Origin of the sequence: Dyadobacter bucti, assembly GCF_005869225.1 — a bacterium.
Taxonomy (GTDB): domain Bacteria; phylum Bacteroidota; class Bacteroidia; order Cytophagales; family Spirosomataceae; genus Dyadobacter; species Dyadobacter bucti.
Window position 1 is genome coordinate 287,973 of sequence record NZ_SWFP01000003.1, and the last position, 57,671, is coordinate 345,643.

The window sequence follows — 57,671 nt, forward strand, 5'->3', positions numbered from 1 at the left end:
GCCAGCCGGCATGAATGGCTGCAATAGCTTTTAGTACCGGGTCATAGATCAGGATAGGCGTGCAGTCGGCAATAGTCACAGCAAGTTGCACATTGGGTTTATCCGTTATTAATGCATCGTACATTTCAAATCTTCCCGGATGCTCAACATTCATAATGGCTGTTCCGTGAACCTGATGTGACTTAGCCACACGGTCCAGGGATACGTTTAATGCCGCAAAAAAGCGCCGGTTGTTTTCGGCAATATTTTCAGGATCGTCGGGAGATGAGCCGCCCAGGTTCAGTGAGTTGTAAGGTTCTTTGCTCACTCCCCCGTGCCTGGTGCTCTCGGCTGCTATCAACTCGGGAAATTGACTGAAAATGCGTGGTACGCGAAAAAGTGGCTTTTGTGTTGATATACTTTGCTCCTTCATGGATCTGGCTTACTTGTGCTATGGTTCTTCAAATGTATAGCTTGCCTTTAAATTAACAACAAAAAGAGGGTGCCCGTTGAGCACCCCCCTTTTCATTCCGACTCTATTATTCCGCCTTTTACGTGAAATATCGATTTATCCTTCCAGTCAGCAACACGACAATAGTCCATCGCAGCTACTTTACTCCTCACGCCGTTGGTACAGATCACAATTATTTTTTGATACTGTACGAGTATGCTTCTCTTTTCTCTTATTTCGGCCAGTGGAATATTGACCCCTCCTTCATTGAATTCTTCGAACTCCCAGGCCTCGCGAACGTCAACCAGCACAGAACCGGGATCGTCACGAATAATTTTTCTGGCTTCCGGCAGATCAATATCGGTGTAAGTATTCCTTGTCACGACTTCCGGAGTTTACCTGGCGTTTGCGAACGGATGGTCCTGAACGACTGGTATATTTTTGGAGATCAGCTTATGAATATCCCTTAGAAATGCTTTTTCTTCCAGGTCGCAGAAAGAGAGTGCAGTTCCCTTGGCTCCGGCGCGGCCGGTCCTGCCGATCCTGTGCACATAGGTTTCGGGAATATTAGGTATCTCATAGTTGATCACATGCGTCAGATCGTCGACATCAATTCCCCTCGCAGCGATATCTGTAGCCACCAAAACCCTGGTAGTCTGTGTTTTGAAATTCTTTAATGCAGTTTGCCTCGCATTCTGAGATTTATTTCCGTGAATAGCTTCTGAAGTCACGCCGGCTTTTCTTAAAACTTTCACAACCTTATCTGCACCATGCTTAGTCCTCGTAAAAACCAGAGCAGTTGCGATGGATGTATCTTTTAATATATGCAGGAGCAGCGAGTTCTTATCCGATTTATCAACAAAAAACACAGATTGCCGGATTGTGTCAGCCGTGGAAGATACTGGCGTAACCTCTACTTTCGCGGGGTTGGTAAGAATCGTATTGGCCAGTGTCACAATCGCAGGCGGCATTGTTGCCGAGAAGAAAAGCGACTGGCGTTTTGCGGGCAGCAATTTGATGATCTTCTTTACATCATGGACAAAACCCATATCCAGCATACGGTCCGCTTCATCCAGGATGAAAAATTCAAGCTGGTTTAATTTTATAAAACCTTGGTTAATAAGATCTATCAACCGTCCCGGTGTGGCGATCAGTACATCTACACCTCTCTGGATTGCGTCAGTCTGCGGTTTTTGGCCTACGCCACCAAATATTACCGTGCTCTTTACAGAAGTGTGCCTTCCGTATGCGGTAAAACTCTCACCGATCTGAATGGCCAGCTCGCGGGTAGGAGTTAAAATCAGTGCCCGGATTCTGCTTCTTTCGGATCTGTTTACAGGATTTGAATGCAGTAGCTGCAGCATGGGGATGGCGAAAGCGGCGGTTTTCCCTGTTCCGGTTTGCGCGCAGCCTAACAAATCTCTGCGTTCTAGTATAATGGGAATGGCGTTTGCCTGGATCGGGGTAGGAGTGGTGTAACCTTCTTCTTGGAGCGCCTTTGCAATGGGCTCAATGAGTTTTAAATCTTGAAATGTCATTTGGTTTTTTTAAAGGCCACTCATATTTTGATAAATAAAACGGCCGGATATATGAATGGCCTAATGCAGGCCGATGGTATAACAGCGCTGAAATTTTAAACGTTCAGTCCGTATGCTTCCGCAAAGGTACCCATGTTTATTTACAATTGCATGAAGGATGCCGATACGGGCCAATTTTTCAGACAAATCTGTCATTTAGGGCTGCTATTGTTCGAGTGAATTTTAAATTAGAATACCATTAGAGTTGCTCCGTACGGCCTTTCTGGCCAAGGTTTATAGCCCGGATTTTACTATTTTGGGCTAATTTAAAATTGTTATCCATGGAGTTATACTATTCTTTTTCTGCTTTAATTGTCCTTTCAGCCATTTTTTCATACGTCAATGCCAGATTTCTGAAACTTCCCGCGTCCATCGGAATTATGGTCATAGCCCTGATCGTTTCGCTGGGTTTAATTGCAACTGACAGTATCTTTCCAAAGACTTTCGTCCGGATCACAAACCTGATCGCGAGTGTGGATCTGACCGAAATTCTGATGGGCGCCATGCTTAATTTCCTGTTGTTTGCAGGAGCAATCCATTTGCATCTGGAAGACCTGAAGGAACAGCGAATGCCTGTTATTATTTTCTCAACAGTGAGTGTGGTGATCTCGACTTTTGTGATCGGTTTTTTGATGTTCAATATCCTTCCGCTTCTGGGGATGCATATTCCGCTGATCCAGTGCCTCGTTTTCGGAGCATTAATTTCTCCCACCGACCCGATTGCCGTTTTAGGAATTCTGAAACAAGCGGGTGTGCCCAAATCCCTCGAGACTAAAATTGCTGGGGAATCCCTTTTTAATGATGGTATGGCGGTAGTGGTATTTATCCTGATGCTGGCACTGGCGCGTGGGGAAGAAGTAAATACTTCATTCAGCGGTATTTCTATGCTGCTGGCGAAAGAGGCGCTCGGCGGGATTGCATTGGGCCTTGTGCTGGGCTTTGTAGGATCCCAGATGATCTACCGAGTCGACGGCTATAATGTGCATGTTTTAATCACACTCGCCATTGTAATGGGTGGGCATCTGGCGGCTCAGGCAATGCACATGTCAGGCCCGCTGGCGATGGTAGCGGCAGGGTTAGTAGTGGGAAATTATGGAAAAAATCTGGGCGGAGTTTCGGAAACCGAGCGGGATTATATCGACAAGTTTTGGGAGCTCGTGGATGAAATCCTGAATGCCATACTATTTCTGATCATAGGTTTTGAGCTGCTTCTGATACCGGACCTCAAACAGTACAGTTGGGCGGGACTTATTACCATTGCCGTAGTTCTTTTCGCGAGGTTCGTATCTATTTACATACCTGTCCGGTTGATTCCTTTTAAAACCAAGTTTGGTAAAAAATCCATTACGATCCTTATATGGGGAGGATTGCGGGGCGGGGTCTCCATAGCGCTCGCACTTTCGATAGACCAGGAATTAAATAAGGATCTGATCCTCGCAGTAACCTACTTCGTGGTGCTTTTCTCAATCATTGTACAGGGGCTTACAGTCGGGAAACTGACAGCCAAGATGACGGAAAACGAAGAAAATAATAAGTAGCACCTTACATTTCAGGGTTTTCGACCAGCTGATTGAGCAATGCATTGGTCTTGTTCAGCCAGAGAAACTGTGCCTCGCAAGTCCAGTGCGAATCGCCTTTTAGGTAGGAAGATGTGCCCATTTTCCGGTAGTCGGCAAGAACATCAATGTACGGGATTTGAAAATCGGGATGCTTGTATATCCTTTCAATCAGGTTGTTATACTCACCAAAATCGGGATTCAGGACAGACACCTTGTTGGGAATGATGGATAACATGACAGCATCAAAACCAAGAGAATCGGCTATTTCGCGGCTTCGGTTCAGATTCTGGACGATTGTGTCAACTTCTGAATTATCCAGTTCGGAGAACGATGAAGTAACGGTCGAAGTGTCCCGGTCTGTGTCCATATAATAGACCATATCCCTGTCATTATTCACAAGGGTAACGGTTTTGTTGACCCGATTAAAAACAAACTGGTTGAAATCGGCTTTCCATTCTTTTAATTTCAGAAAAAAGTCGTTTTGGAAGAGTAATGCGTCCAAGCGGTCTTCTGTGTGCGTGGACTTAAAAGCATCATCCAGGCGGTGCATGAATTTCTGTGGAACATATCTGGTAACAAAGGTGGCGGTATCAGGAATCAGGACGGAAATCGGGGCAACCATTTTTTGCCTGAAATGCCTTTCAATTGATTCGATTAAAAGTACATTGGTTTCCGAGGTATCGGTTTTGATATGCAGAAAATCACTCCAGTGAACGTAGGTGTAATTGTCCACCGGAAAATCCTTTTTTTCGACCCGTTGTTTTTCGGTAAAGCTATCGCCGATCACATACAAATGGACTTTTTTTGAAGTTGATTTGACGGGCGGCTTATATCCCGTACACTTTTTCCTGGGATCGCGAAAGTCGGACAGATTGGAAAGCCGGTAAAGGTCACCATAGTGATAACCATCCTGGATCAGGCCCAAACGCTGAAATTGTGAAAGCAAAGCCGGACTTAGGCCGATTACCCAAATCATACAACACAAAACGAGAATAGCGTACTTTAAGAATTTCATAATTGCTACCGCAACTTAACCGACCAAACTTGTATCTTTTTTTCCGACCTGCTGAATATCAATAGTTTGTAATACCCTGGCTGATAAGTGAGCTGCACAGGCATTTCTGAAGGAATTGCTTTGTCACCCAGTCGTTTACCTGTCATATCAAATACAGTGGTGTAATTTCCTGATTTGATCGAAATAAAACGATTGTCGACACCGAAAAAGTGATATTGAATAACCGAATTCGGCAGGATATCCTTGATCTCGAAAAGCTCTTTTCCCTCTTTGGTAATGATAGCAGTTTTGGAATTCAGCGACCGGATCAAAATCCAGTCCAGCGAATTCCGGTCGAAAACTGTTCTGAATTTTGAGCCTGGTTCGGGCCTGATAAGCTGTTTTCTGGAAGTAATCCTACCGTCGAGTCCGATTCTGATCACTTCGCCGGACACGCTCAAACCAACAAGCTCCGGTTGGCCCGATGCCAGGTTCTGTGTCCAGGTAAATGCGCTTTCCGTCCGCGTCAGAATATCAACGGGGAAACCCGGGCGTACCGTTCCGTTTTCTTTCAGCAGATATATCTTTCCATTTTTCTGCGTAACAATGAAACCCCGGTTTCCGATCTGGTTCAGCGCGACCACAGGACCCTGGATATTTTCAAAACGCGTCGAGTAATTCAGCTTTTTGACAGGCTTGGTAACACTTTCCCAAAGGAACAATTCTTCCGATTTATTCTTGATAATAAACCGGTTACTACCTTCATCACCGCCGTCGATGGCATACAAAGCACTAATGTCCTCGCCAGAAGGCAGACTACCTGTGAAAGTGGTTACCCTGGTGGAGTCGTCCTCGTCAAGGGCATACACCGTCCGGCTGGTGGCAAATATCCTTTGCTGCCTTCCGATATTGAGGAAATCCACTTTATAAGCGGCCGTGACGATCGGGCCGTTCAGCTTCGCAATGGTTTCAGTTTTACCTTCTCTCAAATTATTGGTTCTGAGTAGATTGTTGTTCTGATCCGTGAGCAGGATTTCCGAGCTGCCGTCGACCGGGTTCTGAAGTGCGGCAAGTTCAGTATCAAATATGACCGGCCATTCAATGTCAATATTCAAAAATGTGCGGTTCAGTACTTTGCTCGCGGTCTGCCTTTTCTTTGGAACCAACGTTATTTCAGGATAGGCATTATCGCTTTCCAAGTGACACTGAACAAGAACTGACTCAATTTTTGAGGTGAAATCCGGGTAGTTTTTAGTGCCCACATTGTCCGTTCTTGACTGGGCTTTGCGAAGGTTAACGATCAAAGAAAGCTGGGCTTCCGATTTAGCATTTGTCAGCACGCTGTCAAATTCGGGAGATTGCTTCCAGGTGATCTGGTTTTCATAGTCTACAATGTAATTCTGGAGTACCTGGGAATTGTTGCTGATCACGAGGTAAGGCGCTACGTATGTGATGTAGCTTCGTTTGAAACCGGAGAACATCGGTCCGTAAAGCCCGGATGGAAGTTCGGGAATGGGAATCGAATAAATATCGTAGCCCTGGTACTGGTCGGCTGAAACATTGGTTTCCTGCGTCGAAAGCTTCGCCAGCTTTTGTAAAACAGGTCTCAGCTTATCATAGTTTGAAAATTCAGCTAGTAGTATTTTTCCGTCGCTTATGCTGTTATTTTCCTCAAGTTGGCACAAAATCAATTCTGATCCGAGATTATCAATGAGAAGATTGCTCTCGTTTGAGATATGGTAATAGAGCTTGTCCCAGGCTTCGGATTTGTAGCCTTTATGCCATTTTAGAAATGCCTTTTTAAATGCCGCTTTATCCACTGCCGCCGACCTGTAAAAGAAAGAGGTTTGCTGAGAAATGTGTTTATGGCCTGCAAACGGAGCACCGGGGATATCTTTAAGGATTTTGGTAAGGTAATAATCAGGAGCATCGGCGCCGGCAGACTTTAAAGAGAGATTGCCTTGCTTAATCGTGTTCTCAATATGAAAATCCTGGAGGACCGGGAAACCCTTCGAAAACTCATTGAAAGTTCCGTTGCTCCCGCCCGTCGGAACCACAGATTTCCATGCTTCATTTCTGATATACAAGCTCGTCCCATATTGAGAATCGCTCATGGAAGCAAACTGCGATTTCAATTTGAAAGAGCTGATATTCAAGGAAGAAGCCCGGACGGCATCTTCGATCAGGTCGCCGTAATAACTGAGGATCAAGAAATTGTCTTTGATCAGATAGGAGAACAGCGGTCTTGAATTATTGTCGATAATGTCTGTGATCCGGTGATCCTGGAAGGTGTGATGCAAAGCTCGGATGCTGGCATGTTGGGGACTGCCCAGCCATTTTGACTCCTCATCACCGGAAATCGGAATATACATGATAACCCCCCATTCGGTACTGGTGCGGGGATGATATGAATAGGAGAGATCCTTGCCTTTGAGAAAATTGTAAAGCTTTTTTTTATCAGGAGTAAGCAGATTCAGCAGCGAAAGATTGTCACTTGCGATATCGAGTAGTGGCAACCTTTTGATGTCAAGATCAGCCTCCGTCGCGACATACAGCGAATCCTGCAAATGTTCACTTGTGATGACAACAATAGCATTGGACGGAATAAATTTCCAGGCGGCAGAAGAGCCTCGGGACCATTTAAAAAGGAAATATCCTGCTGACGCAACGGCAATAATCAGCAGGATTACAAAAATCTTTTTTTTCGACACAAGCCTGGTTTTTAAGCGCGGATCGCCCTTACTTTTTTATTCAGATCCAGACGGAACCGCAGCAGTTCTTTAAAGCTTCTTATACACACTTTCCACAAATTCCATTTGACGATGGAAACCGTTCCTGTTTCGCGGTCTTTATGCGTAATCGGAATATCAAAAAGCTGTTGTCCTGATTTTTTCGCCATTACCGACAAAAATATATTCGGCGCAAAAGGCTCTGGAACAGGCAGCTGGTCCATCAATTTTTTCAGGAAAGTACCTTTAATAAGACGGAACGGAATGTTGCTGTCCATAATAAAGGTTCCATAAACAGCTGAAATCGTACCGCGCAGGAATTTGGTGATGAACAAACGCACGCCGGCATCATGACGTATTTCCCGGTAGCCCAGAATAAACTGTGATTGTTCACGCTTAGCCCACAGTTTATCAAAATCGTCTGAAACAAACTGGTCGTCGCTATCCGTCTGAAAAACGTATTGTGAATCCAGTTCCAGTGCTTTGCGGTACCCGTTTACCACAGCATTGCCATGACCGCCGTTTTTCTGGTTGATCACCGTCAGGTTGGTAACCTTTTGTTCCAATTGATCCAGAAGAACCTTCGTATTATCCTTCGACCCATCATTGATGACGATGAGCGTTGTATTATCGTTTGGAAATTTATTTTTAAGGAAATCAGTCCAGTTGTAAACTACTTTTTCTATACAATCCTGTTCATTGTAAGCGGGCATTACTATACTGAGAAGGTACGACATGCAGAATCTTATTTGGTATGTTTGGGCGAAATTAATAAATAAAGCGTGTAACCAGGCTATGAAAAATGATAATTTAGTAAGCGAACCTATCCTTTAATGCGTTGATCGGCTTCTCGAAAAAGTGCCATGAAAGGGCGGCGATTATAATTGTAAGAGCCATGACTATCAATGCCTCAAAAGCGACATTGCCTCTCAGGTCAGGGATGTACTGGTAGATTTTGTTAAATAATCGTACCGTTGGGTGCATAGGCCCACTATGAAAATGATTATAAACAAAGTTGTGATACAAGTACAGGCCGTAACTGATCTTGCCAAGATAAATGCTCACTGGATTTTCAAGAAAAGCAGCTATCGGCCCGTTAAAACCGATCACAGCCCTGCCGATCAGGAAAAAACCAAAGATTGACGAAACCAGCCTGTCGAAGACGACGAACGAGATATTGAATCTTTGTTCAAAAGACCGGGACCAGTATTGCAGAATGATCCAGAGGATTAATCCGCCTAATACAGGCCAGGATTTGTCAAAAAGCTTACGGAATGTATCTCCTTTATAAAGCTGCAGCCATGCCATCAGGGCACCCAATGCAAATGAATCCAGGCAGGCAGGTGTGCTTACATAGGTGACGATCCAGTTATCGCTTGTAAAATCTTTTACCATGATAAAATAGAAAAAGCGAAACGCAAGGCCGAGTAGCCCCATCACACCCAATACCGGGATCAGTTTGTTTTTGGGTATAAAAAAGATCAGAAAAGGGAAAAACAAATAGACCTGCTCTTCGACGGCCAGCGACCACAAATGATCCATGGAGCCCATCCAGGTTTTGTACAGCGCCATATATATATTTGTCCCGTAAAGTGCCAGCCATGCCAGCTTTTCCCGGACGGGGGGTACATCAAATGCATACAGGAAAACAATGACGAGATAATATACCGGGAATATCCTGATTGTTCTCCGTATCAGAAACTTACGCAGATATTTCTTGAATCCGCCCGGCGTTCCGTAAGATTTTTCCTTGCTTTTTAAAAGTATCCTGGAAATCAGAAATCCGCTGAGCACGAAGAAAATGGTTACACCAAGGGCTCCGAAAGGGATGACGTTTACGGTTACAAAGAGGTGGTCGATGAGAACCAGCGCTATGGCAATGAAACGGATTCCGTCAAGTTGAATAATGTGTCCCTGCGATGTTGTATGCATGTTTACCAGTTTACCTTCGCTTTCTGTTTCTGTGTTTCTTTCACATTGATTTGTTTATCTCTGAAGAGAATTCCGGTCTGGTCACCCTGCTGTCTGATAAGCGCAACCCTGTATGTTCCTTTATTGAGTTCCGAATAGGGGATTTCGGCATGGAAGCCGGGGGCAAAATAGTATTGTTTCAAAAACAGTTCTTTGCGGCTTTTGTTTCTTGTCCTTTGAGCAGGGAAAATATAGAATCTGTCGTTGGAGCTCAGTAATATATACACGCCGCTGTCCTGAAGGCGCTGACTTGAAAAGTTGCTGTTTGTGACGGTGAAGAACTTTTCATCAGCTTTGAATGTGGTCTGGTCGTATAGATTGACCATCCCACGTGAGCTGCCGGAATAATTTTGCCTGTCTGCGATGGAAATCAGAGGCAGCAGTTTTTCGTAGAACACCGGCGTCCTGGCTACAATCCCGGCGGCAAAAGAAGTGTCGGTGGGATACTTTAACTCCTTGTCGGTATAAGTCCAGTTGAACTGATCTGTCGTCAGCATTTTCCGTAATTTATGTGCGTCCACCAGGTGATAATGGTAGCTGAACACATTGAATGTAATGGCAAGAAATACGATCGTTGTGATGTACGGGGACAAAAAACTGCCGCGGATCGGAATGACAACGTACAAATAGGCAACGATAAGGAGCAGTACCGAATAAATTTTGTATTTGCTATCGATAAGACCTTCCAGGCCAAAACCGGCCCTTCCGTACACAACAACCAATGCCGTACCAAGTATAAAAAGGATGGTACCAAGGCAGAAGAGGTCTGTATATCTCTCGAATTTGTTGCCATACTTGTTTCTGGAAATCTTGAAAAGTGTAGTGGAAATGATCGAAACCGCTACCAGAAATAGCACCACTCCTATAAACAGGCACGCTTTGAAATGGTCGAGCACCGGGATGGATTCGGCAAAAGATCCCAGAAATGCCATATATCCTTTCACAAGCTGGAAAATGGATGCATTGGATTCCGGATTGGATTCCGGCCTGCTGTATTTATAGAAATAGCCAAAAATGAATGCGCCGCTGACAATGATCCATAGCGCGAACCTTTTCCTGTTTTGGGTAAGAAAAAGCAGAAGTGCGCCGATTGGCAGAACAAACAAACCGTTTGGACTGGTCAGGACTGTGACTCCCGCCAGAAAAATGGAAAGTATAAAAGGTCCATTTTTTGGGTTAATACATAAATAAATCGTCCATAGCGAGAGTGTTACAACCCCGAAATTCTGGATAGAAGCCATTCCCCAATACATATTTTCCCAAAATGCCAGTGAAAGCCAGATAAATGGGATGGGGACAAGCGCGAAAAGCGGCTTCTTATTGTTTTTAAGAAGCTGGTGCCAGAGCGGAATAATTCCCAAAAGCAGCAGGTTCCCTGCCAGCATCAGGTGTTTAAAGTTTAATTTGCCAAAGATGGAGTAGTCGATCCATGCGACGAGGCGTGTCAGTACGATCCGGTGCTCATTATGCTGTCTGCAAAGTGCTGCGATTTTTGATTTCCAGTCTGTTGCGTGGGCATATTCCTGGATAAAAGCCTTCAAAGCATGATCATCCCACTTGGGTATATTGATAGCATAATAATTCCAGACCGTAAAGTAAATCAGGATCGGTAGCAACAGGATCAGGCTCAGGATTAAGGTTAAAGCCTTTTTTGTCATGCCGGAATCATTATTTGACCAATATGTGACAGGATGGAATCGGGATCAAGCCCCGATAGCTTTTGATGATAGGACTGACTTCCATACCTCCCGTTCGGATAACCTTCGGCTTTCAGACTTTTGAAACTTTTCGGAAAGATGCCTTTTTCAAGCAACTGCACTGAGAGTTGCTGCGCTAGTCCGCCGGTGCTGATGTGCTCTTCTGCCACCAGTATTGCAGGTGCGTTTTTCACCAGTGTCGCCAGATCGTCATTTATTTGTAACGGAAAATGAAGTGCCGATACTACGTTTACCTTGTCCGCCAGCTCGGGTGACAGGGCTAAGGCAGTCATCACATTGTTGGCAATAGGACCCAATGCAAAAATGGTCATTTCTGACGCACTGCCCTGGTGGATTATTTTAAAAGAACCTATCGCTATACTGTTTTCCGGTGTGGTTTTACCTGCTCCCAAACGAAGGTATGCCGGCCGGCCTTCGGCCGCAATCTGACGCACAACAGGTTCGACTTCATCAGCAAATGCAGGCACCCACACATTGGCATTCTGCATTCCGCTCAGGCAGGCCAGATCTTCCAGTGTGTGGTGGCTGCTGCCCATGATCCCGTAACCATATCCACCGCCATTTCCTACCAAAAAAACCGGCAGATTGTTGAAACAGACGTCGTTACGGAATTGTTCGAGGCAGCGGTAAACAATGAAAGGGGCAATGCTGTAACAGAAAACTTTATATCCTTTGTGGGCAAATCCGGCTGCAACGCCGATCATATTTTGCTCAGCTACACCGGCATTAATAAATCTTTTGCCCAATTTGGCCTGCAGATTTTCCAGTGCATTGTAACCCAGATCGCCGGTAATGAAAACAATGGAATCGTCTTCCATTGCCAGCTGCTCCATAGCGGTTGAAAATTCTTTTCTCATTTTATAAATTTGGCTATCCTTTTATTCATTGATTAGGATGAACCTTTAAGTGAACCGATTTTAATTTCGATAAGCCGGGAAGATGCTCAGGCTTGGAAACTGGATAATATTTTTTTTCTTAGTCTTGAATTGCTTTGGCCGCTTCCAGGAACTCTTTTTGTTTAGCTTCACTACCTTCAAAATCTTCTGCTATAAGGGCATCGATTTTCTTAAATGCCTCATTATATTCTTTTTCCGTTGAAATGTTCATAGCAAAATCATGGTGAACTATGAACGGGCCTGTAAGTGTGAAATTATCAAATTAACTTAAATTCAGGAAATTACACTTAATACACTTACTTCCTCAATTGCTTCACCAGCGTCCGGATCTCATCAGCGGTTTTATAGGATTTTGAGCCGCGGCGGATTCTGGTACGGATGTATTTCGGGCGTTTTTTAGTTTCTTCAAATATTTTGGTGATGTATTCTCCCAAAAAGGATATACCAAGGATCGTAAGTCCGCCGAAAAGCACGATCAAAACAATGACTGTACTGATTCCCTGGGGAGTTTCGGGGTAGAAGAATAACTTGGCGAGAATCTGCCAGATAATCCCGAGGATCGATAAACCCGTTAAACCAAAGCCGGCATAGCTCATCAATTCCAAAGGAGCAAAACTGAATGAGAAAATAGCTTTTTTTGCCCACCAGATATTTTTTGTCCAGTTGTTGGTTGAAACGCCGAACATACGTTCCGGCCGCACATAGGGAACGCCAGTTTGTTTGAACCCAACCCAGGCGCGCAGCCCACGCAGGAATTGCTCTGTTTCCGGGAGATCTACCAGCTCTTTCACCACTTTGCGGTCGATCATTGAAAAATCGCCGGCGTCGCGGGGAATCGGTATATAGCTCAGTCCCTGGAAAATTTTGTAAAAGGATTTATAGAAAAAATGAATATGCGGTTTCATCTCGCGCTGCACCCGCACACCGTACACGACATCGTTGCCGTCCATCCACTTTTCGTAAAATGCCGGGATGATTTCCGGCGGGTCCTGCAGGTCTCCGTCCATCAGGACCACACAATCGCCGGTAGCGATTTCCATCCCGCTCAGGAAAGCCGACTGCGAACCAAAATTCCGCGAATGGCTGATACCGACCACATTAGGATCTTTGTCACAGATTTTGTTAATGACTTCCTCCTGATTATCAGGTGAGTTGTCGTTAACAAAGATGATTTCATAACGTACTTTCAGCTCATTGAAAGTTTTCACAAGACGCTCGTACATGAAAGGGATCGCCTGGGCATCCTTATAACAAGCAATGATCGCTGTAATGACCGGGTTCAGTTTCGGATTTTCGAACGCGGGTATTACACTATCTTCGTACCGAATTTCCTGCTGCCAGTTACTCGTTTTTGCCAACCCTTCATTCAGTGAAGTACGGGCTTTCCAGCCAAAATCACGCTCGAAAGCCGACGGATCCCCATACCATTCAGCAAGGTCCCATTTCCTGTTGGTCATGCTTCCCCACTGCGGTTCCTGTTCGATAGCAAAGGTTTTCCGGGATATATCGACCAGGTCGCCCATGGTCGTTTTTTTACCTGTCGCGATGTTGTAGGATTTGCCGGAATTGCTGCTGTCAATTTTCAGCGCGGCGTCCAGAAATGCTTCCACACAATCTTCCACGAAAACAAAATCACGGCTGATATCCGGCGATACCAGCGAAGGAAGTTGTTTTTTTCTAGCGTTTTCGATCAGTTTCGGAATCAGCCGGTCGGGTTCTTCCCAGTAACCGTAGATCGAGTATAGCCTTAAATTGAGTGTTTTGAGATCAAAAAGCCGGGCGTAATATTCCAGCAAATAGGCAGCCGAAACTTTGGAAACAGCATAGTGGCTGTTCGGCTCAACGCGGTCGGTTTCTTTGGGGGAAGTACAATTAAAACCATACTCCGAGCTGCTGCCGGCATGTATGTAAACCATGTCTTTGGTACAGTTCTGAAGAAGGTTAACCGTGCCGATCACATTGGTCTCATAAGTCAGGTTAACATTGCTTTGCTTGCTGTAAGCTCCGTAAGCAGCGAGATTGAATATGGTTTGCGGCTTATACTTTTCAAAAACCTCCATGACGGAGTTATTGGACAGTATGTCGCAGTGGATTATATTTTCGAAAGGAACATTCAGGAGTTTCAGTCTCCATGCTTTGGTAGCATCGTGCGTGAGCGCAAAGCAGTCCTTTCTGATCTTAAAAATTTCATTGAAAAGATTGGCACCGATGAAGCCGCTGGCACCAAAAACAAAAACAGGGCCCTTTAATTTCTCTATTTTATCGTGATAAACCGGTAACTGATCAAGCATTCGTTAATTCATTAAAGTAGCGTTCTTTTACTTCCAGTGTGGCCTGTTCGTACTGGTCCTTATTCATGGGCAGGTAATGCCACTCCAGTTTATTTTCCATGTAGGATACCCCTTTCCCTTTCACGGTACTCGCTATGATAGCTTTGGGCAATCCGTTTTTGTGGCTCTTTAATTCCTTTATCGCCTGATCGATCGACAAGATATCGTGTCCGTTAAGCTCAATGGTTTCGAAACCGATCGCATTCCATTTTTCCACCGATGCAGTTTCACCCAATACTTTATCCGTAAAACCAAATCCCTGAAGACCGTTTTTGTCAATGATCATAATGAGATTATCCAATTGGTTCTGAATGGCGTAATGCGCTGCTTCCCAGGTTGTTCCCTCATTGGTTTCTCCATCGGAAAGAAGCACGTAGGAATAGCTTTCTTCATCTTTTACTTTGGCTGCATGGGCTATGCCGGTCGCGATGGGCAGTCCGTGGCCGAGTGAGCCAGTGGCAAAAGGGATGCCTTTGTATTGTCTGGGAGCAGGGTGGGCCGGAAGGGTGGTGCCGTCGAGATAAAATGTATCGAGTTCTTCGTCGGAAATTTCCCCGAGCGTATTCAATGACGCATACAGTGCCGCCGCCGCGTGGCCTTTGGATAATATGAATGTATCTTCCTGAGATTTATTGAGAAAAAGGACCGCGATCATCAGGTCAATACAACTGAGCGAGCAGCCGATATGTCCTGCATTTGCCTTGTGGTACAAGCTCAGAATTTTGAGACGGAGCTCACCACTTAACTGATTGGGGTCGTTCAATATTTCTTCTGCAGTCATGCGGGATGTGTATGTAGTTGTAAAAATAATTCGGACAAAATAACGGTCAAAACTCGATAATAAGGTATGCAATATACAAAATCTTATTTGACAGCTTTTCAAAACTGCCCAAGTCGACTATTGTGATCCGTAACGTAAACCTTTCAGTTTCATGATTTCAACCGGTGCTGTACCATTGCCTTTTTTGAGCAGAATCAGCTCAGTCTGAGTAGTATCCATCGCCTGTACGTATTGCGCATTTTTTGGAAAATACAAATTGGTCATTTGCGCATCCTGTACCGAGTAGGGCAGAAAAGTGCGGTCCATTTCGGATAGTATCTGAAAACGTGGCGCAGGGTAAAGTACGGTATCGCCTTCCTGGTACAACTCACTGATCTTTTGTGCTGCCTCATAGTAGGGATTAGGAACGCGCGGCGTAGCAAAATAGCCGTATTTCAAAGATTTGTCCTGATAAAATTCGTCCAGGCGCATACCTACAAAATAAAGCTGAGCGGCCAGGAATACATAAATAAGGATCCGGAATTCCACTTTCAGGGTCTTGTAATATTGTAAAAGCAGGCTTATCAAAATGATCACATACGGAAATGAAAATCCTGAGTAACGCTGGGTAAGTCCGTTGGTATGCCCGCCTTTGAACGACATCAGGATCAGGAATAACGTTGGAAATAAACCCATGATGTAGAGCATCCAAAGCCGTTTTTTTTGTACGGTAGTAGCCCGGCTGTGCAAATCGGGAATAAAAGAAAGCGCAAAAAGACTGACCGCCAGGATGCAGAACTGCAGTTTATGGTTGGTATAAAAAACGGAGCTGAGCAAGATCAGGGTATAAGGTACGCGGTGCGTCAGCCAGACAGGTGTTTTGATCCTGTCGCTGAAACGGTACCAAATGATGAGAACTAAGGCTGTTGCAATGGCTACCATCACATTTCTCCGGCCTGATAGTGCATCCGTCAGCCCGTTTGTAAATATCAGTAGGTCAGAAAAAATAGGCAGGGACTTGTTGAAAACATTGGCAAACGTAGCCGGAAGAATGATACCGAATGGGTTGTTGTAAGGCATAGTTTCCGCCATCCTTTTATACAGATCTGCCTGGTAATTGAGTGTGTAGAGCGTATACTGGCCGCCTCCGAAAATCAGCCACCAGGTAACACCGGATAACGCTAATACAGCCGAAACCGCCATTTTTATCCAGCCGTTCACGGTTCTCAGAAAGAAAAGCGCATACAAAGCATGGGCAATGAGCACCGAAATCGTGAGGAAGTGTGATAGCAAACTCAGACCTGCTGCAAGAATGTAGCCGATATAGACCAGCACCATATTTTTCTTGCCGTTTTCAATGATCTGCAGAAAGAAATAGGTAGCAAGCAGGGTCAGGAAAAAAGTAAGCGAATAATTCCTGGCCTGGTGACTGTAAGCAATGAAAAACGGTTCGATAGCAACAATGGCAGAGGCGATCAGGGCCGTGTTGATATTAAAAAACCGTCTGCCGAACAGGTAAGTGAGGCCGATGATCAGCGTACTGAAAATCACAGAAAGGAACCGCGCGGAAAAATCCGAAAGGCCGAAAACTTCCATCCACAAATGCAGCAGCAAGTAGTAGAAAGGGCTGTTACCAATGTCGCTGCGGGTCATCGCCTCGTAATAATCTGCGATGGATTTAGGGGCCCAGAACTCTGCCGGCGTGAATGCCCGGGGGCTGTATGTTTCGTTAAAAGTAAAAGACCTTAAAATGGTAGTCGGCCTGTAGTCGAGCACCGGCGCTTTCCAGAATTCCCGTACCGTTATTTTTCTGTTGGAAAAAACCTCCTTTTGATTGGCTCCCTCAAGAACAATCCCCTGGCTCACGACCATCGTGCTCTTTTCATCGAAAAAAATACTATAACTGTCGAGATGATAAATTCTCAGTGCAATTCCCGCAATCAAAATCGCAGAAAATATGAGCCAGGATTGAAGTGTTTCTTTCGGATAGTGTATAGACATTATAGCTATGACGTTCGCTGATGATCCCTGATTACGTTCGCAGGACTGCAATGCAGGCAAGCAGGGCTATTTTGGGCGAAATTAAGCAAATTTCACTTTGCAGGACATTTTTAGATTTTAAGAATCGTAAACTCCACCCTCCGGTTCTTCTGACGGGTTTGTTCCGTTAAATTGCTGGCGATAGGCTTCGCAGGTCCCCAGGCTTTGGTTTGTATTCTCCGCGATTCAATGCCTTTGGATAAAAGATATTTCTTGACCTGTTGCACCCGGTCTTCCGATAATTTTACATTTTTCTGCACTTCTCCCTGATTGTCAGTATGTCCTTCCAGCAAGATTTCCATAGCCGGATATGCATTCATAGCTGCCACAATCCTGTCCAGTTCTGAAAAGGAAGACGATATTACCTCCGCACTGCTTTGCGAGAACATCGTGTTCATCAGCCTGATTTGTTGCCCGGCTTTGATGGGCTGCATGTAGAGATTTTTACGGATCGTCCTGAAACCCGTTTCCGCCGACAGGTCTATTTCTTCGGTAACCGGGAAATAACCTGTTTCTGAAGCCGATATACGGTATATTTCTTTGAGGGGTAGTACCAGCCGGTATTCCCCGGTTTCAGGTTCAAAAGTCGCTTTTGTAAAAAGCTCATTTGTTTTTTTGATATCGGCTACAATTTCCGATCTCACAGGTTTGTTGGTTTCTGCTTCATAAATCGTACCTGTGACAACGGCTACCGGATCCGGTTTTATTTCGGGCGTCATCCTGATCCTGAAAATATCTTCCTGTCCCAGCGATTTGTCGCTGGCGCTGAAATAAGCATAGTCGCCTGTGGCCGGAATATTGATATATGCGTCCCACAATGGCGTATTGATCGCCGGGCCCAGGTTTTCCGGTTTGGACCAGTTGATCCAGGTATCGTCCAGCCGCCTGGTCAGAAAAAGGTCGCCTTCGCCGTAGCCGCTATGGCCTTGGGAAGAAAAATAGAGGGTTTTGTTGTCCAGCGCCAGAAAAGGTGTTCCTTCATAATCAGCGGTATTGATCACATTACCCAAATGCCTCGGTTCCGACCAGCTATCGTTCGCCTGAAGAAAAGAAACATAGAGATCCTTACCGCCCTCGGTATCACTGCGCTGAACAGAAATGATCATTACATTGCCAAACGGGGAAACGGTAAGCTCCATACTTCCCACATACCCTGAAAGGTTTGTGATCTTGTATTCTTTTGGAAAACTCCACCCGTTTTTGGTTTTAAAAGATCTTGACAAACCAAAATACATGCTTCCGTCAGGACGATAAACATTGATGACGTATATGGTTTTTCCGTCCGCGGCAATGCTGGTGATCGCATTGTCACCGGCATTGTTGATCGGCGAGCCGATATTTACAGCCTCGCTCCATTGGTTTTTATCGCTTAATGTCGAAAACCAAACATCCTGTTTCTGGGCAGAGCCGACGTTTCCCGCATAATTACTTCTGGTAAAATAAAGTGTTTTTCCATCCGGAGAAATAATGGGCGCTACTTCCTGGCCTTTGGTATTGATTTCCTTGCCTACATTCTCCCGTTGGGCCTTGATTTGTGAACTTGTTACATTGATAGCTGCTTCGACAGGAGCGGTACTTTCAGAAATGGCAATCGCGTCAATCTGGTTGAAACCGGACACTTTTGATGGCTGAAGTACAACTTTTATGGCATTTGCGACGATATTCTGTTGTTTTGGAAAAACCCGGAGCATCCTTCCTTTTGCAGGCTGCTGCAACGGAACCGCTTCCGAAATAAGAAACTCTTTACCCGCTTCGTCGTATGCATATACCCTTGAAATAGCCCCGGGATTGAAATTTTCGGCTATTGCGACCTGTTTCAGTGGGATGGATTTTTGAAAACCCACTTTGATCCACTCCTCGTTTCTGCCATCTGCATCTGCCGGGGACCATGCACATGGGCTGTTACCGAACTGGGGTAGTTTGTTGGGAATACCGAGGATTTGTTTGGCACGATAAGCATGTCCGTATTGGGCGGGCCTGTATTCAGAAGAGTAACCGAGAACTTTATCAGCCCACAAAATTTCCTGGCCGTAACTTTTGTAACACATGCCCGTTGCCAAGAGATAAAACAGTAAGCTTTTATTCAATATGTTCATGGGTTATTCAAATCAGGACGGAGTACGCAGCTTTTTAAGGATGATGGGTTAAAAATGCCCAAAACTTCATGAAATTCCATTATATAGTAATATTATCAAGAATATAACTGAATGTCAAACACGGACAAAGAGCCTGACCTCAGTTTTTTGTCCCGATGAGCAGAATCCAATCCCAGCCCGCCTGAGCGTCCGGCGGGCGAACTATCGCTTCATCTATTGCCTTAAATTCCTCGCCAATCCACCTTCTCCCGGTACGCGGACTATACCAGACTGTTCCGAAATGGGTCCCGTTCAGATAATTCAAATTCAGTTTGACAGGACGGGAAGATGGAAGGTACATCATACACATCCTTTTATTGGACATGGATACGACACCGATCTCATGCTTATCGAGGGAATCCGGAAGCAGTTCTTCCAGGGTATCGGGCTGCATGTATTCCCAGGGGATTCCCTTCATGATTTTTACAAAATTCTGAATATATTCCGCACCGTCCCGGGTAATGTTGACTTTCCAGGTATTATGGAAATTTTTGATCGTGCTCATATGGCAAAAGCCAGCTGCAGAGCTCATAATAGACTGATATGCCTGATTCCGGATCAATTCCGACTGGTCTGTAATCTCCTTGGGAAACTCTGAATTGGCGATCAGAAAAGGTTGGGAAAACGCTTCGGCAGAACTTTTCTGCCAGTTGGCCACGGCTGCATATTCCGATGAGGTAACCGTAGAATCAGGAATGATAAATCGCAGGTCGGACCGGTTTTTGGTACCTCCTTCCGTGCCGGTGGGTGAGCGGGTTGACAGCGTAGCGATGATCTGATTATCGGAATTCTGCCTGATCCCATCGGAAACTGCATTAAATTGGACGGTATTCTGATATTCTTCTTCGCTGACGATGTAAATGATGTTGGCGTACCGGGCGAAACGTTTTCCGACATAAGCGCCATACGTTTCCCAGGGATCTCCATTTTGGGAATCAAAAACGGGATTCCAGCTTTTTCTGGTCACTACAATCCCTACGACCAGCTTTCTTTCCCGGGCTGCGATGATGATTTTCTCGAGATAATCGAAATACAATGCATTGGGTTTGCTCAGGTCGTTGTTCTCCAGGAAAGGCAAGGCCTTATTGAAATTCCGCTGACCCGGCAAAGCGGGCAGCAACTGGACCAGAAACGTATTGAAGGACTGGGATTTACGTACATCCATATAATGCACAGCATCCGCGTAGCTGAGCCGCCGCAGCATTTGCCAGGCAACATCCGCAACCATCAGAAACGGAGCGCCTTGATTATCAGATATATGCCTCCCGTTGGGGCTGATTTTCAATGGAAATTTTTCATAAGAAGGCTCCGGTCCCCGATAAGCAAAGCCGCAGAGCAAAAGTCCGATCAAAAAGATCGCGCAGACAGGAAGATAGTGACGCAGTCTCATGACTATTTGTTTTTCAGCGCCGCAATGGTCTCGACAGGATTTTGAGAACCAAAAACGAAGCTGCCGGCTACCAGAATGTCGGTTCCTTCTGCAACCAGGGCTTCCGCATTGGCCAGGTTCACGCCTCCGTCTACTTCAATTTTGAATTGATAATTATACTCTTTTCTGATCCGGTTCAGGCGGGCAATTTTCCTGTATGTGTTTTCAATAAATTTTTGACCTCCAAAGCCGGGGTTCACTGACATGATCAGAACCAGGTCGACGTCGGAAAGGATTTCTGACAAAAGCTCGACCGGCGTGTGCGGGTTGAGCGCAACCCCGGCCAGCGCGCCGGTTTCTTTGATATGCTGAATAGTACGGTGCAAATGCGGACAGGCCTCGAAATGAACTGTGAGAATGGAGGCACCAGCCTTACGGAATGCTTCCAGGTAGCGGTCGGGCTGCTCGATCATCAGATGTACGTCCAGCGGTTTTTGGGCATGCTGATGGATGGCTTCACAAACCGGTATTCCGAAAGAGATATTGGGGACGAACATACCGTCCATAATGTCAACATGAATATAATCCGCTGAACTGTTATTCAGCATCTCTACGTCACGCTGCAAATTCGCGAAGTCGGCAGCCAATATGGAAGGGGCAATTTCAGCCATGAAAATCTATGTAATAATTGTAAAACCGGCCCGAAATTAACGAATTTATAGTTCATCAGTCCAACTAAACGCATCGTATACGGGTAAGTGCCGGTAGGATAGTCGTTTGATACGGCGTTTTAGTAATAAAAGCAAACAACCCCGAACAACAAAGGAATCTGACCGGGACTTGGGGGTATCAGCGCGGGGCAGTAATGTTGAGAGGCGCGGGCCTTAATTTTCCACTAACAATTGCTTACTTTGAAGCATTAAATTGTCAGAAGCGAATTTTTACAAAAGCCGCCGCCATCACTATGAATCCCGAACAGCGTATCCAGGAACTTACGGAAACCATCCAGCATTACAACTACCGCTATTATCAGGACAGCGTGTCAGAAATATCCGATTTTGACTTCGATCAGTTGCTCAAAGAATTGAAATCGCTCGAAGACCAGTATCCTGAATTCCGCCTCGAGGATTCGCCTACCCAGCGGGTTGGCGGTACGATTAACAAGACTTTCAATGCGGTTTATCACCGCTATCCGATGTTGTCACTGGACAACACCTATAATGAGCAAGAACTGCGGAATTTCGATGACCGGGTACGAAAGGGTCTGGACGGAGAGGCTTATGAATACATCTGTGAACTGAAATTTGACGGGATATCACTCAGTTTTACTTACGAAAATGGCGTGCTCGTAAGAGGCGTAACGCGGGGCGATGGAACCAGAGGTGACGAAATTACCCATAACGTGAAGACGATCAGGACCTTGCCGTTGCGGGTAAAAGCTGACAATCTGCCGCCGCTTTTCGAGATCCGCGGAGAGGGTTTTATGCCGATCAGCTCCTTCCAGAAATTGAATGAAGAAATGGAGACATTGGGGGATACCGTTTACGCCAATCCCAGAAATGCAGCGTCCGGCTCGTTTAAATTACAGGATTCGGCCGAAACTGCGCGGAGGGGTCTCGATTGTTACCTTTATTCCTTTTTGAGCGACAATGAATTTTTTAAAAGTCATGAAGAAAGCCTGGAAGCTCTGAAAGCATGGGGTTTCAATGTATCGCCGGGCTGGAAAAAGGTGCAGACGATTGACGAAGTGATTGAATACATTCATGAATGGGAAGAAAAAAGGACGACCCTGCCGCTGGCAACCGATGGGATTGTGATCAAAGTCAATTCATTTGAACAGCAGCGGGAACTTGGGTTTACTGCTAAAAGTCCGCGCTGGGCCATATCGTTTAAATACAAAGCCGAAAACAAACCCGCTATTCTTCGTGCTGTTACCTATCAGGTCGGCCGGACGGGTGCGGTTACGCCGGTTGCCAATCTTTGCGATCTGACCGAACGCGCGCTGCCCTATAATCAGGTGAAAGGCGTTCATCTGTCGGGTACGAGGGTGAAAAGAGCGACTTTGCACAATGCCAATGAGCTGGAAAGATTGGGTATCCAGCTTGGTGATACCGTTTTTGTGGAAAAGAGCGGTGAGATCATTCCCAAGATCACAGGTGTGGACGTTACCCAGCGCGAGCTCTTCCCGACCCAGCCCATTGTTTTCCCGACTACTTGCCCGGAATGTGGCTCTGCCTTGCAAAGAAATGAAGGTGAAGTGGCCTTTTTCTGTCCCAACGACAGCCACTGCCCACCCCAGCTCAAAGGCCGGATCGAGCATTTTATTCACAGAAAAGCAATGAATATTGAAAGCCTGGGCGAAGGTAAAATCGAGCTGCTTTTTGATACAAATCTGGTGCGCACGCCCGCAGATCTGTATGATCTTAATTATGATAAATTGCTGGGCCTCGAAAAGAACATTGTAAACGAAGAAACTGGTAAAGCCAAAAAGATCAGTTTTCGTGAAAAAACGGTTGAAAATATTCTGAAAGGCATTGATCTGTCCAAAACGGTTCCTTTTAAAAATGTACTGTTTGCCCTGGGGATCCGGTTTGTAGGAGCGACAGTGGCAGAAAAGCTGGCGGCCTATTTCAAATCGATCGATGCACTGCGTTCTGCAAGTTATGACCAGCTGATCGCTGTTCCTGAAATAGGCGGCAGGATTGCGTTGAGCATTGAATCCTATTTCAGCGTTCCCGAAAATCAGGATTTGGTGGAACGTCTGAAAAATGCCGGAATACAGATGGAAAGTGATGAAAAGCCCGTCGAGCTGGAAAGCAATATCCTGGAAGGTAAAACATTTGTGATCTCGGGTGTTTTCGAAAACTTCGACCGCGACGACCTGAAACTAAAAATAGAAGTCAACGGAGGAAGGATACTGAGCGGGGTTTCGGGTAAGCTGAACTATCTGCTGGCCGGGGCCAATATGGGTCCTTCCAAACTTGAAAAAGCTAGAAAATTGGGCGTAACGATTTTGAGCGAAGAAGAATTTTTGGCAATGATCGAGAAATAATGAAGAAAAATGGCTTAGAAAGCTAACTTTGTGTTTTTAAATTTCAACCATTATATAAGGAAATAATGCCATTGGACGAACGTTTCAAAGGGGTGGGAGCTGCGCTGATCACACCTTTTGATGAACAGAATGAAATTGATTACCCCGGATTAAAAAGATTGATTGATCTGGTAACGGAAGGAGGGACCGATTACCTTGTGGTACAGGGTACAACCGGCGAGTCGCCAACTGTTAATTCAAAGGAGAAACGTGAGATTCTGGCATTTACAATCAAGAACAATCCCAAATCGCTGCCCATTGTCTATGGAATCGGCGGAAACAATACAAAGTCGGTTATAGATACAATCAAGGAAACGGATTTTAATGGCGTTGATGCCATACTTTCTGTTTGTCCTTATTATAATAAACCTACTCAGGAAGGGATCATATCACATTTTACGGCTATTGCTGACGCTTCTCCTGTTCCGGTGCTTTTGTACAATGTGCCCGGTCGCACGGTTACGAACATGAAACCGGATACCATTGTGGCATTGGCCGCGCATCCAAATATCATCGGAATCAAAGATGCAGGCGGCAGTCTGGAACAAAGCATGGAACTGGCGGCACGTGTTCCCGATGATTTTTTACTGCTTTCCGGTGATGACAACCTTGTTACTACCATGGTCAGTGTAGGCTGGCACGGGGTAATTTCGGTGATTGCCAATGCTTTTCCGAAAGAATTCGGCGAATTGACCTGGCATGCACTGGAAGGAAGGTTTAAGGAAGCGGCCAGATTACAGCTCGCGTTTCTTGAATTTGATACTTTGCTTTACATTGAATCCAATCCGGTTGGCATTAAAAAATGCCTTGAAATTAAAGGGATTTGCAGCTCGGAAGTTCGTTTGCCACTCTTGAAAGCTTCGGCCGGACTGGGCGAAAAGCTTGAAAAAGCAATGGTCAGGGAAGGTTTTTTATAAATCAACTGATTTTAGCGGCATAAATTAAAGTTCAGACATCATAGGATTGGCATTTTTTCCAATACTATGGTGTTTTTTATTTGAATTAATACCAAAAACAATGATCACCTTTTACCCGGGCCCCTCCAAAGTATATCCGCAAGTTGAAGATTATTTGCATGAAGCATTTGAAAGCGGATTGATCAGCGAGAACCACCGGAGCGAACCTTTCATGCGTATGCTGGAAGAAACGATCCGGAATCTCAAATCGAAGCTAGCTGTTCCCGATGATTACGAGGTTTATTTTACGTCTTCGGCCACCGAATGCTGGGAAATCATTGCGCAATCAGTGATCAGAGATTCCAGCCTGCATATATTTAATGGCGCATTTGGTGAGAAATGGAAGGAGTACACCCACAATATCACCGGCAAAGCAATGAGCTATGCCTTTGATCCAGAGCAGCTTCCTGATTTTTCTGAAATAACAGTTTCGTCGCCTGATGAAGTTATATGCCTCACGCACAATGAAACTTCCAATGGTACTGCAATACCAGCGTCATTTTTAAACAAGCTGCGTTCGCAGGTTCAAAATGTCATTGCAATAGATGCTACTTCGTCCATGGCCGGGGTGGAAATGCCCTGGGAATCAGCGGATATCTGGTATGCTTCTGTGCAAAAGTGTTTTGGCCTTCCGGCGGGAATGGGCGTGATGATCGTTTCGCCCAGAGCAATTGCGCAGGCTGAGCGGGTCGGCGAACGGTCGCATTACAACAGCCTGCTCTTTATCCGGGATAATTTTCTTAAAAACCAGACGTCTTATACGCCGAATACGCTGGCGATCTACTTATTAGGCAAAGTAATGAAGCAAGTCGCGCCTATTAAAGAAGTAAGCAGCCACACAGGCCGGAGAGCAGCTGATTGGTACTCATTTTTGAAAGAAAACAATTACCAGCTTTTGATTGAAAATGAAGCTGTACGTTCCGAAACGGTAGTCGCTGTTTATGCGGAAAAAGATCGGGCATTGTATCTGAAAAAAGCCGCGAAACAGGCAGGCATCACCTTGGGAAACGGGTACGGAAAAGACAAAGAAAAAAGTTTCAGGATCGCCAATTTTCCTGCTATCGACGATAAAGAGATTTCTATTTTGAAGGATTTCCTGATCGGTGAGGCTTCAAAAACAGCGAATGAGTAGTAATAAGTGATATTTGTATTTATTAACTAAATATTAACTTACTCAGTCCCGAGGTTACACATTGTGCGTTTAGATATTTTACAACAATACCAGGCCCAGACGAAATGTCTGGTCGCACTGGACTCTATTATTTTTGGTTTTGACGGCGAAGAGTTAAAATTGTTACTGGTCAAAAGAGGTATTGAAGATGAACATCATACCTGGTCTTTGATGGGTGGCTGGGTGCAGCCCGACGAAAGCCTTGAAGGCGCATCGTCCCGCATTCTTTTTGAGCTCACCAGTCTGACGGATATTTACCTCGAACAATTGCATACATTCGGCAGCCCGCACCGCGACCCGGTGGAGCGAACGGTTTCCGTCGCCTATTTCGCGCTGATCAACGTAGAAGATTACGATCATAAGATTTCCAAGAATTTTGAGGCACAATGGTTTTCCATGCAGGAGCTGCCCAAGCTGCTTTTTGATCATGCTTCCATGGTCAATATGGCCATCGAACACCTTCGGTACAAAGCCTCCCAGCATCCGATCGGTTTTGAACTTTTGCCGGAAAAATTCACGATTCCGCAGTTGCAAAAATTGTATGAGGCGATTTTCGGGGCGGAGTTTGACAAAAGGAATTTCAGCAGGAAGCTGCTGTCGACGAACCTGCTGATCAAGCTTGATGAAAAGCAGAAAGGTTATTCAAAAAAGGGCGCTTTTTTCTACAAAATCGATGAGGAAAAATATAAAAAGCAGTTCAATACTTTCCTTAACTTCCTGCCGGGCAGCTCAGTTTAGCAGCCTGTTTTACAAAAGAAACTTTTAAATTGTGTAAGCAGACGGTTTTGAGCAACTTTGCGGAACAGATCACCGCAATTGCCATCCGATGTTTAATGTCAAGGAAATAATCTCCGTCACGCTGATTCTATTTTCGGTGATCGATGTATTGGGCTCTTTGCCGGTCATTGTTGATTTCCGCAGAAGGCTTGGTAAAATCGAGTCGGAGAAGGCGACGCTGGTGGCAGGTATCATCATGGTCGTTTTTCTGTTTCTGGGCGAACGGTTACTGAGCCTTTTCGGGGTTGACGTGGCTTCATTTGCCATTGCAGGCGCTATTATCCTTTTTCTCCTCGGTCTGGAAATGATTTTGGGGAGAAATATTTTCAAACATGATTCCGTGGATGTAGGCGTGGCATCGATCGTTCCTATTGCTTTTCCGATCATCGCAGGAGCGGCCACTATGACTACTTTGCTGGCTTTGCGTTCGGCTTATCAGATCCAGAATATATTGGTGGGTATCCTGCTGAACCTGTTTTTTGTTTATCTCGTCCTCAAATCTTCGGACTGGATCGAACAGAAGCTGGGGCAGGGCGGTACCGATGTTCTGCGGAAAGTGTTCGGGATCATTTTGCTGGCCATTGCCATTAAATTATTCAAGACAAACCTGGTCATGTAATCAGCCGGGCGACGGTCGCCGAGACGCCGGATCGCCGGTTTTTATCAAATCATTTTAATTAAAATTTCAAAGATGCAACAGTTGGACAGCCTTAATCAAGTCGCAGAATTTCACAAAACCTTTAAACACCCGATACTGGAAACGCCGACTATTCCTTCAGAAGAAAGAAGCCGGCTGCGTGTGGCTTTGCTGGCTGAAGAATTGAAGGAACTGGAAGTGGCGATACTGGAAAAGGATATTGTGGAAGTAGCCGACGCACTTTGTGACCTCCAATATGTATTGTCCGGGGCTGTGCTCGAATTTGGTCTGGGTGAAAAATTCCGCTCGCTGTTTGACGAGGTGCAGCGTTCCAATATGTCGAAGGCATGTCTGAATGTAGAGGAAGCAGAAGCTACCGTAGCGCATTATCTGACGAAAGGTACCGAATGTTATTACAAAGAAGATAACGGCAAATATCTGGTTTACAGGACTTCGGATGACAAGACGTTGAAAAATATCAATTATTCCCCGGCTGACCTTTCTTCAATACTGGGTTAACGAGGTTTTTTTGTTGATTATCAATATTTTATCACACTAAAAAATACTTTATGTCATCTGTTCTCGAACGCTTTCTGAGCTATGTAAAAGTGGATACACAATCCGATCCGAATTCGGAGACTTTCCCCAGCACAGCCAAGCAGCGCGACCTCAGTAACCAGCTCGTTATTGAATTGCATCAGCTCGGCATCGAAGATGCGCATCTCGACGAACATGGTTATGTATATGCAACCATTCCGTCCAATTCAGAAAAAACGGATATTCCAGTCATTTGTTTTTGCTCACACGTCGACACATCTCCCGATGTTTCAGGGGCGTTTGTGAAGCCGATCGTACATTACAATTGGGATGGTTCGGACATTGTTTTGCCCGACGATCCTACCCAGGTATTGCGGATCGGCGAGCTGCACGATCTGGATACGCAAATCGGGAATGACATTGTTACTGCCAGTGGTACAACTTTGCTGGGGGCCGATAACAAGGCCGGAGTCGCGGAAATTATGGCTGCCGCCGAGTATCTGCAGGCCCACCCGGAAATCAAGCACGGTACGATCAAGATACTTTTTACGCCGGACGAAGAAGTGGGGAGAGGAACAGAAAAAGTGGACCTGGTAAAGCTGGGAGCCGATTATGGTTATACAGTGGACGGGGAAGCAGTAGGTACTTTGGAAGATGAAACGTTCTCAGCCGACGGTGTAAGGATTACCATTCACGGCGTTAGTACACATCCCGGATATGCATTGGGGAAACTGGAAAACGCATTGAAAATAGCCGGGGAAATCCTGGCGAAATTGCCCAAGGATTCGCTTTCTCCGGAAACTACCGAGGATAAGCAAGGTTTCATCCACCCGGTTCAAATCGAAGGAATTCAGGAAAAGGCGATTTTGAGCTTTATCATCCGTGATTTTACAGAATCCGGCCTGCATGAAAAAGAGGCTTTGCTGAAAGAAATATTGAACGAAGTACTGAAATCCTACCCGAATTCTACCGCAGAATTCAAAGTAACGGAGCAATACCGGAACATGAAGGAAATCCTGGATCAGCATCCCAAAGTATTGGAAAATGCCCTCACAGCTATGAAAATGGCAGGACTATCGCCTATCCAACGCAGCATCCGTGGCGGAACGGATGGTTCGAGGCTATCATTCATGGGCTTACCCTGTCCCAATATTTTCGCCGGTGAGCACGCATTCCATTCAAGATTAGAGTGGGTTTCGGTGCAGGATATGGAGAAGGCAGTGGAGGTGATTGTGGACATTTGCCGGGTATGGGAAGGAGGGGGGATTTTGAATGATTGAATGATTGAATGACTGAATGAGTGAATGAGTGAATGAGTGAATGACTGAATGATTGAATGATTGAATGATTGAATTAATTATTTAATTAGGATTTTCTATCTCAAACCCTATTGCCGCTTATTTATTCAATTTTTTTCATTCACTCATCCGCATACTCACTCATTCAAAATTAATACTCATTCATTCGGTCATTCAATCATTCAAAATTAATATTCACACATTCACTCGATCACTCATTCAAAATTATATTCAATCATTCGGTCATTCAATCATTCAAAATTATATTCAATCATTCGGTCATTCAATCATTCAAAATTAATATTCACACATTCACTCAATCACTCATTCAAAATTAAAAATGTCCAAGAAGACCAAATTCTACGTCGTGTGGCAGGGTAGGAAAACCGGGGTTTTTACGGACTGGAAGGAATGTGAGGCCCAGATTAAAGGTTTTGAGGATGCTCGCTACAAGTCATTTGATTCTATTCAGGAAGCGGAGGCGGCTATACAGCGGAACTATTGGGAATTTATTGCAAAAAAGGATTCCAAGCCAGCCATAATAAAGGAAGTACCTGCCAATATTGGCAAACCATTGAAAAACAGTATTGCCGTAGATGCAGCCTGGAACACGGCGACCGGCGATATGGAATATCAGGGGGTATATTATGCAACCGGCGAACGGATTTTTTTGCAGGGGCCGTTCAAGGATGCTACCAATAATATCGGTGAATTTCTGGCGATTGTCCATGGTCTTGCCTATCTTCAGAAAAAGGAAAGTGACCTGCCGATTTACAGCGATTCCAGAACGGCGATCAGCTGGATTAAGAAGAAGCACGCAAATACCAAACTTGTATTGACGCCCCGTAACAAGCCTGTTTTTGAAATGTTGCAACGTGCTGAACGATGGCTTGCTACAAACTCTTTTCCCAATAAGATACTGAAATGGGAAACGGAATACTGGGGTGAAAATCCGGCTGATTTTGGCAGAAAATAGACAGATATGGCACGAAATTCTTCCTTTCGCTTTAAGCAGTTCACGATCCAGCAGGATCAGTGTGCGATGAAAGTTTGTACGGACGCCTGTGTGCTCGGCGCATGGGCGGATGTCACGGATGCTGACAGGATCCTGGATATCGGTGCCGGTACCGGGCTGCTTTCTTTGATGGTGGCGCAAAGGAATGTGTATGCCATGATCGATGCGGTTGAAATTGATGCGGAAGCATTTTTCCAGGCCGGTGAAAATGTCGAGAAAAGTCCATTTCATGACCGTATTAAACTGTTTCATTCCGCTGTTCAGGAGTTTACTTCAGAGCATCAATATGATGTGATCATCACGAATCCCCCATTTTTTCAGTCCGACCTGCTCTCGCCTCTGGATAAAAAAAATATAGCGCATCACGCCAAATCCCTGGATTTTTCCGAACTGCTTGAATCCATTGAAAGACTTCTTTCTCCTACCGGTAAGTTCAATATTCTTTTTCCCGTAGAGGAAGCGTTGCAATTTTGTACAAAAGCGGAAAGTACAGGCTGGTATTTGACCCATAAACTCACTTTGTTTCACCATTCCGGCAAAAAATCCTTTCGCCAGTTAATGACATTTCAAAAAACGGAACCTGTTCATAATGTGTCTGTTGACGAAGAATTATACATTTACGAAACAGACGGTACCGCCCATCACGAGGATTTTAAGAAATTATTGAAAGACTTTTATTTAATATTTTGATCAGGAAAAACACGAACTTTGCGCCATAATTCCGAGGCAGGTATTGCAATTGAACCTTATCCATGATTAACTCAGCTATTCAGATTTCCGTTGTAGTTCCGCTTTTTAATGAAGAAGAGTCATTGCCAGAGCTCAGCGAGTGGATTGCGCGGGTGATGGATGAAAACGGGTTCACTTATGAAGTCCTGTTTATCGACGATGGAAGTAAGGACCGGTCGTGGGACGTAATAACCGAATTGTCTCTGATCAATCCCAATATCCGGGGGCTGCGTTTTGTAAGGAATTATGGAAAAACAGCAGCTTTACAAACGGGTTTTCTGGCCGTAAAAGGCGATGTGGTCATTACGATGGATGCGGATTTGCAGGATAGCCCGGACGAGATACCGGAGCTGTACAAGATGATCGTAGAAGAAAAGTATGATCTGGTTTCGGGATGGAAAAAGAAAAGATATGACCCTGTTACGAAGACTGTTCCGACCAAGATCTTCAATGCGGCCACCAGGAGTATTTCCGGTGTGGCGCTCCACGATTTTAACTGCGGCCTGAAAGCGTACCGGAAGGATGTTGTCAAAAATATTACTATTTACGGGGAAATGCACCGCTACATTCCCGTAATCGCGAAATGGAACGGTTTCGGGAAGATCGGGGAGAAGGTGGTACAGCACCGGGCGCGCAAATATGGCTACACCAAATTCGGCCTGGAAAGGTTCATTTTTGGTTTTCTGGATTTGCTTTCGATTGCCTTTGTGAATAAGTTTGGGAGAAGGCCAATGCATTTATTCGGTAGTCTGGGAACCCTTATGTTTTTTCTCGGAAGCATTATAGCTTTCTGGCTTCTTGGTAAAAAGATCTATAATATTTATCATTTGTTGCCTTACAGGAACGTTACCGACAACCCGCTTTTCTTTCTTGCGCTCGTCGCGATTATGGTTGGGTCACAACTGTTTCTGGCGGGGTTTCTTGGGGAGCTGTTTGTGAAGCAATCCATTTCCAAAACCGGCGACTACAACGTTTCAGAAAAGACCGGAGCTTGAAAGATATCCGGCATACATAAAATTATTAACAAAAAGTTTATTACCTATTACACAAATAATGATCGCTAACGTACACAAAGCCCATCCCTGGCACGGTATTCCAATGGGAGAAAATGCACCTGAACTGGTCAATGCATTTATTGAAATTGTTCCGACAGACACAGTTAAATACGAAATAGACAAAGTGACGGGTTATCTCATGATCGACCGTCCTCAAAAATATTCGAACATCGTCCCTGCGCTCTACGGTTTCATCCCAAAAACCTATTGTGCGGAAAAAATCGCCTTGCTGGCCCGCGAACGCTCCGGAAGAGATGTTACAGAGGGGGATGGTGACCCGCTGGATATCCTGGTTTTGTGCGAAAAGATCATTTCCCACGGAGATATCCTTTGTACTGCCAAGCCAATCGGCGGGATTCGCCTGATCGATGGGGGAGAGGCAGATGATAAAATCATCGCTGTATTGAAAGGAGACGAGGTATATGGTGGTTTTTCTGATCTGAGCGAGCTGCCGGAGGGTATTGTTGAACGTCTGAAGCATTACTTCCTGACTTACAAAAACCTTCCTGGTGAAAAGGCGCATATTGAAATCACCAATGTGTACGGCAGGGAAGAGGCGCACGAAGTGATCATGACTTCCGTGGAAGATTACAAGCATTCATTTTACTGAGATTGAGTTTAAAAACAATATGTTGCTGATTCAGGGCAATTTAGAGCCGTCCCCTTTAAGGACGGCTTTGTTTATTTCTTATCTTTGTGCAAATTTTAAATAATAAATTGTTGTTCAACCGTACCGACAAGTTGCTGAGCAAAAAGTACTTGAAGTATCGCGGACTAAGATAACAGGAAGTGTTTACGAGCCTTATATGAGTAATATAGAAGAAATAAAGAAAAGAAGGACTTTCGCCATCATCAGTCACCCGGATGCCGGAAAAACGACGCTTACTGAAAAGCTGCTGCTTTTTGGAGGCGCGATCCAGACTGCCGGAGCGGTAAAATCCAATAAAATCAAAAAGACGGCCACCTCCGATTTTATGGAGATCGAAAAGCAGAGGGGTATCTCGGTGGCTACTTCGGTAATGACTTTTGAATACAGGGATTTGCTGATCAACATTCTGGATACGCCCGGTCACAAGGATTTTGCGGAAGATACCTATCGCACGTTAACCGCAGTGGATAGCGTAATCCTGGTTATTGACTGTGTAAAAGGTGTGGAAGAACAAACGGAAAGGCTGATGGAAGTTTGCCGGATGCGCAACACACCGGTGATCGTTTTTGTCAACAAGCTCGACCGTGAAGGTAGAAATCCGTTTGAGCTGCTGGACGAGCTGGAAACCAAACTCGGTATCAGAGTTCGTCCGCTGACCTGGCCTATCAATATGGGTAATGATTTTAAAGGGGTATACAGCTTGTACGAGCAGATGCTTTATTTCTTTAAGATCAATAAAACGAAAATTGAGAGAGACGTTGCGCAGATCGGTCTGGAAGATGAAAATCTCGCTGAGCTGGTTGGGGAGCGCGATGCTTTGCAGCTCATTGAGGATGTGGAACTGGTAGAAGGTGTTTATGATGCTTTTTCACAGGAAGCCTATCAGAAAGGCCAGCTCGCACCGGTATTTTTTGGAAGTGCGATCAACAACTTTGGTATCAAGGAATTACTGGATACTTTTTGTGAAATTTCCCCAATCCCTCAGCCACGCCCTACGGATGTGCGGGAAGTGGAACCGACGGAGCCGAAATTCACCGGATTTGTTTTTAAAATCCACGCCAACCTGGACCCGCGCCACCGCGACAGGATCGCATTTTTGCGGATTTGCTCTGGTAAGTTCGAGCGGGGCAAGTTTTACCGGCATGTCCGCTTAGGTAAAGATGTTAGGTTTTCGAGCCCGTTTACCTTTATGGCTTCTGACAAAAGTGTACTGGATGAAGGCTTTCCCGGAGATGTGGTGGGATTGTACGACACAGGAAGTTTCAAAATCGGAGATACGCTTACTGAAGGTGAGAATCTTCAGTTTTCAGGGATACCGAGTTTTTCGCCTGAGATCTTTAAGGAACTGATCAACATGGATCCTATGAAATCCAAACAGTTGGAAAAGGGAATTCAGCAGCTTACGGACGAAGGTGTAGCCCAGCTTTTTACGCTGGATCTTGGTAACCGTAAAATTGTGGGAACGGTCGGAGAACTTCAGTTTGATGTAATCCAGTATCGCCTGGAACATGAATATGGCGCCAAATGCCGCTGGGTGCCCATGAGCGTTTCCCGCGCTTGCTGGCTTACCGCCGATGAGAAACCTGCAATGGATCAGTTTATTCGTCTGAAAGGTAATCAGATTGCTTATGATAAGGACCGTAATCCTGTTTTTCTTGCGGAATCTGAATGGATGATCCGGATGAACCGTGAAAATAACCCGGCGATCCACTTCCATTTTACTTCCGAGTTTAAGACGGAAATGGCCGTCTAGAGTGGAAACCCGCATTATTAATGAATAGTGATGATGATAAAAGTGAGTGTGTGTGTGGTTACCTATAACCATGAGAAGTTTGTAGCCCAGACGCTGGATTCAATATTGATGCAGAAGACTACATTTCCTTTTGAAATTGTTGTAGGTGACGATTGCTCAAAAGACAATACTACTACGATTTTAAAAGAATATCAGCAACGTTACCCCGACAAGATCAGGCTGATCCTGCATTCAAAAAATCTGGGGTTAAACGGGAAGTATAATGCTTTATCAACATTTGCGGCGGCAAAGGGAGAATATATTGCACAGTTTGACGGTGATGACTATCTGACTTCGCCGGACAAGCTCCAAAAGCAGGTTGAAATGCTGGATGCACATCCCGAATATTCGGCCTGCTACCATAATGCAAGGGTTATTTACGATGACAATGCAGCGCCTCCGTATCTGGTGAATACGCTTGCCAAGCCTGCGGTCACAGTCGACGATCTGATCGGGGAGGATGAGCTGTGTTTTATTGCAACTTCGAGTCTGATGTTCCGCCGGGAGGACTTCGCCAGAAATCCGGATCCGGAATGGACGAATCTCTCAACCAGCGGCGATATTCCCAGAAATATCATGTTTGCTACACGCGGACCGATCGGGTACATTGATGAAGTGATGTCGGTTTACCGGAAAAACAGGGGAGGGGCTAGCTTTGTGGACAATCATCAGAGCGCGGATTTTCTGTTCAACCGCATACAGATGTATTCAAATATCAATAAAGAACTTGGTTATAAATATGACCAGACGTTGCGAAAAAACATTGCAACGTATTATTATAAGTTGCTGTTTTCCAGGGAATATGGGAGCAGTTACTGGCCGAGAGCAAAATATGCGATGAAATACATTTCGTTGGCACAACCCGGTCCCGAACAGAAAAGAGAAATTATCCGAGACTTCATAGTCCCGCCGGTTTTGATGAAAGTTTACAGTTTTTTCGCATTGGGCTGGTATAATTTCCGAACCAAGCAGTTGTGACAAAAGCCCAAAGTGCTGAAATTATTACAACAAAACTGGCAAGAGCCAATTTTCCATATATCGGCAGCCCCGCAGGGGCATTTGGTGCATGGTAAGGATATTTGTACAAGTAACAGATTGCCCCGATGAGGCAGAGCGTTGCTTTGAGTAGATGTAATTTATCTCAAAACAAACAAATAATGATCCATCGGCGCAATCTGTATCTTAATAATGCCCCTTCGGGGCAACCCCTAACTAACTTATGCCCGCTAGCTGCTTCCAGATGCCTCGTAGAGGCTACCCCATCACAGATAGTATAATGACATCCCTTCGGGATTATTATGCCCGCAAAGTCGGGGTAGACTTTCAGAATAACTTTTCCTTGGGAGGCGTCACACCTTTTAACCGGATATACACTGTCGCTTGTCCGCGGTGGTGAGTTTGGTGCTCAAATCCTTTTTCAAGGGCTACCCCTGATTTCATATCCATGCCGAATAATTTAATATCCTTGCCAAGATCAGCATCCGTCATTGATTTCAAAGAAGAAATAGCAAAATCGTAGCTGTCCATAACACCTTTGGTGATAGCTGCTTTCGACTGATCCGTCATTTTTTCAACAGAACCTTCCATAGGGCTTTTTTTGCCTGTGGCACCGGAGACAAAAGCGAAGTTGGCGTCTGCCAGGTGACCCATTTGCTGGGCAAAAGAACGGATTTCCGGAGTAGGTTTGAATGCATACCCGTCTTCCGGCATGGCATCAAGATATTCCTTGGTAAACACTTTGGCTCTCTCCCAGTCGGCAATTTGTTTCGACCGTGAAGTTTGTGCGAATGCAGTGCTGGCTGCAAAAATGAGCATGCAGGTAATGCTTAATAGTTTCATCCGATTTTTTGTTTTGGTGGTTGAGAATTTTATTCGAAAGGTAGTTCTAAGGAATGCTATTGTCAACTACCGGGAAGAACTATTTTGGCACCGGAATTGAACGGCTGGTTACATGCAGTCAAGAAAATTTTGTAATAGTGACAGGGGTTGTTTAGGTTGTGCTTTTATTTAATTCTGAACCATTTTTTATCAAAAAATATGTCTGAGCCGAAATCGTCGCAGGAGAGGGCAAAAAAGTACCTCGACCTGGGGCATAGCGAAGCGGAAAATCATGCAAAAACACAGCTGGAACTCTATGAGAAGCATGTGAAGGATACGTCGTCAGTCACCAATGCGATATCAGAATTTTTCAAGACAAATCTCTTCGGATTTGCGTGGCATTATCTGAGGAGCAGGTTTGGCCCGCGGCATCCATATCAGGCTTATCCAAGAAATGACGATTCCGGGGTTTATAACCTGCAGTCATCGATTGCATCAAGGGATGAGATTACCCTCGCTTTGCTTTCGGACTGGGCAAGTGATACTGAAGAGTCGGATAGGGTTGCACACCTGGTGGCAAAGCATATCCCTGACTATACCATTCACATGGGGGATATTTACTTTGTAGGTGCCCCAAAGGAGGTTGAGGAGAATTTTACGGCACCTTATGCGTCGTGGTATTATGGGGCCTCGGGGAGTCTGGCATTGTCGGGGAACCACGAAATGTATTCCAATGGAAATGCGTTTTTTCAGCATCTTTTGCCAGCAATGTATATCCAGCAGGGGGATGTCAGAAAAACCCAGCAGGCGGGTTTTTTCTGCCTTGAAAATGATTACTGGCGTATTATCGGCCTGGATACAGGTTATACCTCGGTCGGCAGGCCTTTTGTCGAGATTCTTTCTCCTCCCGACTGCCATTTGAAAAAGGAACAGATGGACTGGCTCCGCGACGTGGTCAATATTGGAAATCCTGACGATAAAAGGGGGTTGTTATTTTTGAGCCATCACCCCTACATATCTGCGTTTCGGGAGGATTATGCCAGGCCGGGAGAGCAAATCAGGGAATTGCTTGGAGCATCGGAACGCCCGGTAATTTGGCTCTGGGGGCACGACCACCGGCTTGTTGTTTACAATCAGGGCAGAAATGGGAAAGGGCCGCTTGCCTATGGTCGTTGCCTCGGTCATGGAGGGTTGCCGGTGGAAATACAAATGCCCGACCCGACGGATGCATCAAAAATAAGATACTATGACCGTCGCGTCAGGAAGGTTCTGAAGGGGCATGCTTTGGGATATAATGGTTTCGCGATGTTGAGTCTTAGCAATGAAAAGCTTACCATAGCGTACAGGGATCTTGAAGATACCTGCGTGTTGACAGAACAATGGAAGGTAGACATGCAAAACGGCCAACTCGGATGGGAAGTTATTCAGGTACTTCCGGAGTTAGCCGTTTAACAAATTTCTTGTAGGGAAACCCATTAAGTATCCCCAATGCAAGCAAGGTCAGTGGTGATCTGCGCCGTGGCCTTTGCTCTCTGTCAGTGCAGCAAATGTCACAACCAAGCCGATTGTACCCAAAATGAATATGAAAAGGTCTGCAAAAACGGCAAGGATAATGAACAGGATTATAAAAGCTGTAATATAAACGCCGCTGCCAAGCGCAGTAGATTCGGTTTGTGTTGTATCGGACATAATTTCAGACTGATTGATATCTTGATTGTTTTTTGCGAAAATAATAAATACGTCTCAGCTTTCAGTACCCTGCATCCCTTTTTTTCCCTTGCTACCTACCTCGTGGCGAAAGACTATGTTCAGTTTTTTGGCATTTCAACTAAAAACAAAAAAAACCGGGGCAGGAAATTTAGGGACCGGTAAATCCTGGTAATTAAAACATCATTTCTTGTGCTGAATTAATACATTTGTTTTAGTGATATTTCGCGGTGTGCAAGCCCCGTTAATACTAAAATGAATAGAAATGCCTTACATTATCGGATGTGATATTGGGACAACCAATGTTAAAACCACCGCTTTTGATGCCGCAACAGGTGCAATTCTGACTTCACACAGCGGCAGTTATGAAATGTACCATCCCAAACCCTCTTGGAGTGAGCAGGATCCCGACGAAATTTTCAAGGCCCTGTGTGAATCTGTCAGGGAAGTAAGCGCATCTTGCATCGCAAAAGGCGAACTTGCGGGGATCAGTTTTAGCTCTGCGATGCATGGTGTACTGGCGCTGGACGAAAACGGAAAGCATTTATCTAACCTGATTATTTGGGCCGATAACAGGAGCGCAGAAATCGCTGCAAGCCTGAAAGCCTCAGAGGAAGGTAAGAAAATGTATCTTAACAACGGCACCCCGATTCACGCCATGACGCCGGTAAGCAAGTTGCTTTGGCTCAAAGAAAATCAACCGGAGGTTTTTAGGAAAGCCGCGAAGTTCATCGGAATTAAGGAATATGTTATTTATAAGCTCACAGGTCAGTTTCTTGTCGATTACTCTATTGCTTCCGCTACGGGTTTATTCAATATAAGAGAGAAAAACTGGGATAAGTGGACGTTGAAACATATCGGTCTGGATGAGAAGTGCCTTTCCAAGGCAGTCTCGCCCTACCACATGGAAAAACTGTCTGCAGGAAATGATTTTAAGGTGCCCGAAGGAACGCCTCTGATCATGGGAGCCAGTGACGGCTGCCTTGCCAATTTGGGCAGTGGCGCGATTTCTCCTACTTCTCTTGCCATCACGATCGGAACCAGTGCTGCGATCCGGGTCTGCTCCGGGGAGCCGTTTCTGGATGACAAAATGCGTACTTTCTGCTATATCCTCGACGAAGACACTTATGTAGTAGGCGGCGCCTCCAACAATGGCGGGGTGATTTTTGAATGGTTAAAAAACACGTTTTTCCCGGATCTCAAATTTGAGGAGGTTTTCGCTGAGGCCGATACCATTGATGCTGCTTCCGACGGGCTTCTGTTTTTTCCGTATCTGCTGGGGGAGCGGGCACCGCTCTGGAGCTCAAAAGTGCGGGGAGGTTTTACAGGGCTCGACATCCAGCATACAAAAGCCCATTTTGTCAGGGCGGTGATGGAAGGTATCTTGTTGAACCTTTTGTCGGTAGGGCAGGTGCTTCTTGAAAAAAACAAAATCCTGACTATCTATGCAAACGGCGGTTTTGCAAATAGTTCTGTATGGGTGCAGATGTTGGCCGATGTTTTTGGTATCCGGGTATCCCTGAACGACACCGTGGATACAGGCACAGTCGGCGCAGTGATGATGGGGCTTAAAGCATTGGGGATTGCCAAAGATTTTTCGGAAATGACAGTGTTCACTCCGATAAGCGTGCTGTTCGAGCCGAATGCTGCGAAACATCAGGTTTATAAGACTGTTGCGGGGAAATTCAATGAACAAAACGTCGTTTTTCCGTCGTTTTCCTAAACAGAGCTTTCAGTCCTTTTTCTTTTTTTATATCAGTAAAAAGTCCTGAGCCGCAATGACGGTCAGGACTTTTTTATTCGTGAAATAACCTAGTTTAAAATTTGTAAGCCAGGCTAAGACGGTAATTTCTTGGGGCTTCTGCCTGCCAGTAGTAGGATGTGATCGGAGCTCCGCCGGTGGTAGTAAAATCGTACGTGCCACCGCTGTACAAATATTTGTCCAGGATGTTAAATACATTGAGTGTCAGGCGGATTTTGTCTTTTTCCCAGAATACACCACCATCCAGTTTGAAGTAATTTGGAAGGTTATAAGTGTCGTCTGTATCGCTCCATGTTGAGGTAGCGCGATCGCCGAGGTAGGTGAAGCCGCCAGAAATTCCCGTGCCTTTCAGCGCACCATGCTGGGCTTTGTAGCTCAGCCATCCGTTCGCAGTATGTTTCGCAAATCCGGGGATCGGGTCACCAACCTTCGCCACGGTAACGCCCTCGGTCACTTTGGTCACTTCGGATTTCGTATATGCATAGTTGGCGGTCAGGTTTAATCCCGGCAAAATAGAACCGCGTACATCGAATTCCACCCCTTGTGCTCTTTTTTGGCCCAATTCTACACTGAATCCGGAGTTTGGACGGCTCGGATCACCTGTAAGCTCGTTGTTTTTCAGGATGCGGTAAAATGAAAGGGTTGTGTTCCAGCGACCATCGTTCCAGTCTCTTTTAAATCCAAACTCAGTATTATTTCCTGTGACAGGCTGTACTTTTTTGCCACTGCTCAGGCGCCCCGATTGCGGCAGGAATGCCTGGTCATACAAGGCGTACACGGAGGTATTTTTATCAATAGACACGCTCAGTCCGAGACGAGGAGTGAAGTGGTCTGCTTTGTCGGGCGCCCCGCCCCATTGTGCCTGGCTTAAATGAGTATAACGTCCGGCGATCGTCAGCCTGATCTTGTTGTCTAAAAATCCAAGCTCGTCCTGCAGGTAAAGGCCTGTATATTTCTGGTCCATCAAACCGCCCGCACTGACGGCCCGCGCTTCCAGGTCCAGTGTGCGGTCAAAGGCGGGGTAGCCATTGGCAGGAATTCCGTAGACTGGGCTTTTCGGATTAAAAAGACCACCCAGTGTATCAAGTGCATGTGACTGTCCCCAGTCGGCAAAATATTCCTTTGTACCAACATCTATACCTCCCAGCAGGCGATGCACCACGCCTCCGGTAGTGACTTTACCGTTAACAAATACCTGGCCGAGCGTCATCTCACTCTTTGCGTCCCATAAGCCTACGCCGCGCAGCATGGTCCCGTCGGAATTGATCATCGCAGGCCACGCACTGCTTCCTGCCATATTGTAGTGCAGGTAGGCGACCTGCGCGGTCACTTTCCAGTCGTCATTGATCTGGTGCTGTAAATTAACAAAAAGACTGTTGTCCTTAATCTTTGTGGGAGCAAGGCCCGGAGCCATCAAGGTGAAATCCCTGGGCAAAGTCGCATACCCTTCGGGAGAGAAAACATAAAACGACCCTACATTCGACATCTTAGCATATTGCAGCGCGTATTCCGCGGTCAGTTTTGTTTTCTCATCAATCTGATAAGTGATGACAGGAGCTATGCTATACCGGTTGTTGTATTCAAAAGGGCGGAAAGATCCTTTGTTCTGGCCGGCAAGGTTCAGGCGATACAGGAACTTGCCATCTTTGGATAGTTTTCCATCAAGATCCAGGGTTGTGCGGTAAAAATCGAAGCTGCCCATCGTGAACGAAGCTTCACCCTTTGTTTCGCCGGTAGGCTTCTTGGTAACCACATTGTAAAGCCCGCTTGGGTCACCGTTTGCAAGCATAAAACCAGCCGGACCTTTAACGAACTCGATGTTTTCTACAAAGCTCATATCTTCGGTCAATGGTCCCCAGAAAGAGTTTACAACATTAAAACCATTTCTGAATGCCTGGATTTGCGAGCCGCGCATGCTGATGTTCGCATACATATCGCCCCAGTGTTCGAAACGGGTGGCGCCACTTACATTGCGTATCAAACCATCGCTCATACTGATGATTTGCTGATCGGACAATACTTTGGACGTTACCACCTGCACATTCTGAGGGGTTTCAAGAATGGGCGTCATCAATTTGAGGCTTGACGAAAGTTGTTCGTTGTTGTAAAGATTCCCGCCTTTCACAATTACCTCCTGTAACTGGTTAGCGCTTTCCAGAAGGGTAAAAGTTAGCTCAATAGTTTCTCCTGCAATAACTTCAACCTGTTTTTCCTGCGTTTCGGATCCTACAAAGCTCATCAGAACCAAATGGGGCCCGGCTTTCACTTTATCAATGTTGAATCTTCCTTTGGCATCTGAAATGGCACCTTTCGAACTTCCCTTAAGGCCAATAGTTACCTGCTCGGCTGGCTGGCCGTCTGAACTGAATACCTGACCGGTAATCTTGCCGGTTTGTGCAAATAAAGCTGCGCAGGACAAGGTCCATAGCGTTAGAGTATAAATTAATCTCATATTATTTAAACTTGGTCTAAATTGTAAAACAAATATTCACCTGTGAAATTTGTGATACAAGTTTTTATTTAGATTTATTTCAAATAATAAAGATCGGGGAGAGAGATTTTACGATAACGGCATCAATAAAAAACCAGGATTGCTGGCAGCGACCCTGGTTTTTTACCCTTCGGCAATACAGTTACTATTCTTCTTTTACTGCATCTACGACCTTTTCCGTAATGATTTTTTTATCGGACGAGTTGCCCCACGAATTCATGATATAGTTCATAACGTCTGCTATTTCATCATTACCTAAACCCGGGTTTGGCATCATGTTGTCATATTCAACGCCATTAACCTTGATTTTTCCCGCCAGGCCAAACTTGATGGCCTTGATGGCATTCTCGGGTGTCTGCATCAGATAATCCGATTTCGCCAGGGGAGGAAAAGTGGCGGTGACGCCTTCGCCGGTACCCATGTGGCAGGTGATACAGTTTTCGGAATAAACCATTTTTCCTCTTTCGATGCTCTTGGCCAGTTCATCATTCTGGCTCGGGAATATGGCACAACAGAATATAGCCAGAGAAGAAAATGTCAGAAGTAGTTTCATAGGTTGTTAATTGTGTTGGCGATAGCCTTACTTCGTTAGCGAAAATGGCGCTGCTTCCGGCTTGGTCCCCCAGGTTTTGGAAGGTTGTCCGCCAAGATTGAACTGAACTGTTCCGCCTTTCTGAATGTCAGCATGTTCAAGATAGGTATTGCCGTAGGGCTTACCGTTAAGCGTAGCACCCTGGATGTACATATTCGTATCGCTGGAAGCCGGTGCCTGAATTGTGAATTTCTTCCCATTTTCCATTGTAAGTGTTGCTTTTTTGAAAAGCGGCGATCCGATCACATATTGGGTTGTCCCGGGTGTTACGGGATAAAAACCGAGGGATGAGAATACATACCAGGCAGATGTCTGACCATTGTCTTCATCTCCGCAATACCCGTCGGGAGTAGGCTGATACAGTTTTTTCATCACCTCGCGCGACCAGTATTGTGCCTTGGAAGGCGCTCCTGCGTAATTATACAGGTAAATCATGTGCTGGATCGGCTGGTTTCCGTGCGCATAATTGCCCATGTTCATAATCTGCATCTCGCGGATTTCGTGGATGGGGAAACCATAGTAGCTGTCATCGAAAATTGGAGGAAGTGTAAATACGGTATCCAGCTTCTGAACAAAAGCCTCCCTTCCGCCTACCAGGCCGATCAAACCTTTTACATCCTGAAACACCGACCAGGTGTAGTGAATGCTGTTACCTTCGGTGAATGCGTCGCCCCATTTGAAAGGATTAAATGGTTTCTGAAACTGGCCGTCTTTGTTTTTTCCACGCATCCATTTGGTCTCCGGATCGAAGATATTCCTGTAATTCTGGCTTCTTTTCAGGTACAGATCAACTTCCGTCTGCGGCTTTTTCAGTTCTTTGGCCAATTGGGAAATACAAAAATCCGCATAGGCGTATTCCAGCGTACGGGCAGCATTTTCATTCACTTTCACATCGTAAGGAACATACCCTAGCTCATTGTAATATTCATGACCAAAACGGCCGACAGAACTTACAGGGCCCGCATTTTCTGTATTTTTGATGATAGCCTCATATAGCTTGTTGATATCATATCCTCTGATCCCTTTAACATAAGAGTCTGCAATGAGCGAAGCCGAGTTAGAACCTATCATACAGTCGCGGTGCCCGGGACTGGCCCATTCAGGCAAAAAACCGCTTTCGTCGTATGCGTTGGCAAGCCCCTCCATGATATGCGCATTCAGGGTAGGGTACATCAAAGTAAAGAATGGAAAAACCGCTCGGAATGTATCCCAGAAGCCGTTATCCGTGAACATATACCCTGGCCGCACTTCGCCATTGTAGGGACTGTAGTGGACGATTTTATTCGCTTTGTCAAACTCATAAAACTTTCTAGGAAACAAAAGAACACGGTAAAGGCAGGAGTAGAATGTACGGATCTGATCGATATTGTCCCCTTCAACCTGAATGCGTGATAATTCCTGGTTCCAGGCTGTTCTCCCTTTTTTCAGAGTTGTATCAAAATTATCATTGCCAACCTCACGTTGCAGATTCAGTTCTGCCTGTTCAGGGCTGATAAAAGATGATGCCACTTTCAGGCCAACTTGGTCGCCTCTTTTTGTTTTAAAACCGACTACTGCTCCTACGTGGTTTGCTTTGAGTTCCAGCGTATCTTTTGCGAGTTGCTTGCCGCGAAATGCAGATGAAAACGTGAATGCCTTATCAAATACCAGCACAAAATAGTTTTTGAAATTAGCCGGTACGCCGCCGCTGTTTTTGGTAGTGTAACCAATGATCTTGCGCTCGGAAGGAATGATCTTCACATAAGATCCTTTGTCAAAAGCATCCAGCAACACATACGCACTGTCGGCTTTCGGGAATGTAAAACGGAATTGTGCGGCCCGTTCGGTAGGGGCGATTTCGGTTGTCACATCATAATCTGCGAGGTACACTTTGTAATAATGTGGCTTTGCAACTTCGGCTTTGTGTGAAAACCAGCTTGCGCGGCTGTCTTCATCAATTTTCAGTTTTCCGGTGATCGGTAAAATCGAAAACTGGCCGTAATCATTGATCCACGGACTTGGCTGGTGGGTCTGCTTGAATCCCCTGATCTTTTCGGCATCGTACATATAGGCCCAGCCGTCGCCCATTTTGCCGGTTTGCGGCATCCAGAAATTCATTGCCCATGGCAGTGCAATGGCAGGATAAGTATTACCCGACGAAAGACTGAACTTTGATTGCGTACCCATAAGCGGATTGACCATATCCACCAGATTTTTTTGTGAGGGAGACTGGGCTAGCAGGGAAGTTCCTGCAAACAATATCAGGAGGGAATGGATAATTTTTTTCATACGGAAAATGATGTGGACAGCTTTAAAAGTGTGATGATAAAACAAAAGTAATGGAAGCCCGATTAACTAAAAGTAAACCGGCAAAAGTTTTGGCCGGAAGAACTGAACCTGACATTTTGTACGGGCATAGTTCTTTACACCGTTAAAATAATAAGGTTGAAAGCCCGTGTAAAATAATAATAAGTTACGAATTGATATAAATCACAATGACTGAACACTTGAACCGCCTAACCCCCCGTCAGATTGTTTTCGAACTTGATCAATACATCATCGGACAAAATGACGCGAAACGTAATGTTGCCATTGCTTTGAGAAACCGGTGGAGGCGTATGAATAGCCCTGAGGACATTCAGAGAGAGATTATCCCGAACAATATTCTGATGATCGGGGCAACTGGAGTAGGTAAAACCGAAATTGCCCGCCGCCTCGCAAAAATTGCCGACGCACCGTTCGTGAAAGTCGAAGCATCCAAATTTACAGAAGTCGGATATGTAGGGCGCGACGTGGAAAGTATGGTCCGCGACTTGGTGGAACAGGCCGTGGCGATGGTAAAAACGCAAAAAAAAGAAGAAGTAAAGATCAAGGCTGAGCAAGCCGTGGAAGATATAATCCTGGATGCACTGATTCCTCCCGTTCACGGTGCGCCTGTCCAAAAACAAAGGACAGACAATGGAACCGAAGATTCGGACGCCATTCCGGAAGATGATGGCGAGCTGAACCAGCGTACCCGTGAGCGTTTTCGTGAAAAAATAAGAAATGGAGAACTGGATTCCCGGAAGATCGAAATTGAAATCCAGCAGAACCAGATGCCTAATGTAGGGATGATAGGGGGCGCGATGGATGATGTTTCGATGATGAACATCCAGGAGATGATCGGGAATATGATGCCGAGGCGCGGTAAAAAACGCAAGGTGACAGTGGGTGAGGCAAAGAAGATCCTGCTGGACGAGGAGGCATCCAAGCTGATCGATATGGATGAGGTGAAAATGGAAGCGATCCAGAAAGCAGAAAACCTGGGGATCATTTTTATAGACGAAATTGATAAGGTTGCTTCCAGCAGATCGGGCGGCGGAGGCGGGCCGGACGTAAGCCGGGAAGGCGTGCAGCGTGACTTGCTGCCGATTGTAGAAGGCAGCGCGGTGAATACCAAACACGGGGTGATCCAGACGGACCATATACTTTTTGTAGCTGCCGGCGCTTTCCACGTTGCAAAGCCTTCTGATCTGATTCCCGAATTACAAGGACGTTTCCCGATTCGCGTTGAATTGAACAGTCTGACCGAATCGGACTTTTACCAAATCCTGAAAACACCAAAGAATGCGCTTACCAAGCAATACATTGCGATGATGGATTCGGAAGGAGTGGAGCTGGAATTTGAAGACGGCGCTCTTCAGGAAATTGCAAGAATTGCTTTTGAAGTTAACAGCGAAGTAGAAAACATTGGTGCGCGACGCCTGCAGACAGTCATGAGTTTGCTGCTCAATGATTTTATGTTTGATATCCCCGACATGATCGGCCCGGATTCACACATTGTAGTTACAGCCGATATGGTCAGCGAAAAACTGTCCGTATTGGTTAAAAACAGGGATTTGAGTCAGTATATTTTGTAGAGGGAGAAAGGAGGAGGGAGGAAAGGGATGAAGGGGGACAACTGCGGAATTCCTTTCTGCCCCTTTCCTCCCATTTCTCCATTCTCCCTTTTATTTTTCAAACTTTCGTCGCTGCCGGCGGGTAGTTATTTACAAAATCGGAAGGGGAAACTATCTGTATGGAACGAAACGGTTGAAGGACCAGAAGGTCGAAATCTCCGGAAATGATACAGGAGGCATTGTACGTTAAAGCCAATTCCAGGATCATATTGTCTTTTTGATCCCGGCAATCACTTACAGAAATTACTGGGTTAAAAGAACAGAATTGTTTTTTACTCGTTGTATTGCTTTTAATCTCTGGTTTGCCGTCAGATATTTATCAAGCTTTTTTCGATGAAGTACCTCTGTGTATTCATCCAGAATCTGTTCGCTAATGGCAATGATTCCCAATGCAATTGCCTTGTCAAAAGCTTGTGCACTAATCGAATTCTCAATGAGATTGGCACTAACAAATGTATTGGTGTCAATGACAAAGAACGGCTTACTTATCTTTTAAAATTTCGTCCAGCTCGTCTTGGGTAAGTCCTTTTTGGGCAACGTCATTTCTCAATGTCTTAAGGAAATCGAGATATTCGCCGGCCGGATCTTTTAAGAACTCCTGCGCCAGGGAAACATTTATTTTGTTTCCAATTTCCTTTCTTTTCTTTTCAGAAGCGATTCTCCATGCCTTTGCAAGGTTGTCATCCACTTCAATCACAATTCTATCCATGTTATAACTTGATAGGTTTGATCAAGTTAATAAAAAGGAGGGAGGGATGAAAAAGGAGGAGCCTTATTCAAAAAACAACCACTCCAAAGCCAGTGGGAATTCTCTGCTCCAGTATTTTTCACTGTGCTCGCCTTGGGGATCAATGGATGTGTTGATTTTGACGCGGCTGTAACCGAAGCCTTGATTTTTAAGTGTTTCCTGGAATTTGGTGAAATTAGGCAGCATATTGGCTCCTTCTTTTCCGCCGGCATACAAATAAATGCGCGTTTCAAAGGGCTCGAAAAAATGTATCGCATCAAAATACACGCGCTGTGAAATCCAGAGGGAAGGAGAAAATATCATCAGCCTGCCAAATATGTGCGGGAACATCAGCGCAGCATAGATACTGAGCAGCCCACCTACCGAGCTTCCGCCCATTCCCGTGTTCAGACGGTCGGGTTTGGTCCTGTATTTTGCATCGACAACGGGTTTAAGGGTTTCTATCACAAATTTTAAAAACAGAGAACCGAGTCCTTTGCCCAAGCGAGGATTATCATAAGGTGAAAATTCCTGAATACGCTCTTCATCACCATGGTCAATGGCGACGATGATTACATCCGCTTTGTCCTCGGCCGCAAGTTTGGTCAGGCTTTTGTCTATTTGCCAGTTGCCATACGGAGACCCGTCTCCAAAAAGGTTCTGGGCATCGGTCATATAAAGGACAGGGTAGCGTACTTCCGGGTTTTCGTAATAGCCGTGGGGCAGCAGTACATGAACGCGGCGTTTCTTATTGAGCTGCGGAATTTCAAATGTTTCGGAAAGTACTTCTATAATCGGCAGCAGACTTTCTTTTTTTGACTTATCTGTCTGCCAACGTGTTACGAAATCTTCAATAACACCTTCCGTCTGGGTAATAGTCCGGTTGGCATAAGGTTGCCCGAAACGGTCCAGCTCGACCTGGTTCCAGCCGCCGCGGGTGTATTTATATTCCAGTGGAACCGGGAGTTCCATGTCCTCGGGGAACTGAAACCTGTAATGTCCGGGAGCAACCAATGTCATCCGGAACTCTTCCAGATCGGGAAGCCATTTGCAAAAATTCCCCGTAATGTAAACCGGTCTGTTATCGAAAGGAGGTGTCTCTAACTCGATGGTTAGAACTTCTAAATCTATTTGCATACGTTGAGTCACTAAGGGTTACGTAGTGACAAAATTACTTATTAATTTTTTTGTTTAATATAGTCCACAAAAGCAAATGCGTATTTGTGCCTGTCATCAGCCTCACGAACAGAGCGTTCCGTCTCAATCCATTGTGACGGATCTTTGATCTCAAAATAAGTGTCGCCGGGCATAAAGGTATGGATTTCTGTGATGTACAAACGGTCTGAGACGGATTGTGCCTGTCTGTACAGCTCTCCGCCACCTATGATATATGCCTCTTGTGCATCGAGTTCACGTGCTTTTGAAATTGCCTCCTGTAAAGAATTTACTACGATTGCTTCATCCAACTTGTATTCGGGATTGCGCGTAACTACTATCGAAGTTCTTCCGGGTAAAGGCTTGCCTATGGACTCGTATGTTTTTCGTCCCATAATGATGGGTTTGCCCATCGTTAACTGTTTGAAACGCTTCATATCATCTGGAAGTCTCCAAAGGAGCTGATTGTCTTTGCCGATCACCCCGTTTTCGGTAACCGCTACTATAATTGAAATTAACATCTGATGCGGTTTTACAACTTATACCCTCTTAAAAATTCCCCTATCTCCATTCTCTTTTTCCCTTCCAGCTGTAAAACTTTAACAGAAAGCCAGCCGTCGGAAGTGCGGAAGTATAAAAAACCTTTTTGGTCAGTCCGGTATGACCCGGGTGCGGCGTCTTCCTGGTAATCGGAAATGGCAGTTTTGTATATTTTGCATGAAAGGCCGTTGAGGGTTGTCCAGGCAGCGGGGTAGGGAGACAGGCCGCGCACAAAGTTGTGAATTTCCTCTGCGGGTTTGTTCCAGTCGATTTCGCATGTTTCGCGGAAAATCTTCGGCGCGGATTTAAGCACAGCCGATTCTTGCTGCGGGACCTGGGGGTAACTGCCTTTTGCTATGGCTTCAACAGTTTTTACGACCAATGCTGCTCCACGATGCATCAGCCGTTCATACACAGAGCCGGCATCATCTTCTGGAAGTATTTCTTCTTTTTCCTGAAAAATGATCTTTCCAGTATCAATATCCTTTTCAATGAAGAAAGTGGTGACGCCTGTTTCAGTTTCTCCGTTTATAACAGCCCAGTTGATCGGAGCGGCACCCCGGTATTGCGGCAGGAGGGAGCTGTGTAAATTGAATGTGCCTTTGGAAGGCATGCTCCATACCACTTCCGGCAGCATGCGAAAAGCGACTACCACCTGAAGATCGGCTTTAAGAGATTTGAGTGTTTCAAGAAAATCCGGATCTCTCAGTTTTTCAGGTTGTAACACAGGAATTCCCTGTTCTTCGGCATATATTTTCACGGGTGATGCGGTCTGTTTCTGGCCCCGGCCGGAGGGCTTATCGGGAACAGTTATTACGGCCACAACGTTAGAATTACTATCGACAAGACTTTGTAAACTTGGGACTGCAAATTCGGGTGTTCCCATGAATATTATTCTTAATGGTTCTGACATGTATTGTTGTCTCTTTTGGATAAAAATCGTGTTACCATTTACAAATATTGTTATTTTTGTCGTTCTTAACAGAAAATTATGGTGAAGCTCAAATTACATACAAGCCGAAAAGATAAGGTCTTCTAGCCTTCTACTACGAGTGATATAAACTCTTGTAGAGCGGTCTTAGAGCCGTTCTTTTTTTTTATTCAAATTTTCAAAAATCTAAAGACATATAAACTTAATTAAGGTCATGGCTAAAATTTCATACTATACGGAAGAAGGATTAAATAAGCTGAAGAATGAGCTGAATGATATGAAAACCAAAGGCCGCACGGAGATTGCACGTCAGATTGCCGAGGCTCGGGATAAAGGTGATTTGAGTGAAAATGCAGAATATGATGCGGCAAAAGATGCGCAGGGAATGCATGAAATGAAAATCGCCAAACTGGAAGAAATCATGTCAAACGCACGTGTGATAGATGAGTCATCCATTGACACGTCACAGGTCGCGGTTCTTTCCAAGGTAAAGATCAAAAACCGTAAAAATGGTATGGAAGTGACCTACACGCTGGTTTCAGAAGAGGAAGCAGACCTTAAGACCGGCAAAATTTCGGTAGGTTCGCCAATCGGAAAGGGGTTGTTGGGCAAAAAAGTAGGCGAAACGACCGAGATCAAAGTGCCCGCCGGATTAATGGAATTTGAAGTACTTGATATAAGCAGGTTCAGCGAATAGTTTGCGGGATTTGTAATTGAATGTTGGATTGTAAAGTGAAAGCTTCATTTTACAATCCAACATTTTTATTTAAAATTGGTTTTTAAAATTCCGGCCGACCGACAAACGGTACCCCGATATGAAATTCAAAGGAATTGTGCTAAATGTTTCGTCGCTCTGGGTGGAAGGAATGGCCTTTTATCCCTTTATTTTTCTGAAAACCAAATCCCCGGCACGTTTGCTGATCAACCATGAACGTATTCATTTGAGGCAACAGATTGAAATGGGTCTGGTAGTGTTTTATGTGTGGTATTTTGTGGAATATTTAATCCGTTTGGTTCAGTACAAAAAACATTATTTAGCCTATCTTCATATTTCATTTGAAAGGGAAGCTTTCCGGAACCAGGATGATTTTGACTATCTGAAAAATAGAAAATTCTGGGCGTTTTTGAAGTATGTTCAGAGGGGAGGGAAAGGATGAAGGAGGAAAGGGAGGAGGGATAGAATATGGATTTTTAGTAATTTTTATATAATAGTATGTCAGATAAAAGCACCGAGTTCCTTTACAAATATTTAAACAATGCCTCACCGACAGGCTTTGAATCTACTGGTCAGCAAATCTGGCTGGATTACATTAAGCCTTACATTGAAGAACAGATCATTGATGTATATGGTACCGCAGTCGGAGTGATCGGCCCGGGGCAGGACTATAAGGTAGTGATCGAAGCCCATTCCGATGAAATTTCCTGGTTTGTCAATTATATTTCTGACGATGGTTATATACACGTTCGCCGGAACGGGGGCTCCGATGCAGCTATAGCACCTTCCATGCGCGTTAATCTTCATACTGCCAAAGGTGTCGTAAAGGGTGTTTTTGGCTGGCCGGCAATCCATGTTCGTGACGTGGCGAAGGACCAGGTGCCCAAAGTGCATGAGCTGTTTATCGACGTAGGCGCTGCCAAAAAGGACGAGGTTCTTGAAATGGGGATCCATGTCGGCACGGTCGTAACGTTTGCTGACGGATTCGATGAATTAAATGGCAAATATTATCTGGGCCGGGCGCTGGATAACCGTATGGGTGGTTTTATGATTGCAGAGGTTGCCAGAATGCTTCATGAAAACAATGTCAGGCTGCCTTTTACGCTTTATGTTGTGAATGCTGTACAGGAAGAAATCGGCTTGCGAGGGGCGGAAATGATCTCGCGGCGCCTCAAACCGGACCTGGCGATTTGTACGGACGTAACACATGATACCCAGTCACCGATGTACAATAAAAAAGAACAGGGCGACTTGAAAAGCGGTAACGGCCCTGTGATTTGTTATGGTCCGGCGGTTCAAAACAACCTGCGCGACCTTCTGATTAAAATTGCAGATGAGAAAAATATTCCGTTTCAGCGTCAGGCGGTGAGCCGCTCAACGGGGACTGACACAGATTCATTTGCCTATTCTACAGAAGGCATAGCTTCCGCTTTGATCTCTCTGCCATTGAAATACATGCATACGACGGTTGAAATGGTACACAAGGATGATGTAAAAAATGTAATCCAGCTGATGCACGACGTGCTGCTTTCGCTGAAAGGGGACGAAGATTTCAGGTATATAAAATAAGAGGTCCGGGTAACTGCCCGGCCGGGGTGCGGGGCAGTTACTTTAAAAAAAATATCCATGGACAACAGGGCGAGGGGACGGGGAGCCGGCATTAACACCCATAACAGGTTCCAAAAACACGAAATCGAATATACTTCCGAGGACTGGCAGCAATGGGAAGATCAGGAAGTAAATCCCAAAACGCAGTTTATCGAGGAAGAATCCAAGACGTTGATGAGCGTTTCGGATAGCCCGGATCTCGGACATTTTCATTCCATCAATCCTTACAGGGGCTGTGAGCACGGCTGTATTTACTGTTATGCCCGCAATTCGCATGAATACTGGGGGTATTCCGCCGGGCTTGATTTTGAAACCAAGATCATTGTTAAAAAAAATGCTCCCCAGCTGCTTGAAAAGTTATTTAACTCTAAATCCTGGCAACCGCATAGTATTCATCTTTCCGGAAATACAGACTGCTATCAGCCAGGGGAAAAGAAGTACAGGATTACCCGGCAGCTTCTGGAAATTTGTCTGAAATACAGAAACCCTGTGAGCGTCCTGACGAAAAATGCTCTGATCCTGCGTGATATTGATGTACTTGAAAAACTTGCGAAACTCAACCTCGTACATGGAGCGATATCCATTACCTCTCTGAACGAAGATTTGAGGACCGCGCTGGAACCCCGCACAGTCACCGGCAAAAGAAGATTGCACGTGGTGAAAACCTTGCATGAAGCCGGTATTCCGATGGGTGTTATGACAGCACCGATCATTCCCGGATTGAATGACCACGAAATACCTTCAATTATCAAGGCGGCTTCTGAAAACGGGGCGGTTTGGGCAGGATATACCGTGGTAAGGCTGAACGGGGCCATTGCGGCGTTGTTTGAAGAGTGGGTTAATCACCATTTTCCTGAGAGGGCGGCCAAAATTCTCAATCAGATCAAAGAATGTCACGGAGGGACCGTCAACGATTCCAGGTTCGGGTTCAGGATGGTTGGAGAGGGGAACTTTGCAGAGAACATCCGCCAGCTTCATAACCTGGCGTGCCGGAAATATTTTAAAGATAAGGAATTGCCTAAACTGGATACTTCGCAGTTTATGAGAGGCGGGCAGATGAAGTTGTTCTGAGATTTTTTTATGCCACGAATACACCAATTCCCACGAATATTCGTGTAAATCCGTGCATCCGTGGCATAAAAAACTTATTTTGCCCAGCCAATCCCATTCGTATGAAAATTATTCTCTGCATCCTGAGCATCACAACCGCAATTTGCCTGACCAGCAATTGCGTAAATTCTTCATCCCATAAAAGTCCGGTTATTGCCAACGCCGATTCGCTGAATATGGGCGCGACGCGAGAGACTATCGCAAAAAGCCCTGTCACGGGGGCTGATCAGACTTCCGAGTACCTGTCGTACCTGAAAGGCAAGAGAATCGCGATCGTGGTCAATCAAACTTCTATCATAGCGAAAACTCCCATCGTGGATAGTCTGGTGGCTTTGGGAATAAACATTGTCAAAATATTCGGCCCGGAACACGGCTTTCGCGGTACTGCCAGCAATGGTGATAAAGTAAACGACGACGTAGATCCGAAAACCGGAATCCCCGCTATCTCTCTTTACGGAAAACTCAAAAGGCCGACGCCCGAGCAGCTGGCGGACGTTGATCTGATGGTTTTTGATATTCAGGATGTGGGTGCGCGTTTTTATACTTATATCAATACACTTGGTTATGTGATGGAATCCTGCGCTGAAAATGGTAAAGAAATGGTGATCCTCGACCGGCCTAACCCCAACGGTTTTATGGTGGACGGGCCCATCCTGGAAGATCATCTCCATTCAGGTATTGGGGTTTATCCGATTCCTGTAACACACGGACTGACCATGGGAGAATTTGCACAAATGCTCAATGGGGAAGGCTGGCTTCGCAACAAAGTAAAATGCAAGCTTAAAATCATCAAAATCGCCAATTATACGCACGATACACCTTATATATTGCCGGTCATGCCTTCACCGAACCTCAACACACAGCAGTCGGTGATGCTTTATCCTCATATCTGCATGTTCGAGGGGACGATTCTCAGCCAAGGGCGCGGAACTTACATGCCATTTACAGTTTTGGGTGCTCCTTTACTTAAGGGGAAATATGCCTTCACGTTCACACCGCATAGCATCAAAGGCATGAGCGAAACACCGCTTCATCAGGATAAGGAGTGTCACGGCCTGGATTTGCGGAATTATGATATGAAAGATATTATCAGGAAAAAGCAACTTAACCTGCAATGGCTGATGGAAATGTACAAAGCATATCCAGACAAAGAGAGATTCTTTGATATGAGCCAGAGCAAGCAGATCGGGAATTTTGACAAGCTCGCAGGAACTGAAAACCTGAGGAAACAGATTATCGCCGGCACTTCTGAGGAAGAGATCAGAAAAAGCTGGGAACCCGGACTTTCCAGGTTCAGGGAAATGAGAAAAAAATACCTGATCTATCCCTGAGCCCGTATTTCATAGTAATTCAAAAATCTTCGCAGGCACATAACAAAACATCCCGGGAATAACTTTCCCCGAGATGTCTAATTATTCTCAACGATATTTAAAATTTAACCTTAACAGACAGATACTTAGCGCAGCCCTGAATTCTGATAAAAGGGTATGTGTGCATAATGCTATGTTTTACACATATAAGTCATCTTTTTAAGCTACGTCTAGTTACGTATTCTTTCTACAAATAGATTTGTTGAATGTAAAATAAATTTTATTTACATCCAAAAAAATACTCATGAAAAGGTTTTTACTCTGCTGAGCAGCTCATTCCTGTTGTCATTTGTGATCGGGATCTCAATGTCATTGATGATCACATGGATGTAGTTGATCGCCGTGATGGCATTGAGATTGATGATAAATGACTTGTGTACCCGGAAGAAGAAGTTCACAGGCAGTTGCTGGATCATGTTCTTTAATGTCTCCCGGATCGTGTATTTCTTTTTAACAGTATGAAGTTCCAGATAATTGTCGTCGCTCCGGATGTAAAGAATGTCTGATAGCATGATTTTGGTGAACATATGCTTCTCTTTTATAAACAGTGCATCTTTGATCACAGTCGTATCCTGTTTTTCTTCATACTCCGTTTCTCCCGCCAGCGCGGCAAGTCGGTAATTTTTGAGCGCAAGCTTTACTGCCGTATAAACCGTGATTTTCTGGAAGGGTTTCTGCAGGAATGCGTGCGGGGCCGATTGCAATGCTGCATTGACCACAGCAATGTCGTCGTGGCTGGACAGAAAAAGAAACGGGATTTTTAGATTCTCCCGTATATAATCTGCAAGGTCGATTCCCGTTTGGTAACCGTTTAAGTTGATATCTAAAATGGCCAGATGAAAAACTTTGTTGTTTAAAATCTCGATGGCACCGGAGTAATCTCCTGCAATGTCATTTGCATCATAACCAAAGCCATTAAGTAAAAACTGTAAATGTTTTGCAATAATAAAATCGTCCTCTACAATTAGAATATTCATCTTCAGATTTAAGTGTTCGAATTTATCCGACCGAACGGAAAAATAGCTGAGATTGTGTGTTTACGCGTATAAAGTGTGTCTCCGATAGTGGCACAATGAATTTGGTATACGAATTAACTACTATTTTTGATTTTTTCTGTCGAACTAATTAATTAATTATAAAATTATTTTTATATGACGTCTAAGCTGTGCTGATCAAATCTAATTGCTTGACTAGTAAAATTTTATAATCACCCTCTCCGCTCATGCCTGTCGTCTGCCTGTGGCCCATTCCAGAATCAGATTTGCAAAAGGGCTGACTATTAATTTTCAGATGCATAAAGTAGTTTATCCGGAACGCCACCCCAAAATTGGGAAGGCTTCCAACCCGTCGGGTATTTCGTCAATGTATGAATTAATCATATAATTTTTCGCAAGAATATTTATAAATTTAATTCTACGTCTGCTTAAACTAATTTCGCTAAACTTTATTGCGCGGTATTGACCGCCTGATCGCGTCTAATACGCTAACTCTCACATTTTCTTTCAGAAATTCCAAAAAAATATAATCTGCTTCGATCTATTTTTCTATACCTATCGTATATCTATACATTATTCATGATTTTACTGCATTATGGTAAGATCATTTGATTTGTAAATACGACCTCCCTCCAGAATTTTCCGTTGCATGTTCCCGACGTCGTCAAGACGGTCAGATCCTATTTTCATTTTAATCCTAATTTCTTTCATATCTAAAAACTTCTACCTCATGCAAGTTTCCCGTTTGCGTTTCTGCCGGCTCAGGAATGGATTCCTCAGTTGTGCAATGCTGCTGGCCTCTTTCGGCAGCTACGCCTCCAGTCACAGGGAGGCACCTTTGATTTCCAACGATCCGCTTGCTGACAATACGGATCTGTACGCCTTCAAAAGCCCCGACGACCCAAATTCTATTACGATCATCGCCAATTACATCCCTTTCGAATCGCCGGAAGGAGGGCCGAACTATTACAATTTCGGCACAAATGTCCGATATGAAATTCACATCAAAAACAAGACCACAACAGCCGGCGACGACATTACTTACAGATTTACTTTTTCAGGTACCAATGAAGATCCTACCACTTTTTTCAATATCCGTCTGGGGAAACAGAACCTGAAAGCCACCTATAAATGCGAAAAGAGCACCGACGGCGGCCAGACTTTCGTCACTATCGTCGCAAACGGAGTGGTACCACCTGCCAACATCGGACCACGCTCGATTGAAGGTAAAACGGTCGGGCTGGAAGCTGCGGATTACAATTCGCTGGTACAAAGTGCGATAGCAACTGCCTCAAGTGGAGAGAAGATATTTTGCGGGCCGGTTGACGATCCGTTTTTCGTGGATCTGGCAGGAGCTTTCGACGTAGGAAACTTCCGCCCAGAAGGGAATTCCACTAACGAAACTAAAGATGGGCTGAGCCGCTTCAATGTGCACACTATCGCCATCAAAGTGCCTGTCAGCATGTTGCAGAAAGACGGAAAAGGTGTGCAACAGGCAGCAAATATCCTCGATCCCGATTATGTAATAGGTGTGTGGGCATCGGCAAGCCGCCAGATGATCAAAACGCTGTATGGTGGCGGGGATGTTGGATATGACGGTAAATACGTGCAGGTTTCCCGTTTGGGCATGCCGCTAACCAATGAGGCTGTGATCCCGATTGGCATGAAAGACCGCTGGAACTCTGTAACCCCTTACGGAGGAAACGATCTTCAGTTTGCCAAGTATTTCACAAATCCTGAACTGGCGCTCTACATGGATGATTCACAGTTTGGAACAGCCGTTCCCTCACTGAATGCACTCCGTATCCAGAGCAAGTCACTGGGCAGTTTTGACTTCCGCAATGGTAAGCCTGGTTTGTATGGACTAAAAGGTAATCCTGCGCTCGACGGAACTGCGCTCGCCGAAGCGGCTTTCGGAGGAATTCTGCTGCCGGACGCAGCAAGTCCCCGGGCTGTTGATTTGTTACCTATATTTTATACAGGCGTTCCTAATCTGGCTCCTTACCAGCTGGCTACCG

51 protein-coding genes (2 of these 51 cut by a window edge) are annotated in these 57,671 nt (G+C 45.2%); 23 read left to right on the plus strand and 28 right to left on the minus strand.

Annotated elements, in window-relative coordinates; translation table 11 throughout:
• The 3 genes from pgeF to FBF61_RS11350 form a co-directional block, all read right to left on the minus strand.
• Positions 1-412, minus strand: partial view of a peptidoglycan editing factor PgeF gene (gene pgeF / locus FBF61_RS11340; RefSeq protein ID WP_138477348.1) — the 5' portion only. It extends 389 nt beyond the left edge of the window; only the first 412 of its 801 coding nucleotides appear in the window; the start codon lies at positions 410-412; the stop codon falls past the left edge of the window.
• A 92-nt stretch (positions 413-504) separates the two neighbouring features.
• Positions 505-813, minus strand: a complete 309-nt coding sequence (locus tag FBF61_RS11345) for a rhodanese-like domain-containing protein (protein WP_138477349.1) — start codon at positions 811-813, stop codon at positions 505-507.
• A gap of 12 nt (positions 814-825) precedes the next feature.
• A complete protein-coding gene (locus tag FBF61_RS11350) occupies positions 826-1,968 on the minus strand; it encodes a DEAD/DEAH box helicase (protein ID WP_138477350.1) in 1,143 nt (380 codons plus the stop codon).
• 320 nt (positions 1,969-2,288) lie between these two features.
• On the opposite strand from FBF61_RS11350, the gene FBF61_RS11355 reads away from it, so the two are divergent.
• Positions 2,289-3,545 carry a cation:proton antiporter gene (locus FBF61_RS11355; RefSeq protein WP_138477351.1) on the plus strand — a complete coding sequence of 419 codons (1,257 nt, stop codon included), beginning with the start codon at positions 2,289-2,291 and terminating at the stop codon, positions 3,543-3,545.
• Between the two features lie 4 nt (positions 3,546-3,549).
• Here the strand turns inward: FBF61_RS11355 and FBF61_RS11360 are convergent, their stop codons facing one another.
• From FBF61_RS11360 to rpe, 13 genes are all read right to left on the minus strand, one after another.
• Complete coding sequence (locus tag FBF61_RS11360) at positions 3,550-4,542, minus strand: alginate O-acetyltransferase AlgX-related protein (RefSeq protein WP_229215008.1); 993 nt, start codon at positions 4,540-4,542, stop codon at positions 3,550-3,552.
• A gap of 44 nt (positions 4,543-4,586) precedes the next feature.
• Positions 4,587-7,271 (minus strand): hypothetical protein, encoded by a 2,685-nt coding sequence (locus FBF61_RS11365; RefSeq protein WP_138477353.1) that lies wholly within the window; start codon positions 7,269-7,271, stop codon positions 4,587-4,589.
• A gap of 11 nt (positions 7,272-7,282) precedes the next feature.
• Positions 7,283-8,026, minus strand: coding sequence for a glycosyltransferase family 2 protein (locus FBF61_RS11370; RefSeq protein WP_138477354.1), 744 nt, complete (start codon positions 8,024-8,026; stop codon positions 7,283-7,285).
• 73 nt (positions 8,027-8,099) lie between these two features.
• The gene (locus FBF61_RS11375) at positions 8,100-9,221 is read right to left on the minus strand and encodes an acyltransferase family protein (protein WP_138477355.1); all 1,122 of its coding nucleotides are present in this window, start codon (positions 9,219-9,221) and stop codon (positions 8,100-8,102) included.
• Positions 9,222-9,223: 2 nt separating this feature from the next.
• Entirely contained in the window at positions 9,224-10,918 is a 1,695-nt protein-coding gene (locus tag FBF61_RS11380) for a hypothetical protein (protein ID WP_138477356.1), read from the minus strand.
• Positions 10,915-11,835, minus strand: coding sequence for a transketolase family protein (locus tag FBF61_RS11385; protein ID WP_138477357.1), 921 nt, complete (start codon positions 11,833-11,835; stop codon positions 10,915-10,917). Before FBF61_RS11385 ends, FBF61_RS11380 begins: the two co-directional genes overlap by 4 nt.
• Positions 11,836-11,953: 118 nt before the next feature.
• Positions 11,954-12,085, minus strand: a complete 132-nt coding sequence (locus tag FBF61_RS35270; RefSeq protein ID WP_262712806.1) for a hypothetical protein — start codon at positions 12,083-12,085, stop codon at positions 11,954-11,956.
• Positions 12,086-12,170: 85 nt separating this feature from the next.
• A complete protein-coding gene (locus FBF61_RS11390; RefSeq protein ID WP_138477358.1) occupies positions 12,171-14,165 on the minus strand; it encodes an NAD-dependent epimerase/dehydratase family protein in 1,995 nt (664 codons plus the stop codon).
• Positions 14,158-14,985 carry a transketolase gene (locus FBF61_RS11395; protein ID WP_138477359.1) on the minus strand — a complete coding sequence of 276 codons (828 nt, stop codon included), beginning with the start codon at positions 14,983-14,985 and terminating at the stop codon, positions 14,158-14,160. The genes FBF61_RS11390 and FBF61_RS11395 overlap by 8 nt, the downstream gene beginning before the upstream one ends.
• A gap of 117 nt (positions 14,986-15,102) precedes the next feature.
• The gene (locus FBF61_RS11400) at positions 15,103-16,965 is read right to left on the minus strand and encodes a glycosyltransferase family 39 protein (protein ID WP_138477360.1); all 1,863 of its coding nucleotides are present in this window, start codon (positions 16,963-16,965) and stop codon (positions 15,103-15,105) included.
• A gap of 110 nt (positions 16,966-17,075) precedes the next feature.
• A complete protein-coding gene (locus FBF61_RS11405) occupies positions 17,076-19,100 on the minus strand; it encodes an OmpA family protein (RefSeq protein WP_229215009.1) in 2,025 nt (674 codons plus the stop codon).
• 139 nt (positions 19,101-19,239) lie between these two features.
• Entirely contained in the window at positions 19,240-20,529 is a 1,290-nt protein-coding gene (locus FBF61_RS11410; protein WP_138477361.1) for an apiosidase-like domain-containing protein, read from the minus strand.
• 2 nt (positions 20,530-20,531) lie between these two features.
• The gene (gene rpe / locus FBF61_RS11415) at positions 20,532-21,179 is read right to left on the minus strand and encodes a ribulose-phosphate 3-epimerase (protein WP_138477362.1); all 648 of its coding nucleotides are present in this window, start codon (positions 21,177-21,179) and stop codon (positions 20,532-20,534) included.
• 293 nt (positions 21,180-21,472) lie between these two features.
• Here rpe and ligA point away from each other — a divergent pair, with 293 nt between their 5' ends.
• The 13 genes from ligA to FBF61_RS11480 all read left to right on the plus strand — a co-directional run bounded on the left by ligA (position 21,473) and on the right by FBF61_RS11480 (position 35,193).
• Positions 21,473-23,560 carry an NAD-dependent DNA ligase LigA gene (ligA, locus tag FBF61_RS11420; protein ID WP_138477363.1) on the plus strand — a complete coding sequence of 696 codons (2,088 nt, stop codon included), beginning with the start codon at positions 21,473-21,475 and terminating at the stop codon, positions 23,558-23,560.
• Positions 23,561-23,625: 65 nt separating this feature from the next.
• Positions 23,626-24,516 (plus strand): 4-hydroxy-tetrahydrodipicolinate synthase, encoded by an 891-nt coding sequence (dapA, locus tag FBF61_RS11425; RefSeq protein WP_138477364.1) that lies wholly within the window; start codon positions 23,626-23,628, stop codon positions 24,514-24,516.
• Between the two features lie 100 nt (positions 24,517-24,616).
• Positions 24,617-25,687 (plus strand): aminotransferase class V-fold PLP-dependent enzyme, encoded by a 1,071-nt coding sequence (locus FBF61_RS11430; protein ID WP_138477365.1) that lies wholly within the window; start codon positions 24,617-24,619, stop codon positions 25,685-25,687.
• Positions 25,688-25,750: 63 nt separating this feature from the next.
• Positions 25,751-26,464 (plus strand): NUDIX hydrolase, encoded by a 714-nt coding sequence (locus tag FBF61_RS11435; protein WP_138477366.1) that lies wholly within the window; start codon positions 25,751-25,753, stop codon positions 26,462-26,464.
• An 88-nt stretch (positions 26,465-26,552) separates the two neighbouring features.
• Positions 26,553-27,122, plus strand: a complete 570-nt coding sequence (locus FBF61_RS11440) for a MarC family protein (protein ID WP_138477367.1) — start codon at positions 26,553-26,555, stop codon at positions 27,120-27,122.
• A 72-nt stretch (positions 27,123-27,194) separates the two neighbouring features.
• Positions 27,195-27,659: a pyrophosphohydrolase domain-containing protein gene (locus tag FBF61_RS11445; protein WP_138477368.1), complete on the plus strand. Its 465-nt coding sequence runs from the start codon at positions 27,195-27,197 to the stop codon at positions 27,657-27,659.
• Positions 27,660-27,709: 50 nt separating this feature from the next.
• The gene (gene pepT, locus FBF61_RS11450; RefSeq protein WP_138477369.1) at positions 27,710-28,957 is read left to right on the plus strand and encodes a peptidase T; all 1,248 of its coding nucleotides are present in this window, start codon (positions 27,710-27,712) and stop codon (positions 28,955-28,957) included.
• Positions 28,958-29,315: 358 nt separating this feature from the next.
• Complete coding sequence (locus FBF61_RS11455; RefSeq protein WP_138477370.1) at positions 29,316-29,951, plus strand: ribonuclease H1 domain-containing protein; 636 nt, start codon at positions 29,316-29,318, stop codon at positions 29,949-29,951.
• A gap of 6 nt (positions 29,952-29,957) precedes the next feature.
• Positions 29,958-30,680 (plus strand): tRNA1(Val) (adenine(37)-N6)-methyltransferase, encoded by a 723-nt coding sequence (locus FBF61_RS11460; RefSeq protein ID WP_138477371.1) that lies wholly within the window; start codon positions 29,958-29,960, stop codon positions 30,678-30,680.
• Positions 30,681-30,745: 65 nt separating this feature from the next.
• Positions 30,746-31,714 carry a glycosyltransferase family 2 protein gene (locus FBF61_RS11465; RefSeq protein ID WP_229215042.1) on the plus strand — a complete coding sequence of 323 codons (969 nt, stop codon included), beginning with the start codon at positions 30,746-30,748 and terminating at the stop codon, positions 31,712-31,714.
• A 58-nt stretch (positions 31,715-31,772) separates the two neighbouring features.
• Positions 31,773-32,384 (plus strand): inorganic pyrophosphatase, encoded by a 612-nt coding sequence (locus FBF61_RS11470; protein WP_374756610.1) that lies wholly within the window; start codon positions 31,773-31,775, stop codon positions 32,382-32,384.
• 196 nt (positions 32,385-32,580) lie between these two features.
• Entirely contained in the window at positions 32,581-34,176 is a 1,596-nt protein-coding gene (locus FBF61_RS11475; RefSeq protein ID WP_138477373.1) for a peptide chain release factor 3, read from the plus strand.
• A 30-nt stretch (positions 34,177-34,206) separates the two neighbouring features.
• Complete coding sequence (locus tag FBF61_RS11480) at positions 34,207-35,193, plus strand: glycosyltransferase family 2 protein (protein ID WP_310590267.1); 987 nt, start codon at positions 34,207-34,209, stop codon at positions 35,191-35,193.
• Between the two features lie 345 nt (positions 35,194-35,538).
• On the opposite strand, the gene FBF61_RS11485 is transcribed toward FBF61_RS11480, so the two are convergent.
• Positions 35,539-36,054 (minus strand): DinB family protein, encoded by a 516-nt coding sequence (locus FBF61_RS11485; RefSeq protein ID WP_138477374.1) that lies wholly within the window; start codon positions 36,052-36,054, stop codon positions 35,539-35,541.
• 198 nt (positions 36,055-36,252) lie between these two features.
• Between FBF61_RS11485 and FBF61_RS11490 the strand changes: the two genes are divergently transcribed.
• Positions 36,253-37,485, plus strand: coding sequence for a metallophosphoesterase family protein (locus tag FBF61_RS11490; protein ID WP_138477375.1), 1,233 nt, complete (start codon positions 36,253-36,255; stop codon positions 37,483-37,485).
• A gap of 48 nt (positions 37,486-37,533) precedes the next feature.
• On the opposite strand, the gene FBF61_RS11495 is transcribed toward FBF61_RS11490, so the two are convergent.
• Positions 37,534-37,722 carry a hypothetical protein gene (locus FBF61_RS11495; RefSeq protein WP_138477376.1) on the minus strand — a complete coding sequence of 63 codons (189 nt, stop codon included), beginning with the start codon at positions 37,720-37,722 and terminating at the stop codon, positions 37,534-37,536.
• 283 nt (positions 37,723-38,005) lie between these two features.
• On the opposite strand from FBF61_RS11495, the gene FBF61_RS11500 reads away from it, so the two are divergent.
• Positions 38,006-39,463, plus strand: a complete 1,458-nt coding sequence (locus tag FBF61_RS11500; protein WP_138477377.1) for a gluconokinase — start codon at positions 38,006-38,008, stop codon at positions 39,461-39,463.
• 94 nt (positions 39,464-39,557) lie between these two features.
• On the opposite strand, the gene FBF61_RS11505 is transcribed toward FBF61_RS11500, so the two are convergent.
• From FBF61_RS11505 to FBF61_RS11515, 3 genes are all read right to left on the minus strand, one after another.
• Entirely contained in the window at positions 39,558-41,954 is a 2,397-nt protein-coding gene (locus FBF61_RS11505) for a TonB-dependent receptor (protein WP_138477378.1), read from the minus strand.
• A 184-nt stretch (positions 41,955-42,138) separates the two neighbouring features.
• The gene (locus FBF61_RS11510) at positions 42,139-42,546 is read right to left on the minus strand and encodes a c-type cytochrome (RefSeq protein ID WP_138477379.1); all 408 of its coding nucleotides are present in this window, start codon (positions 42,544-42,546) and stop codon (positions 42,139-42,141) included.
• A gap of 27 nt (positions 42,547-42,573) precedes the next feature.
• Entirely contained in the window at positions 42,574-44,853 is a 2,280-nt protein-coding gene (locus tag FBF61_RS11515) for a GH92 family glycosyl hydrolase (RefSeq protein WP_138477380.1), read from the minus strand.
• A 206-nt stretch (positions 44,854-45,059) separates the two neighbouring features.
• On the opposite strand from FBF61_RS11515, the gene hslU reads away from it, so the two are divergent.
• Positions 45,060-46,463 carry an ATP-dependent protease ATPase subunit HslU gene (hslU, locus tag FBF61_RS11520; protein WP_138477381.1) on the plus strand — a complete coding sequence of 468 codons (1,404 nt, stop codon included), beginning with the start codon at positions 45,060-45,062 and terminating at the stop codon, positions 46,461-46,463.
• 97 nt (positions 46,464-46,560) lie between these two features.
• On the opposite strand, the gene FBF61_RS35520 is transcribed toward hslU, so the two are convergent.
• From FBF61_RS35520 to fmt, 6 genes are all read right to left on the minus strand, one after another.
• Entirely contained in the window at positions 46,561-46,818 is a 258-nt protein-coding gene (locus tag FBF61_RS35520; RefSeq protein ID WP_374756611.1) for a putative toxin-antitoxin system toxin component, PIN family, read from the minus strand.
• The gene (locus tag FBF61_RS35060) at positions 46,746-46,991 is read right to left on the minus strand and encodes a putative toxin-antitoxin system toxin component, PIN family (RefSeq protein ID WP_310590272.1); all 246 of its coding nucleotides are present in this window, start codon (positions 46,989-46,991) and stop codon (positions 46,746-46,748) included. Before FBF61_RS35060 ends, FBF61_RS35520 begins: the two co-directional genes overlap by 73 nt.
• Positions 46,984-47,211: a hypothetical protein gene (locus FBF61_RS11530; protein WP_138477382.1), complete on the minus strand. Its 228-nt coding sequence runs from the start codon at positions 47,209-47,211 to the stop codon at positions 46,984-46,986. The genes FBF61_RS35060 and FBF61_RS11530 overlap by 8 nt, the downstream gene beginning before the upstream one ends.
• 63 nt (positions 47,212-47,274) lie before the next feature.
• The gene (locus FBF61_RS11535) at positions 47,275-48,366 is read right to left on the minus strand and encodes an alpha/beta hydrolase (protein WP_138477383.1); all 1,092 of its coding nucleotides are present in this window, start codon (positions 48,364-48,366) and stop codon (positions 47,275-47,277) included.
• Positions 48,367-48,407: 41 nt separating this feature from the next.
• Positions 48,408-48,905, minus strand: a complete 498-nt coding sequence (locus FBF61_RS11540; RefSeq protein WP_138477384.1) for a dihydrofolate reductase — start codon at positions 48,903-48,905, stop codon at positions 48,408-48,410.
• A gap of 11 nt (positions 48,906-48,916) precedes the next feature.
• The gene (fmt, locus tag FBF61_RS11545) at positions 48,917-49,837 is read right to left on the minus strand and encodes a methionyl-tRNA formyltransferase (protein ID WP_262712807.1); all 921 of its coding nucleotides are present in this window, start codon (positions 49,835-49,837) and stop codon (positions 48,917-48,919) included.
• Between the two features lie 232 nt (positions 49,838-50,069).
• Here fmt and greA point away from each other — a divergent pair, with 232 nt between their 5' ends.
• From greA to FBF61_RS11570, 5 genes are all read left to right on the plus strand, one after another.
• Positions 50,070-50,552, plus strand: a complete 483-nt coding sequence (gene greA, locus FBF61_RS11550) for a transcription elongation factor GreA (protein WP_138477385.1) — start codon at positions 50,070-50,072, stop codon at positions 50,550-50,552.
• Positions 50,553-50,670: 118 nt separating this feature from the next.
• Positions 50,671-51,012 carry a hypothetical protein gene (locus FBF61_RS11555; RefSeq protein WP_138477386.1) on the plus strand — a complete coding sequence of 114 codons (342 nt, stop codon included), beginning with the start codon at positions 50,671-50,673 and terminating at the stop codon, positions 51,010-51,012.
• A 56-nt stretch (positions 51,013-51,068) separates the two neighbouring features.
• Positions 51,069-52,139, plus strand: coding sequence for a M42 family metallopeptidase (locus FBF61_RS11560; protein WP_138477387.1), 1,071 nt, complete (start codon positions 51,069-51,071; stop codon positions 52,137-52,139).
• 57 nt (positions 52,140-52,196) lie between these two features.
• On the plus strand, positions 52,197-53,249 hold the full coding sequence (locus tag FBF61_RS11565; RefSeq protein WP_138477388.1) for a PA0069 family radical SAM protein: 1,053 nt from the start codon (positions 52,197-52,199) through the stop codon (positions 53,247-53,249).
• Between the two features lie 101 nt (positions 53,250-53,350).
• On the plus strand, positions 53,351-54,619 hold the full coding sequence (locus FBF61_RS11570) for an exo-beta-N-acetylmuramidase NamZ family protein (protein ID WP_138477389.1): 1,269 nt from the start codon (positions 53,351-53,353) through the stop codon (positions 54,617-54,619).
• 281 nt (positions 54,620-54,900) lie between these two features.
• On the opposite strand, the gene FBF61_RS11575 is transcribed toward FBF61_RS11570, so the two are convergent.
• Positions 54,901-55,635, minus strand: a complete 735-nt coding sequence (locus FBF61_RS11575; RefSeq protein ID WP_138477390.1) for a LytR/AlgR family response regulator transcription factor — start codon at positions 55,633-55,635, stop codon at positions 54,901-54,903.
• A gap of 805 nt (positions 55,636-56,440) precedes the next feature.
• Between FBF61_RS11575 and FBF61_RS11580 the strand changes: the two genes are divergently transcribed.
• On the plus strand, positions 56,441-57,671 hold the 5' portion of the coding sequence (locus tag FBF61_RS11580) for a DUF4331 domain-containing protein (protein WP_138478073.1). The gene runs 470 nt beyond the window's last position; 1,231 of the gene's 1,701 nt are visible here — the first part of the coding sequence; it begins with the start codon at positions 56,441-56,443; the stop codon falls past the right edge of the window.

Bases quoted from the DNA above. Each gene is read 5' to 3' on its own strand.
- FBF61_RS11565 (WP_138477388.1), top strand. From the start codon at position 52,197: ATGGACAACAGGGCGAGGGGACGGGGAGCCGGCATTAACACCCATAAC.
- FBF61_RS11395 (WP_138477359.1), bottom strand. From the start codon at position 14,985: ATGACTGCAGAAGAAATATTGAACGACCCCAATCAGTTAAGTGGTGAG.
- FBF61_RS11380 (WP_138477356.1), bottom strand. From the start codon at position 10,918: ATGACAAAAAAGGCTTTAACCTTAATCCTGAGCCTGATCCTGTTGCTA.
- FBF61_RS11570 (WP_138477389.1), top strand. From the start codon at position 53,351: ATGAAAATTATTCTCTGCATCCTGAGCATCACAACCGCAATTTGCCTG.
- FBF61_RS11350 (WP_138477350.1), bottom strand. From the start codon at position 1,968: ATGACATTTCAAGATTTAAAACTCATTGAGCCCATTGCAAAGGCGCTC.
- FBF61_RS11530 (WP_138477382.1), bottom strand. From the start codon at position 47,211: ATGGATAGAATTGTGATTGAAGTGGATGACAACCTTGCAAAGGCATGG.
- FBF61_RS11555 (WP_138477386.1), top strand. From the start codon at position 50,671: ATGAAATTCAAAGGAATTGTGCTAAATGTTTCGTCGCTCTGGGTGGAA.
- FBF61_RS11510 (WP_138477379.1), bottom strand. From the start codon at position 42,546: ATGAAACTACTTCTGACATTTTCTTCTCTGGCTATATTCTGTTGTGCC.
- FBF61_RS11480 (WP_310590267.1), top strand. From the start codon at position 34,207: ATGATGATAAAAGTGAGTGTGTGTGTGGTTACCTATAACCATGAGAAG.
- FBF61_RS11575 (WP_138477390.1), bottom strand. From the start codon at position 55,635: ATGAATATTCTAATTGTAGAGGACGATTTTATTATTGCAAAACATTTA.
- FBF61_RS11470 (WP_374756610.1), top strand. From the start codon at position 31,773: ATGATCGCTAACGTACACAAAGCCCATCCCTGGCACGGTATTCCAATG.
- FBF61_RS11440 (WP_138477367.1), top strand. From the start codon at position 26,553: ATGTTTAATGTCAAGGAAATAATCTCCGTCACGCTGATTCTATTTTCG.
- FBF61_RS11535 (WP_138477383.1), bottom strand. From the start codon at position 48,366: ATGCAAATAGATTTAGAAGTTCTAACCATCGAGTTAGAGACACCTCCT.
- FBF61_RS35270 (WP_262712806.1), bottom strand. From the start codon at position 12,085: ATGAACATTTCAACGGAAAAAGAATATAATGAGGCATTTAAGAAAATC.
- FBF61_RS11405 (WP_229215009.1), bottom strand. From the start codon at position 19,100: ATGAACATATTGAATAAAAGCTTACTGTTTTATCTCTTGGCAACGGGC.
- FBF61_RS11460 (WP_138477371.1), top strand. From the start codon at position 29,958: ATGGCACGAAATTCTTCCTTTCGCTTTAAGCAGTTCACGATCCAGCAG.
- FBF61_RS11385 (WP_138477357.1), bottom strand. From the start codon at position 11,835: ATGAGAAAAGAATTTTCAACCGCTATGGAGCAGCTGGCAATGGAAGAC.
- FBF61_RS11515 (WP_138477380.1), bottom strand. From the start codon at position 44,853: ATGAAAAAAATTATCCATTCCCTCCTGATATTGTTTGCAGGAACTTCC.
- FBF61_RS11360 (WP_229215008.1), bottom strand. From the start codon at position 4,542: ATGATTTGGGTAATCGGCCTAAGTCCGGCTTTGCTTTCACAATTTCAG.
- fmt (WP_262712807.1), bottom strand. From the start codon at position 49,837: ATGTCAGAACCATTAAGAATAATATTCATGGGAACACCCGAATTTGCA.
- greA (WP_138477385.1), top strand. From the start codon at position 50,070: ATGGCTAAAATTTCATACTATACGGAAGAAGGATTAAATAAGCTGAAG.
- FBF61_RS11490 (WP_138477375.1), top strand. From the start codon at position 36,253: ATGTCTGAGCCGAAATCGTCGCAGGAGAGGGCAAAAAAGTACCTCGAC.
- FBF61_RS11475 (WP_138477373.1), top strand. From the start codon at position 32,581: ATGAGTAATATAGAAGAAATAAAGAAAAGAAGGACTTTCGCCATCATC.
- FBF61_RS11495 (WP_138477376.1), bottom strand. From the start codon at position 37,722: ATGTCCGATACAACACAAACCGAATCTACTGCGCTTGGCAGCGGCGTT.
- ligA (WP_138477363.1), top strand. From the start codon at position 21,473: ATGAATCCCGAACAGCGTATCCAGGAACTTACGGAAACCATCCAGCAT.
- rpe (WP_138477362.1), bottom strand. From the start codon at position 21,179: ATGGCTGAAATTGCCCCTTCCATATTGGCTGCCGACTTCGCGAATTTG.
- FBF61_RS11540 (WP_138477384.1), bottom strand. From the start codon at position 48,905: ATGTTAATTTCAATTATAGTAGCGGTTACCGAAAACGGGGTGATCGGC.
- FBF61_RS11355 (WP_138477351.1), top strand. From the start codon at position 2,289: ATGGAGTTATACTATTCTTTTTCTGCTTTAATTGTCCTTTCAGCCATT.
- pepT (WP_138477369.1), top strand. From the start codon at position 27,710: ATGTCATCTGTTCTCGAACGCTTTCTGAGCTATGTAAAAGTGGATACA.
- FBF61_RS11400 (WP_138477360.1), bottom strand. From the start codon at position 16,965: ATGTCTATACACTATCCGAAAGAAACACTTCAATCCTGGCTCATATTT.
- FBF61_RS11410 (WP_138477361.1), bottom strand. From the start codon at position 20,529: ATGAGACTGCGTCACTATCTTCCTGTCTGCGCGATCTTTTTGATCGGA.
- dapA (WP_138477364.1), top strand. From the start codon at position 23,626: ATGCCATTGGACGAACGTTTCAAAGGGGTGGGAGCTGCGCTGATCACA.
- FBF61_RS11505 (WP_138477378.1), bottom strand. From the start codon at position 41,954: ATGAGATTAATTTATACTCTAACGCTATGGACCTTGTCCTGCGCAGCT.
- FBF61_RS11560 (WP_138477387.1), top strand. From the start codon at position 51,069: ATGTCAGATAAAAGCACCGAGTTCCTTTACAAATATTTAAACAATGCC.
- FBF61_RS11445 (WP_138477368.1), top strand. From the start codon at position 27,195: ATGCAACAGTTGGACAGCCTTAATCAAGTCGCAGAATTTCACAAAACC.
- FBF61_RS11455 (WP_138477370.1), top strand. From the start codon at position 29,316: ATGTCCAAGAAGACCAAATTCTACGTCGTGTGGCAGGGTAGGAAAACC.
- FBF61_RS11370 (WP_138477354.1), bottom strand. From the start codon at position 8,026: ATGTCGTACCTTCTCAGTATAGTAATGCCCGCTTACAATGAACAGGAT.
- hslU (WP_138477381.1), top strand. From the start codon at position 45,060: ATGACTGAACACTTGAACCGCCTAACCCCCCGTCAGATTGTTTTCGAA.
- FBF61_RS11485 (WP_138477374.1), bottom strand. From the start codon at position 36,054: ATGAAACTATTAAGCATTACCTGCATGCTCATTTTTGCAGCCAGCACT.
- FBF61_RS11390 (WP_138477358.1), bottom strand. From the start codon at position 14,165: ATGCTTGATCAGTTACCGGTTTATCACGATAAAATAGAGAAATTAAAG.
- FBF61_RS11430 (WP_138477365.1), top strand. From the start codon at position 24,617: ATGATCACCTTTTACCCGGGCCCCTCCAAAGTATATCCGCAAGTTGAA.
- FBF61_RS11500 (WP_138477377.1), top strand. From the start codon at position 38,006: ATGCCTTACATTATCGGATGTGATATTGGGACAACCAATGTTAAAACC.
- FBF61_RS11375 (WP_138477355.1), bottom strand. From the start codon at position 9,221: ATGCATACAACATCGCAGGGACACATTATTCAACTTGACGGAATCCGT.